This window comes from Nocardioides asiaticus (assembly GCF_040049175.1).
GTDB lineage: Bacteria > Actinomycetota > Actinomycetes > Propionibacteriales > Nocardioidaceae > Nocardioides > Nocardioides cheoyonin.
On the sequence record NZ_JBDZDM010000003.1, the window covers coordinates 676,321 to 731,751 of the forward strand.

A 55,431-nucleotide genomic window follows, 5' to 3' on the forward strand; every position below is an offset into this window, starting at 1 on the left:
ACGACCTGTTCCTGCTCGGCTGGTACCCCGACTTCCTGGACGCCGACAACTACCTCACGCCGTTCGTGCGCGACGGCGGCTTCTTCGACAACGGCTACCACAGCGACGCCGTCAACAAGCTCCTCGACCAGGAGCTCGGCGAGACCGACGAGGCGAAGCGGAACGACGAGATCGGCCAGCTCCAGGACATCGTGGCCAAGGACGTCCCGCTGATCCCCTCGTGGGACGGCAAGAACGTCGCGGTCGCCACCTCGGCGATGTCGGGGGTCAAGGACACGCTCGACCCGACCTACATCTTCCGGTTCTGGATGATCAGCAAGAACGGCTGACCAACCCCGTCGTGCCATCGGGAGGGCGCCCGCGACGACGCGTGCGCCCTCCCGTAACGTCCGGGCCACGTACCGCCGCAAGGCGTTCGAGCTGAGGAGTTCGATGAGTTCGAGCCGGGGATCACTGCCCCGCTACATCGCGATCCGCATCGTGCTGGTCATCCCGATGATGTGGGTGCTGCTGACGCTGGTCTTCTTCCTGCTCCGGGTCGCCCCGGGCGACCCGGTGTCGGCGTCGCTGGGCGGGAAGCTCTCCGCCCAGGCGCTGGACTCGCGCCGGGCCCAGCTGGGGCTCGACCGTCCGCTGATCGTCCAGTACCTCGACTACCTCGGCGATGCGGTCCGGTTCGACTTCGGGAGGACGATCAGCGACGGCCAGCCGGTCCTCGACGTCGTGAAGAACCAGGGCGGTGCGACGCTGACACTGACCATCGGCGCCTTCCTCTTCGCCCTGCTGATCGGCGTCCCGCTCGGCCGGATCGCGGGGCGCTACCGGGACTCGGCCGCCGACGCCGGGATCAGGATCTTCGGCATCGTCACGTACGCCGCCCCGATCTTCTGGGTCGGCATCCTGCTGGTGATGCTGGTCGCGAAGCTCTTCCCGAGCTGGCCCACCTCCGGCATCGCGAACCCGTTCACCGTGTTCGACGTGCCGACGCACACCCATATCCTGCTCGTCGACGCGATCATCTCCGGCAACGGCGTGGGCGACGTCCTGAAGCACCACCTCCTGCCCTGCTTCACGCTCGGTCTGATGCTCTCCGGGGTCATCGCGCGCCTGGTGCGGGTCAACCTGATCCAGGCGCTCAAGGGCGACTACGTCGAGGCCGCGATGGCCCGCGGCATCCCCACCCGCCGGGTCGTCAACAAGCACGCGTTCAAGAACGCGCTGGTCCCGGTGATCACCGTCATCGGGCTGCAGATCGCGCTCGCCATGGCCGGGGCCGTCCTCACCGAGAGGACGTTCAACTGGCCGGGGCTCGGCAACGCGCTCGAGAACTACCTGGTGAACCGCGACTACGCCGCCGTCCAGGGCCTGGTGACGTTCCTCGGCATCGTGGTCGTCATCGTCTCGGTGGTCGTCGACATCATCACCGCCCTCGTCGACCCGAGAGTGAGGTACTGATGCGCTCGCTCCTCTCCCGCCTGTGGGACACCAAGGGGCTCGCCCGCTGGATCCTCCTGGTCGGGCTCGTGATCACCGTCGCGTTCATCGTCCTCGCGGTGTTCGCGCCGTGGATCGCGCCGTACGGCTTCGACCAGACGAAGGTCGACGGGGTGAAGTTCCCGAAGGTCGGCCATGCCTCGGGTGACCACCTGCTCGGCACGAACGACCAGTTCTTCGACATCTGGTCGCGGGTCGTCTGGGGCGCCCGGACGGCCCTGGAGGTCGTCGTCCTGTCGGTCGTCTTCTCCGGGGTCATCGGCGTCCCGCTCGGCCTCGTCACCGGGTACGTCGGCGGCTGGTGGGACCGGGTGGTCGTGTTCGTGATGGACGCGATCTACTCGTTCCCCTCACTCCTGCTGGCGATCATCTTCTCGTTCCTGCTGCGCGGTCCGCTGGGCGGCGGCATCGTGGCGGCCGCGCTGTCGCTGACCTGCGTCTACATCCCGCAGTACTTCCGGGTGGTCCGCAACACCACCGTGACGGCCCGCGAGGCGACGTACGTCGAGGCGGCGCGGGCGCTCGGCGCGAAGCCGGCCACGATCATGCGCAAGTACCTCTTCGGCAACGTCGTCCAGTCCGTCCCGGTCATCACGACGCTCAACGCCGCCGACGCGCTCGGCACGCTCGCCGCGCTCGGCTTCCTCGGGCTGGGGATCCAGCCGACGGAGGCGTCGGAGTGGGGCTACGACCTCAGCCGGGCCCTCGACGACGCGCAGGCGGGGATCTGGTGGCCGGCGGTGTGGCCGGGGCTGGCGATCGTCGTGCTCATCACCGCGCTCACCCTGGTCGGCGAGGGCCTCAACGAGAGCCTCAACCCGGCGCTGAGGCGCCGCCGGCTGCGAAGCGTGGTCTTCCCGCGCCGCACGCCCGCCACCGCGAAGGAGGCCTCATGACCGCCGCCCCCACCGCCGCCCCGACGACCGTCGTCGAGGCCGAGGACCTGCGGGTCTGGTACGCCGGCGCCACCGACCCGGTCCGGGCGGTCGACGGCGTCAGCTTCGAGCTGCGCAAGGGCGAGATCCTCGGTCTGGTCGGGGAGTCGGGCTGCGGGAAGTCGACGCTCGGCCGTGGGCTGCTCGGCCTGCTGCCCGACGGCGCGGCACGCGACGGGAAGCTGGTCGTCGACGGCAGGGACGTGCTCGCCATGAGCCCGAAGCAAGCGCGCGCGCTGCGCGGCGGCGAGCTCGGCATGATCTTCCAGGAGCCGCTCACCCGGCTCGACCCGTTGATGCGGATCTCCGACCACTTCGTCGAGGCTCTCAAGACCCACGAGCCCGACCTGTCGAAGCAGGAGGTCGAGCGCCGCGCCCTCGACGTGCTGCGCGTCGTCGGCATCCCGCCGACGCGGTACCGCGCCTATCCGCACGAGTTCTCCGGGGGCATGAGGCAGCGGATCATGATCGCGCTGGCGCTCGTGCTCCGCCCGGCGTTCGTGGTCGCCGACGAGCCGACGACCGCGCTCGACGTCCTGGTCGAGGCGCAGATCATCCGCAGCCTGCACGACCTACGCGAGGAGTACGGCACCGCCATGCTCCTCATCACCCACAACCTGGGCATCGTGGCCGAGGCGTGCGACCGGGTCGCGGTGATGTACGCCGGCAAGATCGTCGAGATCGGTGACGCCCGGGAGGTGTTCTCGAACCCCCAGCACAGCTACACCCGGGAGCTGCTGCGGTCCACGATCTCGCTGCGTACGACCGGGCTGAACTACATCGCCGGCGCCCCGCCGGACCTGGTCGACCCGCCGAGCGGCTGCTACTTCCACCCGCGCTGCCCCGACGCGATGAACGTCTGCGCGGCCCGTACCCCCGAGGACAGGGTGCTCCCCGGCGGCAGCCGTGCGGCCTGCTGGGCCGCGGACCTGCGCGCCGGCGTCATCGACCTCCCCGAGCCCGAGCGTGCGCCCCTCGAGCGAGAGGAGATCGGCCTTGCCGACGAAGCCTGATCTGGCACGGACGGGGCCAGGCAGCCCCGCAGGGCCCACCGAGCCCGGCGACGTGGTGCTCGACGTCGACGACCTCTCCGTCCACTACCGGCTTGCCGGCGGTGCGGCGGCGCGGCTGTTCGGGCTCGGGACCAGCACCGTCAAGGCCGTCGACGGCGTGACGCTGCGGCTGCGCCGGGGCGAGGTCCTCGGCGTCGTGGGCGAGTCCGGCAGCGGCAAGACGACCCTCGGCCGCGCGCTGCTCGGGCTGGCACCCGCCACCGGCGGCTCGATCACCTACCGCCCGCGCTCCGGCGGCGACCGGCGCGTCTCCGACCTGCGGGGCCGCGCGCTGCGGGAGCTGCGCACCGACCTCCAGATGGTCTTCCAGGACCCGCACGCCGCGCTCAACCCCACGATGACGGTCGCCCAGGCGGTCGGCGACCCGCTGCGGATCCACGGCGTACCCTCCGCCGACCTCGGCCCCCGCGTGCGCGACGCCCTCGAGCGGGTCGGGCTCGCGCCCGTCGACCGCTATCTCGGCAAGTACCCGAGCGACCTCTCCGGCGGCCAGAAGCAGCGTGTCGTCATGGCGCGCGCGATCATCCTCGGCCCGGAGGTGCTCGTCGCCGACGAGCCGATCTCGATGCTGGACATGAGCGTGCGGGCCAAGATCCTCGAGCTCATGCTCGAGCTGAAGAGGGACCTCGGGCTCAGCTACGTCTACATCACCCACGACCTGGCGAGCGCGAAGTTCTTCTGCGACCGGATCGCCATCATGTATCTCGGCCGGGTCGTCGAGATCGGCAGCACCGAGGAGATCTTCGCCGACCCCAAGCACCCCTACACGCGGGCGCTGCTCGCGGCGATCCCGGAGCCGGACCCGGACCGGAGCGTGCCCCGCGAGCTCCCGCGCGGCGAGATCCCCGACGCCGCGTCACCGCCGCTGGGGTGCTCGTTCCACCCGCGGTGCCCGCAGGCGACCGCCGTGTGCGGCTGGGAGTCCCGCGACCTCCGCACCCTTCTCGAGGAGCACTGGACCAGGCGCGACCCCGCGACGTACGCCGCGGAGGGCGAGGTCATCGGCGACCTCGGCCACCTCGACGCACCTGCCGCGAGCGTCGAGCTCGGCAGGGCGGGCGCGGCGAAGGTCCACGACCTGATGGACCGGATCCGCGCGGAGAACCCCGACGAGCCGCTCTGGCAGGGCGTCGAGGCGATCGAGGACACCGGATCCGGCGTGCGGGTGAGGTTCCACGAGGGTGTCGACCCGGCGCTGCGGCGCGCGGGCGGTGTGGACGTCGCGTGCGTGCTCTACGCGGGCGGCGGCGAGGCCGAGGACGCCGCGAAGGCGAAGGCGTCGGGTCGTAGCAGCTAGTCGAGGTCGGTGTCGTCGCCCGCGTCGGCGGCGACGTGCTCCGGGAGCGGGGGAGGCGTGCCACCGTAGGCCGGGCAGAGCGCCTGGTGGGCGCACCAGGAGCAGAGCCTGCCCGGACTGGGCCGCCAGTCACCCGACTCCTCGGCAGTCCTGATGGCCCTCCAGATCGCCTCCACCTTGCGCTCGGTGGCCAGCAGGTCGGCCTCGTCGGGGACGTAGCGCAGGATGTGGCCGCTGCCGAGATAGATCAGCTGGAGCATCTCCGGCACCACACCGCGGGTGCGCCACAGCACGAGCGCGTAGAACCTCAGCTGGAACAGCGCCTTGCTCTCGAACGCCTCCGGCGGGATCCGGCCGCTTTTATAGTCCACGATCCGCACCCGGCCGTCGGGGGCGATGTCGAGGCGGTCGATGAAGCCGCGCAGCAGCAGCTTGGACCCGAGCAGCGCCTCGACGTAGAGCTCCCGCTCGGCCGGCTCGAGCCGGCGTGGGTCCTCGAGCGTGAAGTAGCGGTCGAGGACCGTACGGCACGACGCCAGCCAGCCGACGACCTCTTCGCCCGTCTCGTCGTCGGGAAAGAGGTCGGTGAGGCTCGGCTCCGCGTCGCGGATCGCCTCCCAGGCCGGCTCGAGGAGCTCCCGGGCGCGGCGAGGCGTGCGCTCGGCGGCCGGCAGGTCGAAGAGCTGCTCGAGGACCTTGTGGATGAGCGTGCCGCGGGCGGCGTCCGGCGAGGGCGGCTCGGGGAGCCGGTCGATCGTGCGGAAGCGGTAGAGCAGCGGGCAGCTGACGAAGTCACCGGCTCGGCTCGGGCTCAGCGCCCCGAGCACCTCGACGCCGTCGACGGGCGTCGAGAGCGGCTCCGTCGAGCCGGACGTGGCCGGCCGGCACGGGGCGGGGGACTCCTGCTGCACGCTCACGAGGTCGACCCTAGGCCAGGGCACCGACAGCGGGTGGCAGCAGCGCCTCGGCACGCGGGCGTCACCGTGGGTCGAGTAACCTCTCAGCGTGTCCGACCCCCGCCCGACGACGGACGGCCCGCCGTCTCGCCCGCGCCCGCCCGGCTCCATCAAGCTGGGCACGATCGCCGGCAGCGACGTGCTCGTCACGTCCTCGTGGTTCCTCGTCGCGATCCTGATCGCGGTGATGGTCTCCCCGCGGGTGGACGAGGTGCAGCCGGGCCTGGGCGCGTGGAAGTACGTCGCCGGCATCGTCTTCGCCGTGATCCTCTACGGGTCCGTCCTGCTTCACGAGGCGGCGCACGCCTACGTCGCGCGCCACTACGGCTACCCGGTCGGGCCGATCACGCTGCACTTCCTCGGCGGCGCGACAGCGATCGAGGGGGAGGCCCGCCGGCCGCGCGACGAGTTCTGGATCGCCGTCGTCGGTCCGATCACCTCGCTCGTCGTCGGCGGGATCGCGCTGGCGCTCACCTTCCTCGATCCGCAGGGTCTGCTGCAGATGGCGGTCGAGGGGCTCGCCGGGGCCAACCTGATCGTGGGGGTCCTCAACCTGGTGCCCGGGCTGCCGCTCGATGGCGGCCGGGTGCTGAAGTCGGCGGTCTGGGGCGTGACCAAGGACGTCCACCGCGGGACCGTCGTCGCCGGCTGGGTCGGCCGGGTGGTCGCCGTACTCGTCGTGCTGTTCCCGTTCACCCAGCCCGACCTGCCGCCGCACGCCGACCTCACCGGGATGAGCTACATCATGTCGGTCATCGTGGCGCTCTTCCTCTGGAGCGGCGCGACCGCGGCGATCCAGTCCGCCCGGATGCGGGCCAAGCTGCCCAAGATCGTCGCGCGCGACCTGGCACGCCGCACGCTTGCGGTCCCGGCCGACCTGCCGCTGGCCGAGGCGGTACGCCGGGCGCAGGACGCCCAGGCGGGCAGCATCGTGACGGTCACCGGCTCCGGCCATCCCATCGGCGTCGTCAACGAGGCGGCACTGCTGGCCACCCCCGACGACCGCCGGCCGTGGATGGCGACCTCGGCCGTCGCCCGGCAGCTCGACGACGGGCTCTCCCTGCCCGCGTCGATCACCGGTGAGGACCTCATCCTCGCGATCACCCGCAACCCCGCCGCCGAGTACCTCCTGGTCGAGGACGACGGCTCCATCTTCGGCGTGCTCTCGACCTCCGACGTCGACGCCGCGTTCAAGCGCGCCGCCGGCTGAGGGCGGCCGTCCCCGCTTTCCGGATCGCGGCGCCCCGCCAGTAGCCTCTCCGTCCGTGCACGACGAGATCCCCGACGTACCCCCCGAGGCCCGGTCCGGCGTCCACCGCGGGCCGCTCCGCGCCGGAGAGTGGGTCCGGCTGACCGATGCGAAGGGCCGGCGGCACAACTTCGAGCTCGTGCCCGGCAAGCGGTTCTTCTCCAACAAGGGCCACATCGACCACGACGAGCTGATCGGCCGCGACGAGGGCTTCACCGTGACCGCGTCGACCGGCGGGGAGTACCTCGTCCTCCGGCCGCTGCTCTCGGAGTTCGTCGTCTCGATGCCCCGCGGCGCCGCCGTCGTCTACCCGAAGGACGCCGCCCAGATCGTGGCGATGTGCGACATCTTCCCGGGTGCGGCGGTGGTCGAGGCCGGGGTCGGCTCGGGCGCGCTGACCTGCTCGCTGCTGCGCGCCGTCGGCCCCTACGGTCAGGTGACGTCGTTCGAGCGCCGCGAGGAGTTCGCCGAGGTCGCCCGCAGGAACGTCGCCCAGTTCTTCGGTACGCCGGCGGGGGAGTCGCACCCGAACTGGGAGCTGCGCCTCGGCGAACTGCAGAAGGAGCTCCCCGCGACCGGGCAGCGCTGCGACCGGATGATCCTCGACATGCTCGCCCCGTGGGAGTGCGTCGACGCCGCCGCGGACGCGCTCTACCCCGGTGGGATCGTGTGCGGCTACGTCGCGACCACGACGCAGCTGTCGCGGTTCGTGGAGACGCTGCGCGCCCACGGCGGGTTCACCGAGCCGCAGGCGTGGGAGTCGCTCGTGCGCGACTGGCACGTGGAGGGCCTCGCCGTACGTCCCGGCCACAAGATGATCGGCCACACCGCCTTCCTCGTCACCGCGCGCCGGCTCGCGCCCGGCCAGCGGGCGCCGCGGAAGACCCGGCGCCCGGCACCGGGCGCGTACGGGCCGGACTACACCGGCCCCCGCCCGGTGGACGTGCCGCCCGCCGACGTGCCGCCCGACGACACCACGCTCGGCGAGGGGCTCTGACGGTCGTACGGGGCCCGGCCCGGACCGGGTCGCGGCGAGGGTTGCACCACGGCGTCCGCGTCGCGACCAAATCGTGACAAACGCCGCCTAAACCTCTCTTCCTTTGGCCCTTGGCGCGGGTAGGGTCACAGGTCTAGGAGGTGTGGCTGATGTCGACATCTGAAGGTTTTCCCTCCAGCCCGCGAAGCCGGGAGGAGCTCGAGAGCCACGTGCGCTTTCTCGAGGCGGAGGTCTCGGACCTGCGCCGGCGCCTGAGCGAGATGCCGGGATCCTCCCGCGGCCTGGAAGCGAGGCTCGCCGACGCGCAGCGCTCCCTTGCCGCCGTCACGTCGCAGAACGAGCGGTTGTCCGTGACGCTGCGTGACGCGCGGGAGCAGATCGTGAAGCTCAAGGAGGAGGTCGACCGCCTGGCGCAGCCGCCGGCCGGGTTCGGCATCTTCATCGGACGCAACGAGGACGACTCGGTCGACGTCTTCACCGGGGGCCGCAAGCTCCGGGTGACGGTGTCGCCCAACGTCGACCTCGACGCGCTCCGCTACGGCCAGGAAGTGATGCTCAACGAGGCCCTCAACGTGGTCGAGGCCCTCGAGTACGAGAAGGTCGGCGAGGTCGTGATGTTCAAGGAGCTGCTCGCCGACGGCGAGCGGGCCCTGGTCATCGCGAACGCCGACGAGGAGCGCGTCGTACGCCTCGCGGAGCCGCTGCGCGGCGACGTGATCCGGGCGGGCGACTCGCTCCTGCTGGAGCCGCGCTCCGGCTACGTGTACGAGAAGGTCCCGAAGTCGGAGGTCGAGGAGCTCGTCCTCGAAGAGGTGCCCGACATCGCCTACGAGTCGATCGGCGGCCTCGGAGGCCAGATCGAGCAGATCCAGGACGCGGTCGAGCTGCCCTACCTCTACCCCGACCTGTTCAAGGAGCACCAGCTCAAGCCGCCCAAGGGCGTCCTGCTCTACGGCCCGCCGGGCTGCGGCAAGACCCTCATCGCGAAGGCCGTCGCCAACAGCCTCGCCAAGAAGGTCGCGGCGCGCACCGGCACGGAGGGGAAGTCGTACTTCCTCAACATCAAGGGCCCCGAGCTCCTCAACAAGTACGTCGGGGAGACCGAGCGCCACATCCGGCTGGTCTTCCAACGGGCGCGGGAGAAGGCGTCGTCCGGTACGCCGGTCATCGTCTTCTTCGACGAGATGGACTCGCTCTTCCGCACCCGCGGCTCGGGGGTCTCCTCCGACGTCGAGAACACCATCGTCCCGCAGCTGCTGAGCGAGATCGACGGTGTCGAGCTGCTGGAGAACGTCCTGGTCATCGGCGCCTCCAACCGCGAGGACATGATCGACCCGGCGATCCTGCGACCCGGCCGCCTCGACGTGAAGATCAAGATCGAGCGCCCCGACGCCGAGGCCGCCCGCGACATCTTCAGCAAGTACCTCGTGCCCGACCTGCCGCTCCACCCCGACGACCTCGCCGAGTTCGGCGGGGACCCGAAGGCCACGGTGGACGGCATGATCCGCGCGACCGTCGAGCGGATGTACACCGAGTCCGACGAGAACCGCTTCCTCGAGGTCACCTACGCCAACGGTGACAAGGAGATCCTCTACTTCAAGGACTTCAACTCCGGCGCGATGATCCAGAACATCGTCGACCGGGCGAAGAAGATGGCGATCAAGGACTTCCTCGACCACGACCAGAGGGGCCTGCGGGTCTCCCACCTGCTCCAGGCGTGCGTCGACGAGTTCAAGGAGAACGAGGACCTGCCCAACACGACCAACCCGGACGACTGGGCCCGGATCTCCGGCAAGAAGGGCGAGCGGATCGTCTTCATCCGCACGCTCATCACCGGCAAGCAGGGCACCGAGCCGGGCCGCTCGATCGAGCAGGTCGCCAACACCGGCCAGTACCTCTGACCTACGACGCATCCGCCCGGGCCGGCGAGCTCCGGCCCGGGCGGTGCGTATTCTCTAGCGAGGTGCGAGCGCTCGGCCGGCGGTGCACCACGTCCACGGTCTTGCGACGGCGGGCAGGTCGACGTACCCCTCGTGGTCGAGGCTGACCTCGAACCCGGCGGTGCGCAGGAGCGCGGGGACGTCCCGGGTCAGGTGGCAGCCGCCGGCAAGGCGCTGCTCGAGGCCGTCGAGGCGGCGCTGCCAGCGGGATATGCGGGGCTCGGGGGAGAGGCCGTGCTCGGCGAAGTGGAGCGCGCCGCCGGGACGCAGGACGCGGCCCGCCTCGGCGAGGGTGGCGCCGACGTCGGGGATCGTGCAGAGCGTGAAGGTGCACAGCACCGCGTCGGCGCTGTCGTCGTCGAGCGGCAGCCGCCGGCCGTCGAGGGCGGCGCGGGTGACGGGTACGCCGGAGGACGCGCGCCGTCGCTCCGACAGCCCCCAGGCCAGGTCCGAGGGCTCGACGGCGAGGACCTCGGTCACCGCGTCGGGACAGAAGCGGGTGTTGCGTCCATTGCCGTAGCCGACCTCGACGACCCGGCCGGCGAGCCCCGCGCAGGCCAGCTCGCGCAGCGGCCGGAGGGCCGGGTCGCCGCAGGTCCGCTCGACCATGCGCGGGACGACGCGCTCCGACCACCAGCCCATGTCCGCGAGGCTAGGGGCTGAGCGCTCGTCCGAGATAGAGGGTGTCCTCGAGCCCGAGCAGGGTGCTGAGGCCGAGGTGGCGGTAGAAGCCGATCGCGCGCTGGTTGGCGCGGCCGACGCCGAGGTGGACGCCGGGGGCGCCGGCCTCGGCGAGGGCGGCGGAGAGCCGCTCGAGGAGGGCCCGACCGACGCCGCCGCCCTGCAGTCGCGGGTAGAGGTCGATGTGGAGATGGGCGGGGTGGTCCCTGACGACCTCCTCGGGAGCGCGGAGCGGCCGGTGGACGAGCGCGCGGACCCGCTCGTCGGGTGTCGCCGGGTTCGGGCCGGGGTCGGGATACCGCTCCCGCAGCGGCGGCCACCAGCGCGCCTCGCACGCGGCCTCGAAGCGGCGGGTGTCCGCGGTCGCGAGCACGTAGCCCGCGATGCCCCCGTCGTCGACCGCGACGAGGCCGAGCCCCTCGGGGAGTGCGAGGTACGGCCCGACGTACACCTCGCCGAGCAGCCGCGGGTCGGCGTACACACCGCTCGCGTCCTCTCCGGAGGCACCCGTGCGCAGGCAGATGTCGTAGCAGGCGTCGCGGTCGGCCCGTGTGGCCTCGCGGATCGTCGCGACCGTCGGCACGAGCGGCTCAGGACGCGCCGGACGAGCCGGACGCATCCGTGACGTCGGCGACCGTCGCACCCACGGCGGAGACGAGGGCGTCGCCGTCCAGGGTGAGCGCCACGCCGTGGCCGCCGGCGCCGAGGGAGATCTCGCCGGAGACCCGCTCGTCGGCGATGACCGGCAGCTCGGTGAGCGAGCCGAGCGGCGTGATGGTGCCGCGGACGTAGCCGGTGGCGTCGTACGCCGCGTCGATGCTCGCCATCGTGAGGCGGTTGACGCCCAGCAGCGACCGGAGCTTGGGCCAGGAGATCTCGCGGTCGCCGGGTACGAGGACGAAGCGCAGGTCACCCTCGCTGACCCGCACGACCATCGTCTTCACCAGCTGTCGCGGCTCGATCCCGCGGGCGGCGGCCGCCTCCACGAGGGACCGGACCGGGCCGTGCCTGGTCACGGCGTACGAGAGGCCGAGCGCGTCGGCCGCGGCGATCGCGCGGGCGGAGTTGTCGGTCTGCTCGGTCACCCGGCAAGCGTAGGGCGTACCGAGGGCGCGTCTCACCAGGGCCGAACGTCGGTTGCCCGCGGCGGGTCCTCAGGTGGACGATCAGGCCCGTGGGAGGGCGTTTGCTCGAGCGTCAGGCCGAGCTGGCGGCTCTCGGGACGGCGGCGCGGGCGGCTCTCCACGGACAGGGATCCGTGGTTCTGGTGCACGGCGAGGCGGGGATCGGGAAGTCCAGCCTCATCCGTGCTCTCCATGCACGCCTCCCGGCGGACGCACGGCTGCTGGTGGGCTACTGCGACGCGCTGTCGACCCCGCGCGCGCTCGGCCCGCTGCGCGACCTCGTCGGCTCGGTGGGCACCGAGCTGTCCGCCGCACTGCGCGGTGGCGAGCGGGAGACGGTGATGGCGGCGCTCCAGCGCGAGCTCGCCCGCGGCCCGGCGACGGTGCTCGTGATCGAGGACGTGCACTGGGCGGACGAGGGCACGCTCGACACGCTGCGCTTCCTCGCCCGCCGGATCGCCGACCTGCCGGTGGCTCTGGTGCTCACCTACCGTGACGACGAGCTCGCCCGCGACCATCCAGCGGTGACGCTGCTGGGCGACCTCGCCCAGAGCGGCCAGCTGGTACGGCTGCCGCTGCACCGGCTCTCTCCCGAGGCGGTCGCCGAGGCGGTGGCCGGCCTCAGCGACGACGGGGGGATCGACGCGGCCGCGGTGTACGACATGACCGACGGGAACCCCTACTTCGTCACCGAGCTGATCGCCTCGGCACGCGGGGCCGAGGTGCCGCAGACCGTCGTGGACGCCGTGCTCGGCCGGCTGCGCAGGCTCGACCCGGCCGTCCAGGACCTGGTCGAGCAGCTCGCCGTCGTTCCCGGCGCGGTGGAGCGCGACCTCGTCGACGCGCTGGCCCCGGAAGGCTGGCCGCGGCTCCGCCCGGCCGAGGAGCGCGGCCTGCTCACCGTCAGCCCCGAGGGAGTGACCTTCCGCCACGAGCTGACCCGCCTCGCGGTCGCCGACTCACTCCCGGGCTCCCGACGCGTCGAGCTCGACCGGGCGGCCCTGGCCGCGCTCGAGAAGCTCCGCCAGCCGGACGTCAGCCGGCTGGTGCACCACGCCGTCGCGTGCGGCGACGTGGACGCCGTGGTGGCCTACGGGCCCGCGGCGGCACGGGACGCCTGGGCCTCCGGCGCCCACCGGGAGGCGGCCGCCCACTACGCGACGGCGCTCGCGCACGAGGACCGGTTCGAGCCCGCCGAGCGCGCCGCGCTGTGGCAGGCGTACGCCGTGGAGCTCTACACGGTCGGCAGGGACGGCGTCCCCGCCCAGCAGCGGGCTGTCGCTCTTCGCCAGCAGGTCGGGGAGCCGAGGGAGCTCGGCGTCGCCCTGCGCTGGCTCTCCCGGATCGCGTGGTACTCCGGGCGCCGGCAGCTCGCCGAGTCGGCGGCGCGGGAGGCGACCGATGTCGCCGAGCGTGCCGACGACGTGCGCCTGCTGGCATTGTGCACGAGCAACGAGGCGCAGCTGGCGATGCTCGCCAACGACAACCCGGTCGCGATCGAGCTGTCGACCCGGGCCATCGCGCTCGCCCGCGAGGCGGGTGATCAGCAGGTCCTCTCGCACGCGCTCAACAACCTCGGGACCAGCCTGATGCGCACCGACGCGGTGCGGGGCCGTGCCGAGCTCGAGGAGGCCATCACCGTCGCGCGCCAGGTCGACGACCACGAGGACGCCTGCCGGGCCTACGCGAACCTCGCGTGGAGCCTGCTGGACGTCTACGAGCTCGACGCCGCGGAGCCGCTCATCGAGGAGGGCAGCGCGCTCGCCGAGCGGACGGAGTTCCTCGCGTTCTGGCAGTACCTCCAGGGGCTCCGCGCGCGGCTCGCGCTCGCCCGCGGCCAGTGGGCTGAGGCGGAGCGGGTGACCGAGCGGATCACGAGCAGCGGCACACCGCCGTGGTCGGTGGCCCTGACGGTGAGGGCGATCACCCGGATCCGGACCGGCGCTCCGGACGCCGCGGCCGTGCTCGAGGAGGCCCGGGTGCTCGCCGAGCGCCTCGACGAGCTGCAGCGGATCGGGCCGGTCGCCGTCGCGCGGCTCGAGGAGGCCTGGCTGCGCGGCGAGCCCGCCGACGCCCTCGAGGCGGGTCTCGCGATCCACGAGGAAGCCGTGCGGCTCGGCGAGCCGCCGCTGCGCGCCGAGCTCGCCTACCGCCTCGGCAAGGCCGGGGCGCCGGTCGCCGAGGAGGAGCTGGCGGCGCTGGTAGCCGACCCGCCCACGCCGTACGCCCTCCAGGCCGTGGGCCGCTGGCGCGACGCCGCCAAGCTGTGGCGCGAGGCCGGCTGCGCCTACCACGAGGCGGAGGCGCTCGCCGACGCCGACGACGAAGCGGCGCTCCTGGAGGCGCTCGCCCTCGCCGACCGGCTGGGTGCCGTCCCGCTCGCCCGGCACGTACGACGGCGCCTGCGCGACCTCGGGGCGCGCAACGTCCCACGGGGTCCGTCGCAGCCGACCCGGGACGACCCCGCCGGCCTCACCGCCCGGCAGCGGGACGTGCTGGCCCTGGTCGCCGAGGGGCTGACCAACGCCGAGATCGCCGACCGGCTGGTGGTGTCGGTGCGCACGGTCGACAGCCATGTCGCCGCCATCCTGCTCAAGCTCGGCGTCGGGACCCGCCAGGAGGCCGCACGGCGCCACGCGGGGATGGCGCACGAGGCCCCTGCAGACGTGGGTAGCGCACCGCCCGGATCTCGGTAGTCGCTACCGACGTGGCCGTGTCCCTCCGCGCCGTAGAACTGCGGTGACGCACCTCATCACCCAGGACATCGGGGCCACACCGAGGAGAGACAGCGATGGACGAGGACAAGTTCCACCAGTTCCTGCACCAGTTCGTGACCGACCTGGGCGCCACCATGGCGGCCGGCGGCATCGTGGTCGGCGACGAGCTCGGGCTCTACAAGGCGCTCGCCGCGCAGCCGCGGACGGCCGACGAGCTCGCCGTCGCCACCGGCACAGCGGTCAGGTACGTCGAGGAGTGGCTGCGCGGCCAGGCCGCCGGCGGCTACGTGTCGTACGACCCCGAGAGCGACACGTACTCGATGACCGAGGAGCAGGCGTTCGCGCTCACCGATCCGGATGGGCCGGTCTACCTGCCCGGCGCGTTCCAGCTCGCGCTCGGGGCGCTCAGAGCCCTGCCGCGGGTCGTCGAGGCGTTCCGCACCGGCGACGGCATCGGCTGGCACGAGCACGACGAGGACGTCTTCGTCGGCTGCGAGCGGTTCTTCAGGCCCGGCTACTCCGCCAACCTGGTCGCCGAGTGGCTGCCGGCGCTCGAAGGCGTGCCGGAGAAGCTCGAGGCGGGCGCCCGGGTCGCCGACATCGGCTGCGGTCTCGGCGCCTCGACGATCCTCATGGCCCAGGCGTTCCCGGCGTCGTCGTTCGCGGGCTCGGACTACCACGACCACTCCGTGGAGCTGGCCCGCAAGCACGCCGCCGACCTCGGTCTCACCCACCGGGTCACCTTCGAGGTGGCCGGCGCGTCGACCTTCCACGGCGGCCCGTACGACCTGGTCACGAGCTTCGACAGCCTGCACGACATGGGCGACCCGGTCGCCGCGGCGACGCACGTCCGCGAGCATCTCGCCGACGACGGCACCTGGATGATCGTCGAGCCGTACGCCGGCGACACGGTCGCCGACAACCTCAACCCGCTCGGCCGGGTCTTCTACGGGCTCTCGTCGTTCCTCTGCGTCCCCAACGCCGTCTCCCAGGGCGGCACCCGCACGCTCGGCGCCCAAGCCGGGGAGCGGGCGATCCGGGCCGTCACCGAGGAGGCCGGCTTCAGCCGCTTCCGCAGGGCGACGGAGACGCCGTTCAACCTCGTGTACGAGGCCAGGCCCTGACCCCGCCGGGGTGGCCCGTGGGCGTCCGGAGAGCGCAGGATCGAGCCATGGAGACGACTGGGATGGACGCACGGATCGCACCGCTCGACCGGGCGCACCAGCACGCGACCTCCTGGCTGGAGTCGCTGAGCACCCGTGACGTGCCGGCCACGGCCTCGGCCGATGAGGTCGCAGCCGCCCTCGGGGACCTGCCCGCCCGGCCGGGGGACGCGACGGAGACCGTCGACCTGCTCGCGAAGGCGTGCGAGCCCGGTCTGGTCGCGATGCCGTCGGGCCGGTTCTTCGGGTTCGTCATCGGCGGCACCCACCCGGCCGCCCTCGCGGCCGACTGGCTCGTGAGCGCCTGGGACCAGAACGACGGGATACGCTTCGCCACGCCGGCCGCCGCGGCCGTCGAGGAGGTCGCCGGCCGCTGGCTGCTGGACCTGCTCGGGCTCCCGGCCGATGCGGCGGTCGGGTTCCCGACCAGCGCCACGACGGCCAACTTCACCTGCCTGGCCGCGGCTCGTGACACAGTCCTGCGGCGGGCCGGACACGACGTCGGGCGCGACGGGCTGACCGGAGCGCCCCGGGTGAGAGTCCTCATGGGGGAGGAGGGGCACGAGAGCGTGGTCTACGCGCTGCGCTACCTCGGCCTGGGGGAGCCGGAGCGGGTCGCCGTCGACGAGCAGGGGCGGATCGACCCCGCCGCGCTCGTCGCGGCGCTCGCCTCCGTGCGCGGCGCGCCGGCGATCGTCGTCCTCCAGGCGGGCAACGTGCACTCGGGCGCGTTCGACCCCTTCGGCCCGGCGATCGCGGCCGCCCACGAGGCGGGGGCCTGGGTGCACGTCGACGGCGCGTTCGGGCTCTTCGCGGCGGCCTCGCCGACGCTGCGCCACCTCACGGAAGGGTACGCCGCGGCCGACTCCTGGACGACCGACGCCCACAAGACTCTCAACGTGCCGTACGACTGCGGGATCGCGATCGTGCGGGACGCGGAGGCGCTGGGGGCGGTGACCGGCAAGCACGGCGACTACCTCGTCAACAAGCAGGTGGGCGACCCGTGCGACAAGGTCCCGGAGCTGTCCCGCCGGGCGCGGGGGATCCCGGTCTGGGCGGTCCTCCGCTCGCTCGGGCGCGAGGGCGTGGCCGACCTGGTCGACGGGTTCGCCCGGCATGCCCGCACGTTCGCCGACGGCGTCCGCGAGATCCCCGGCGCCGAGGTGCTCAACGACGTCGTCTACAGCCAGGTCTGCGTGTCCTTCGGCGGCGACGAGCGCACCGGAGAGATCACCCGCCGGGTGCTGGCCGACGGCACCACCTGGATGTCCGGCTCGCGCTGGCACGGCCGTGCTGTGCTCCGGATCTCGGTCAGCGACTGGGCGACCGACGTCGACGACGTACGGCGCAGTCTCGACGCACTGTGCCGATGCGCCGCGTAGCCTTGGCTGCATGAGCGTTCGCCGGGTCATGGGCACGGAGGTCGAGTACGGCATCTCCGTGACCGGACAGCCGCAGGCCAATCCGATGGTCGCCTCCTCGCAGGTGGTCAACGCCTACGCGTCCGCGACGCTGAAGGCCCGCCGCGCGCGGTGGGACTTCGAGGAGGAGTCGCCGCTCCGCGACGCGCGCGGGTTCGACATGTCCCGCCACGTCGCGGACCCGAGCCAGCTGACCGACGAGGACCTCGGCCTCGCCAACGTCATCCTGACCAACGGCGCGCGGCTCTACGTCGACCACGCGCACCCGGAGTTCTCCACCCCCGAGGTCACCACGCCGCTCGACGCGGTGCGCTGGGACAAGGCGGGCGAGCAGATCATGCTCGACGCCACGAAGGCGGCCCTGCAGCTCCCCGGCAACCCGCAGATCACGCTCTACAAGAACAACACCGACAACAAGGGCGCGTCCTACGGCGCCCATGAGAACTACCTGATGCGGCGCTCCACGCCCTTCGCCGACATCGTCAAGCACCTCACGCCGTTCTTCGTCAGCCGGCAGGTGATCTGCGGCGCCGGGCGCGTGGGCATCGGCCAGGACGGCAAGAAGCACGGCTTCCAGCTCTCCCAGCGCGCCGACTTCTTCGAGGTCGAGGTGGGCCTCGAGACCACCCTGAAGCGGCCGATCATCAACACCCGGGACGAGCCGCACGCCGACCCGGAGAAGTACCGCCGGCTCCACGTGATCATCGGCGACGCCAACCTGAGCGAGGTGTCGACCTACCTCAAGATCGGCACCACCTCCCTGGTGCTGGCGATGATCGAGGACGGCTTCATCAACCGCGACCTCAGCATCGACGGGCCGGTCTCCGCGCTGCGCGCGGTCTCGCACGACCCCGCGCTCAACCAGACGGTCACCCTCCACGACGGGCGGTCGCTGACCGGCGTACAGCTGCAGCTGGAGTACCTCGACCTCGCCAAGAAGTACGTCGAGGACCGCTACGGCTCCGACGCCGACCAGCAGACGAAGGACGTCCTGGAGCGCTGGGAGTCCGTGCTCGACCGCCTCGAGCGCGACCCGATGGAGTGCGCGACGGAGCTCGACTGGGTCGCCAAGCTGAAGCTGCTGCAGCAGTACCGCGACCGCGACGGCCTCGAGTGGGACGACGCGAAGCTCCACCTCATCGACCTGCAGTACGCCGACATCCGCCCCGAGAAGGGGCTCTACCACCGCCTCCTCCGGGCGGGGCGGATCGAACGCCTGCTGGACGACGAGTCGGTCGAGCGGTCGATGCACGAGCCGCCGACGGACACCCGCGCCTACTTCCGCGGCCGCTGCCTGGAGAAGTACTCCGCCAACGTCGCCGCCGCCTCCTGGGACTCGGTGATCTTCGACCTCCCCGGCCGCGAGTCGCTCCAGCGGGTGCCCACCATCGACCCGCTGCGCGGCACGCGCAAGCACGTCGGCGAGCTGATGGACCGCTCCGACACCGCCGAGGAGCTCTTCGCCGCGCTGACCGGCTCCTGAGCGCACGCGTGGGGCTGTTCTCTGTGCGAGAAATCGCCAGAATTCGGAACAGAGTTGCAACCGGTCCGTCGGTTCGTGTGGATAGGTTGGGAGCATGGCACAGGAGCAGAAGCAACCTCGGAAGTCCTCCGAGACCGAGGAAGCCGTCGAGACCGCCCCGGAGTCCGACGTCGCCGAGCGCAAGGAGGCGCTCGACAGCGATGTCGACGACATCCTGGACGAGATCGACGACGTGCTCGAGACCAACGCCGAGGACTTCGTGAAGTCGTTCATCCAGAAGGGCGGTCAGTAGTTGACCGACCCACGAATCCCGGCCGCCTTCATGACGCCGGGCACCTCGTCGTTCACTGATTTCCTCGCCACCAACTCGCCCGACCTGCTCCCTGGCCGCCGTGCCACGCCCGTCGGAGCGGGTGCGCAGAGCGCCGCCGACCTCGCGCCGCACGGCACCACGATCGTCGCCGCGACCTTCCCCGGCGGCGTGGTGATCGCCGGCGACCGGCGCGCCACGCAGGGCAACCTGATCGCCGAGCGCGAGATGCGCAAGGTGTTCCCCGCCGATGAGTACTCCGCGGTCGGCATCGCCGGCACCGCCGGCATCGCCGTCGAGCTGATCAAGCTCTTCCAGACCGAGCTGGAGCACTACGAGAAGATCGAGGGCACCACGCTCTCCATCGAGGGCAAGGCCAACCGGCTCTCCGCGATCGTCCGCGGCAACCTCGGCATGGCGATGCAGGGGCTCGTCGTCGTACCCCTCTTCGTCGGGGTGGACCTCGACGACCCGGCCGGCGTCAGCGGCAAGATCTACGGCTACGACCCGACCGGCGGCCGCTACGAGCAGGTCGGCTACGCCGGCGTCGGCTCGGGCTCGCTGTTCGCCAAGGGCGCGCTGAAGAAGCTCTATCGCCCCGACCTCGACGAGGCCTCGACCGTCGTCGCGCTGGTGCAGGCGCTGTACGACGCCGCCGACGACGACTCCGCGACGGGCGGCCCCGACCTGGGCCGGCGGATCTTCCCGGTCGTCCACGTGATCACCGGAGACGGCGGGCGGACCCTGCCCGACGACGACGTCGCTGCCGTGGTGGAGCGGGTCGTCGCCGGACGGATGGAGCGGCCCGACGGACCGATCGCTGCGATCGAGGGGGGTGCGTGAGATGAGCATGGGCTTCGGCTACGTCAGCCCCGAGCAGCTGATGAAGGACCGGGCGGACTTCGCCCGGAAGGGGATCTCCCGCGGCCGCGCGCTCGTCGGCGTCCAGTACGCCGACGGGATCCTGTTCGTCTCCGAGAACCCCTCTGCAGCGCTCCACAAGGTCTCCGAGATCTACGACCGGATCGCCTTCGCGGCGGTCGGCCGCTACAACGAGTTCGAGAACCTCCGCATCGCGGGCGTCCGGCTCGCCGACATGCGGGGCTACTCCTACGACCGCCGCGATGTGACCGGCCGGGGCCTGGCCAACGCCTACGCCCAGACGCTCGGCACGATCTTCAGCTCCGGCGGCGAGAAGCCCTACGAGGTGGAGCTGTTCGTGGCCGAGATCGGCGACTCGCCCGACGACGACCAGCTCTACAGGCTCACCTACGACGGCCAGGTGGTCGACGAGCACGGCTTCGCCGCCATCGGCGGTGCCGCCGACACGGTCGACGCCTACCTCAAGGAGCGCTACAGCCCCGGCGCCTCGCTCGAGGACGCCATCCGACTCGCCGTGGCCGCGCTCGGACACTCGCCCAACGGCTCGGGGGAGTCGGGCGACCGGGTCGTCCCCGTCGACGACCTCGAGGTCGCGGTGCTCGACCGGACCCGCACCCAGCCGCGGAAGTTCCGCCGGCTGCGGCCGGCGGTGCTCCAGCGGATCCTCGGCGACCGCAGCGCGACCGAACCGGCGGAGTCCGCCGAGTCCGCGGACACGTCGTCCGAGACGCCGTCCGATGCCCCGACGCCGCCCGCAAGCACGGCCCCGGACGTCGCGCCGGGCGAACAGCCGCCGGTCGCTCCGCCCTCCGACGAGGACGGGAACGGCGACGGCCAGCCGCCGGTCGCTCCGCCGCTCTGAGTGGTCCCTGCCCGAAGGCCCGGCACGGTCGACCGGACAGGACCGGTCAGGAGACCTGCAGGCGCGAGGCCATCAGCGCCATCAGCGCCTGCAGGCCCTTGACCGGGCGGACCATGACGGTGAAGTCGGTGATCCGGCCGTCGGGTCCCCACTCGAACATGTCGACGCCCTGCACGAACGTCCCGTCGAGATCGGCGGTGAACTCGAGGACCGCCGAGCCGTCGGCGTACCACTCGCGGTGGTACTCCAGCGTCGGGCCGAGGACGGCGAACGCCGCGGAGAGGTACGCCGTCGTGATCGCCTTGCCGCGCTGCGGCGTGTGGACGGCGGGGGAGTGGAAGACGGCGTCCTCGGCGAGCAGGTCGTCGAGGGCGGCCGGATCCTGCCCGGCGGCGGCCTCGTGCCAGCGGGTGACGGTCGACGGAACTTCCCGAGTCGTGGGCATGTCGGAAAGGCTAAGCCCGAAGCGACCACCGACCGACTAGTGTTTCCGCATGGACCGGCGGATCTTCGGGATCGAGAACGAGTACGGCGTCACGTGCACGTTCCGGGGCCAGCGGCGGCTGAGCCCCGACGAGGTCGCGCGCTACCTGTTCCGCAAGGTGGTCAGCTGGGGCCGCTCCAGCAACGTGTTCCTGCGCAACGGCGCCCGGCTCTACCTCGACGTCGGCAGCCACCCCGAGTACGCCACGCCGGAGTGCGACGACGTGGTCGCGGCCGTCACCCACGACAAGGCGGGTGAGCGGATCCTCGAGGGGCTGCTCCTGGACGCCGAGCAGCGGCTCCACGACGAGGGCATCGCCGGCGAGATCTACCTGTTCAAGAACAACACCGACTCGGCCGGCAACTCCTACGGCTGCCACGAGAACTACCTCGTCAGCCGGGCCGGCGAGTTCAGCCGGCTGGCGGACGTGCTCATCCCGTTCCTCGTCACCCGGCAGCTCATCGTCGGCGCCGGCAAGGTCACCCAGACCCCGCGCGGGGCCGGCTTCGCCGTCAGCCAGCGCGCCGAGCACATCTGGGAGGGCGTCAGCAGCGCCACCACCCGGAGCCGGCCGATCATCAACACCCGCGACGAGCCGCACGCCGACGCGGAGAAGTACCGCCGGCTCCACGTCATCGTCGGCGACTCCAACATGTCCGAGACGACCACGATGCTGAAGATCGCGTCGTGCGACCTGGTGCTGCGGATGATCGAGGAGGGCGTCGTGATGCGCGACCTCACGATGGAGAACCCCATCCGCGCGATCCGCGAGATCGCCCACGACCTGACCGGCCGTCGCAAGGTCCGGCTCGCCAACGGCCGCGAGGCCAGCGCGCTCGACATCCAGATGGAGTACCTCACCAAGGCCCGCGACTTCGTGGACCGGCGCCAGATCAGCACGCCGGTGATCGAGAAGGCGCTTGACCTGTGGGAGCGCGGCCTCAAGGCCGTCGAGTCCGACGACCTCGGCCTCGTCGACCGCGAGATCGACTGGGTCATCAAGTGGAAGCTGATCGAGCGCTACCGCGCCAAGCACGGCCTGCCGCTCGGCCACCCGCGGGTCGCCCAGCTCGACCTCGCCTACCACGACATCCACCGCGGCCGGGGGCTCTACTACCTGCTCGAGAAGCGCGGTGCCGTGGCCCGGGCGACGACCGACCTGCGCATCTTCGAGGCCAAGTCGGTCCCGCCGCAGACCACCCGTGCGCGGCTCCGCGGCGAGTTCATCAAGAAGGCCCAGGACCGGCGCCGCGACTTCACGGTGGACTGGGTCCACCTCAAGCTCAACGACCAGGCCCAGCGGACGGTGCTCTGCAAGGACCCGTTCCGGGCCTACGACGAGCGCGTCCAGCGACTCATCGACGGCATGTGAGGAACCCTCAGCCACGGCGGCTAAGGTGTGCGTCGCCCGCGTTGTCGTGCGGGTTGACCGCCCTGCTAGAAGGTAGAAACGTGCCTCGTCTCCGTCGTCTCGCCACCGCGCTCGTGCCCGCGCTGCTGATCCCCGCCCTCGTGGCGTGCGGGAGCACCAAGACGGGCTACGGCGACCCGACCGTGTCCGGCTTCGACGGCGTGACGGTCGGCGGCAAGGTCGGCCAGAAGCCGACGCTGACATGGAAGTCGAAGATCGCCTACCCGAGCAGCGTCGACGTGAAGACGCTCGTCTCCGGCGACGGTGGCGCGGTCGGCAAGGACGGGGCGTACGGCAATCTCTACATCGGCGACGCGACCACGGCGGCGAAGAGCTGGGTCTACACCTCCTCCGGCGCTCAGATGGCGATCACGTCGAGCATGGGCCCGGTCTTCCAGAAGCTGCTCGACGGCGCCCACGTCGGCGACCGCCGGGCCGCGCTCGCGAGGTCCTCGGACGTGTTCGGCTCCGACGGGCGACCCGATCTCGGCGTCGGCAACCACGACACGGTCGTGGTCGTCGTCGACCTGATCAAGGCGGTACCCGACACCACGCCGCACGACGTGTCGCCCTCGCAGCTGCCGAAGCTGGAGCTCAAGAACGGCAAGCCGTCCGGGTTCGACTTCTCCGGGGTCAAGAAGCCGTCCGCCAACGGCAAGCTGCTCCGCGCGGTCATCAAGAAGGGCACCGGCAAGACGGTGACCAGCGACATGACGGTCACCGCCAACTACCTCGGCATGACCTACGGTGCGAAGGCGCCCTTCGACGAGAGCTACTCGTCCAAGCCGGCGTCCTTCGGTCTGAGCGACGTCGTGCTCGGCTGGAAGGGCGGCCTGACCGGCGTGAAGGTCGGCAGCCGGGTGCTGCTCCAGATCCCGCCGTCGCTGGGCTACGGCTCCAAGGCCAACCCCGGCCAGGGCGGCAAGCCGGGGATCCCGGCCAACAGCACGCTGTACTTCGTGATCGACATCGTCTCGGCGAAGAAGGGCTGACGACCGGGCGATGGCGGCGGCGAAGACCGAGCGGCTGATGAACCTGCTCATCATGCTGCTCGTCCAGCGGGGGTTCGTGACGAAGGACCGGATCCGCGACGTCCTCTACCCGTCGTCGTCCGACGAGGCGTTCGAGAAGATGTTCGAGCGCGACAAGGAGGAGCTGCGCAGTCTCGGCGTGCCCGTGGAGGTCGGCAGCATCGACCCGTACTTCGACGACGAGCCGGGCTACCGGATCAGCGCGGAGCAGTTCGCGCTGCCGCCGATCAGCCTCACCGCCGACGAGGCGGCCGTCGTCGGGCTCGCGACCCGGGTCTGGGAGCACGCCTCGATGGCCGAGGCGACCACCGAGGCGGTCCGCAAGCTCACCGCCGCCGGCATCGACGTCGACGTCAGCGCGCTCGAGATCGCCTCCCCGCGGCTCTCGGCGGAGGAGTCGTCGTTCGACGCCTTCCTGCGGGCCACCCAGGAGCGGCAGCAGGTCGAGTTCGACTACCGCACCTCGCGCGCCGCCGAGCCGGCCACCCGCCACCTCCAGCCGTGGGGCGTCGCCCGGTACGCCGGCCGGTGGTACGTCGTCGGCTTCGACACCGACCGCCAGGACGAGCGGGTCTTCCGGCTCTCCCGGGTCGTCGGCGACGCCCGGCTGGTGGGTGAGCCGGGCGCCTTCGACGTGCCGGAGGGCACCGACGTCAGCGCGATCGCCCGTCGGCTCGCTCCTGCTCCTCCGACCGGACGGGTCGCGCTGCTGGTGCGCCGTGGCGCGGGGCACTCGCTGCGCCGTACCGCCGCGGAGGTGGAGTACGCCGTCACCGGCCCCGACGGGTCGACGGACTGGGACCGCGTCGTGCTGACCCGGCTACCGTACGACCTCGCCGGCGAGGTCATGGCGCACGGCCCGGACGCGTACGTCGAGGAGCCCGAGGACCTCCGCAAGCAGGTCGTGGCGCGGCTGCGCGAGGTGGTGGAGCGATGACGAGGCCGGCGCCCAGCGGCGCGAAGGAGCAGGTCGCCCGGCTGCTCACGCTGGTGCCCTACCTCCACGCCAAGGGCACCGGGGCGGTCCGCCTCGACGAGGCCTCCCGCGACCTCGGCGTGCCCGCAAACCAGCTGGTCAAGGACCTGCGCGTGCTCTTCATGTGCGGGCTGCCCGGGGGCTACCCCGACGACCTCATCGACGTGGACATCGACGCGCTCGTCGACCCGGAGGGGGACCGGGTCATCCGGGTGTCGAACGCCGACTACCTCGCCCGGCCGCTTCGCCTCACCCCGACCGAGGCGACGGCCGTGATCGTGGCGCTGCGCGCGCTGCGCAGCGGCGCCGTCAGCGAGGAGACGCGCGACGTCGTCGACCGTGCGCTCGCCAAGCTGGAGCAGGCGGCCGCCGAGGGCGCCGCGGCGAGCCGCGTCGACCCGGGGGAGGACGCCGTCGACCCCGGCCTCGCCCGGCTGCGGGCCGACCTCCAGCGCGCCGTCGCCGACCGGCGGCAGGTGCGGATCAGCTACTGGGTGCCCAGCCGCGACGAGGAGTCCGAGCGGGTCGTCGACCCGCGCGGCGTCGTCTCCCACCGCGGCGTCGACTACCTCGACGCGTGGTGCCACAGTGCCGAGGCGCCCCGCAGCTTCCGGCTCGACCGGATCGGCTCCGTCGAGGTGCTCGACAGCCCGGTGGCCACGCCGCCGGCCGCGCCGCGCGACCTGTCCGACGGGTTCTTCACGACAGGACACGACGTCATGGTCGTCACGCTGCGGGTCGCCCCCGAGGCACGCTGGGTGACCGAGTACTACTCGGCCGTCGACGTACGCCCGCTGCCCGACGGCGGGGTGGAGGTCGACCTCCACGTCGCCGACGAGCGCTGGTTGATCCGGCTGCTGATGCGCCTCGCGCCGTACGCCGAGGTGGTCGGCCACCCGGAGTTCACCGAAAGATTCGCCGAGACCGCCGCCCGGGCACTGAGCCTGTACGGCGCCGACGCGTAGACTGTGTGAGTCTCCCCGAAAGGTTGGAAGGTCTGCGATGTTTATCCCACTGATCGGCATGCCCCAGGGCGCCGAGTGGCTCGTGATCCTGGCGATCGTCGTGCTCGTCTTCGGCGCGGCGAAGCTGCCCGACCTGGCCCGTGGCACGGGCCAGGCGCTGCGGATCTTCAAGGCCGAGACCAAGGGCCTGAAGGACGACGACGAGAAGGCCGCCGAGACGCCGGAGCTCGAGGCCAAGAAGGCCGACCTGGAGGCCCGCCAGCGCGAGCTCGACGCCGAGCGCGAGCGCCTCAACGGCGGCAGCGTCTGAGCGGAGGCGACGGTTGTCCATCACGGGCGTCGTCGGTCTCTTCCGTGGCAAGCCCGTCCACCCCGTGGGGGCCGACGGGCGGATGGCCCTCTCCGACCATCTGCGGGAGCTACGGGCGCGGATCCTCAAAGCCGCGCTCGTCCTCCTGGTCGGGTTCGTCGTCGCGCTGTTCTTCTTCGACCAGCTCTTCGACCTGATCTACCACCCCTACCTCCGCGCGCAGCGTGCGCTGGACCCGGGGCGGACCGAGGCCACCACCAGCGGAGCGGCCGGCGGCTTCATCCTGTACCTGAAGATCTGCGGGCTCGCCGCGGTCATCGGGACCAGCCCGCTCTGGCTCTACCAGATCTGGGCGTTCATCCTTCCCGGGCTGCACCCGAAGGAGAAGCGCTGGTCGCGGATCTTCGTCGCGATCGCCGGCCCGCTGTTCCTGGCCGGCGTCGTGCTCGGCTACGTCACCCTCCCCAAGGGGCTCGAGGTCCTCATCGGGTTCACCCCGCACGGGCTGACCAACCTGGTCGAGTTCAACGAGTACCTCTCCTTCTTCAGCCGCACCCTGCTCGTCTTCGGGATCGCCTTCGAGATCCCGGTCTTCGTCGTCCTGCTCAACCGGGTCGGGGTGCTGCCGGGCCGGACGCTCGGCCGCTACCGGCCGTGGATCGTGATCGGCACGTTCGTCTTCGCCGCCGCGGCGACGCCCTCCACCGACCCGTTCACGATGACGCTGATGGCGGTCCCGATGATGCTGCTGTTCTTCGCCTCCGAGGTGCTCGCGCGTCTCAACGACCGGCGCCGCGCGAAGCGGCGGCCGTACGCCGGCCTCGACCCCGACACTCCGTCCGCCCTGTGACAGGGGCGGCTCCCGACTGGCTCGAGGTCGACCCGTTCGAGCTGCCCGACTGGCTGGGCACCACGGAGGTGACCTGGACCTCGACGTCACCGCTGCGCACCGGCCACCTCGTGGCCGGCGAGCTCTCGGGCGGGACGGGGGACGAGGGTCCGCTCGCCTGCGACCTGCTCGCCGTCGACGAGGCCTACCCGGTCCCGGTCGCCGACGAGTCGCTGCGCCAGGCCGCCCACCAGGCGTGGCGCCGCGGCGAGACCCTGCTCGTGAGCTGCGAGGGGCGGCTCGCTCTCGCCGTCCCGGGCGTACGCTTCGACGCCGACCTCGCGCTCGACGCCGTCGGGCGGCTGGCGCGGGCGGTCGGTGCCAGCCCGTCGTCGTACGCCGTCCGGCTGCGGATCGGCCGCGACGGCCGCTGACCGTTGCGGCCCGTCGGCGTCCCCGACCGCTAGTGTTCCGCGCGTGAGCCGCCAGATCGCCCTGCTGACCAACCCCGTCGCCGGCCGCGGCCACGCGCACCGGCTCCAGGACCTGGTCGTCGAGCGGCTTGTCGCGGCGGGTCACGAGGTGGACCTCCTGGTCGGCAGCGACGCCGAGGAGTCCGTCGGGCTCGCCCGTAAGGCGGTCGCCGACGGCGTCGACACGGTGGTGGCGCTCGGCGGCGACGGCATGGTGCACACCGCCGTCCAGGCGGTGGCCGGCACCGACGTCCACCTCGGCGTCGTCCCGCTCGGCACCGGCAACGACTACGCCCGCTCGCTCGGGCTGCCGCTCGGCGATCCCGTGGCGGCCGCCGACGTGGTCGCACGCGGTGCGGGTCGGCGGCTCGACGTGGCCCGGTGCGGGGACCGGTGGTTCGCGACGGTGATGGCGGCCGGCTTCGACGCCGCGGTCAACGAGCGCGCCAACCGGATGCGGTGGCCGCACGGCGACCTGCGCTACACGATCGCGACGTTCGCCGTCCTGCGGCGCTGGTCGGCGGTGCCGTACACCCTCTCCCTCGACGGCGAGGAGCGCCGCCTCGACGCGATGCTGCTCGCGGTCGCCAACACCGACTCCTACGGCGGAGGGCTGCAGATCCCCGCCGGCGCCGTCCCGGACGACGGCCTGCTGGACGTGATCATCATCAAGCCGACCTCGAAGCTGGAGTTCCTGAAGGTCTTCCCGCAGGTCAGGACGGGCGAGCACGTCAACCATCCGGCCTTCGAGCGGGTCCGGGTCCGGAGCGTCACCGTCGCCGCCCCGGGCGTCACGGCGTACGCAGACGGCGAGCGCTTCGGGCCGCTTCCGCTGACCGTCGAGTGCGTCCCCGGAGCGGTCTCGGTCCTCACGTAGGCTCGAGTCCATGGACGCCTCGCCTGCCCAAGGAAGTCCGGCACAGCAGAGTCCCGCCGAGAAGTACGCCGAGTTCCAGCGCACCAAGGCGTACCCGGTCTTCAAGGACTTCGCCGCCCTCTACGACTTCCCGCTCGACGACTTCCAGGTCGAGGCCTGCCAGGAGATCGAGGACGGCAAGGGCGTGCTCGTCGCGGCGCCGACCGGGTCCGGGAAGACGATCGTGGGCGAGTTCGCGATCCACCTGGCCCTGGCCACCGGGCGCAAGGCGTTCTACACCACGCCGATCAAGGCGCTCTCGAACCAGAAGTACAACGACCTCGTCAAGCGCTACGGCCCCGACCGGGTCGGCCTGCTGACCGGCGACAACGTGGTGAACGGCGAGGCGCCGGTGGTCGTGATGACGACCGAGGTGCTGCGCAACATGCTGTACGCCGGCTCCCAGACCCTGCTCGGCCTCGGGTTCGTGGTGATGGACGAGGTGCACTACCTCGCCGACCGCAGCCGCGGTGCCGTCTGGGAGGAGGTCATCATCCACCTCCCGGAGTCGGTGTCGGTCGTCTCCCTGAGCGCGACGGTCTCCAACGCCGAGGAGTTCGGCGAGTGGCTGACGACGGTCCGCGGCGAGACCACCACCATCATCGAGGAGCGCCGGCCCGTGCCGCTCTACCAGCACGTCATGGTGGGCCGCCGGATCATGGATCTGTTCGCCTCCTCGGACGTCGACGCGGCGGCCGGATTCGTGAAGGAGGGCGCGCCGGTCAACGGCGAGCTCATGCGCGTCGCGCGCGACGACTGGGCCTCCACCCGCATGCGCGACCGTCGGAGCCCGCGCGACCGCAACCGGAAGGGCACGAGCAAGCACGCCCGGCAGGTCGGCAACGGCCGCCGGGTCTGGATCCCGAGCCGGGTCGAGGTCATCAGTGCGCTCGAGAAGGACGCCCTGCTGCCGGCCATCGTCTTCGTCTTCAGCCGGGTGGGCTGCGACGCGGCGGTGAGCCAGTGCCTGCAGGCCAACGTGCGCCTGACGACGCCCGAGGAGCGCGACACGATCTACGAGTACGTCGAGGAGGCCTGCGCGGACCTGCCCGACGAGGACCGGCACGTGCTCGGTTACCACGACTTCCTCGACGGGCTGACCCGCGGCGTGGCCGCCCACCACGCCGGCATGCTGCCCGCCTTCAAGCAGGTCGTCGAGGAGCTCTTCGTCCGCGGCCTGATCAAGGCCGTCTTCGCCACCGAGACGCTCGCGCTCGGCATCAACATGCCCGCGCGCACGGTGGTGATCGAGAAGCTGACGAAGTGGAACGGCGAGACCCACGCCGACCTGTCGCCGGGGGAGTACACCCAGCTCGTCGGCCGGGCCGGCCGCCGCGGCCTCGACGTGGAGGGGCACGGCGTCGTGCTCTGGCAGCCCGGGATGAACCCGCGCGAGCTCGCCGGCCTCGCGTCGACGCGTACCTATCCGCTGCGCAGCAGCTTCCGTCCGTCGTACAACATGGCGGTCAACCTGGTCCACCAGTTCGGCCGCGCCCGCTCGCGGGAGCTGCTGGAGCAGTCGTTCGCGCAGTTCCAGGCCGACAAGGCGGTCGTCGGGCTCGCCCGGCAGGTGAGGAAGGCCGAGGACGCCCTCGACGGCTACCGTGAGGCGGCGCAGTGCGACCGCGGTGACTTCATGGAGTACGCCGCGCTGCGGCGCCGGATCAGCGACGTGGAGAAGAGCGCCTCCCGGGAGCGGCGCGCCGACCGCCGTGAGGAGATCATCGAGTCCCTAGGCCGGCTCCGTCCCGGCGACGTCATCGACGTGCCGACCGGGAAGTTCGCAGGGTACGCCGTCGTCATCGATCCCGGCCACGACCCCGACACCCCGCGGCCGTACGTCGTGACGCAGGACCGCCAGGCCCGGCGGCTCGCGCTCGTGGACTTCAACACCCCGGTCGCCGCGCAGACCCGGCTGCGCGTGCCGAAGTCGTTCAACGGCCGCAACCCGCAGATGCGCCGCGACCTGGCGTCCTCCCTGCGCGAGCGGACCCGCGACCTGCGGCCGGTGGCCTACGAGGGCCGCGGCGGCCGCGGCGGGCACCCGATGAGCGGTGTCGAGGCCGAGATCGCCGAGCTGCGCCGGCAGCTCAAGGTCCACCCGTGCCACGGCTGCCCGGACCGCGAGGACCACGCCCGCTGGGCCGAGCGCTACTTCCGCCTCGAGCGCGACACCGCGACCCTCAAGCGCCGGGTCGAGGCCCGGACCAACACCGTCGCCCGGCAGTTCGACCGCGTCTGCGAGGTACTCGCGGCCCTGGACTACCTCGACGGCGACGAGGTGACCGAGCGCGGTCGCCACCTGATGCGGCTCTACTCCGAGATGGACCTGGTCGCCGCGGAGTCGCTGCGGGCGGGGCTCTGGGACGACCTGACCCCCTCGGAGCTGGCGGCGGCGCTGTCGACGCTCGTCTTCGAGGCCCGCCGAGCCGACGACGCCAGCCCGCCGCGGATCCCCGGCGGCCGGGCGAAGGCGGCGATCGGCGAGATGGTGAAGGTCTGGGCCGAGCTCGACGAGCTCGAGCGCGAGCACCGGCTCGACTTCCTCCGCCAGCCCGACCTCGGCTTCGCCTGGGCCGCCTACCGCTGGGCGGAGGGCGACGACCTCGACGACGTCCTGGGCGTGGTCGAGCTGGCCGCCGGCGACTTCGTGCGCTGGATGAAGCAGCTCATCGACCTCGCCGGGCAGGTAGCCGACGCCGCCGGCGACGTACCCCTGCGCAAGACGGCGCGGAGGGTGGTCGACGTCCTCAAGCGGGGTGTCGTGGCCTACTCGTCGGTGGCGGAGTGAGCGACCGGGCGGCGACTCCGTGACCCCTCCTCCCTACGATGAGGGCATGGACGTCACGCTGTACGACGCGCTGCTGTTCACCTCCTTCGGGGGTCCGGAGAAGCCGGAGGACGTGGTGCCGTTCCTCGAGAACGTCACCCGGGGCCGCGGCATCCCGCGCGAGCGCCTCGAGGAGGTGGGAGAGCACTACTTCCGGTTCGGCGGGCGCTCGCCCATCAACGACCAGAACCGCGAGTTCCTCACCGCGCTCCGCGCCCTGCTCGCCGAGTCCGGCGTCGACCTGCCGGTCTACTGGGGCAACCGCAACTGGGACCCCTACCTCTCCGACGCGATCGGGCAGATGAAGGCCGACGGCGTGCGCCGCGCTGCGGTGTTCACCACGAGCGCCTACGCGTCGTACTCCTCGTGCCGGCAGTACCGCGAGAACCTGTATGACGCGGCGGCCGCGTCCGGCGACGTGGAGTCGGCGCCGGTCCTCGACAAGCTGCGGCACTACTTCAACCACCCCGGCTTCGTCGAGCCGGTCGTGGACGGCGTGCTCGCCTCGCTCGCCGAGCTGCCCGCGGACGAGCGCGACGAGGCCCGGATCGTCTTCGTCACCCACTCGATCCCGACGGTCATGAACGACGCGAGCGGCAGGCCGGGGGAGGGCGGGGCCTACGTCACCCAGCACCTCGACGTCTCCCGTGTCGTCGCCGACCGGGTGGCGGAGGAGACCGGCGTCCAGCGCGGGTGGGACCTCGTCTACTGCAGCCGCTCCGGGGCGCCGCACGTGCCGTGGCTGGAGCCCGACGTCAACGACCACCTCGAGCACCTCGCCTCCCGCGGCGTGAGCGCGGTGGTCCTGTGCCCGGTCGGGTTCGTCTCCGACCACATGGAGGTCGTCTACGACCTCGACACCGAGGCGCTCGCCACCTGCGAGCGGCTCGGCCTGCATGCCCGCCGCAGCGCGACGGCGGGGGTCGACCAGCGGTTCGTGGCCGCGGTCCGCGACCTGGTCGTCGAGCGGGCCGCGGCGGAGCGCGGCGAGCAGGTGACCCGCGCGGTCGTCGGCAGCCTCGGCCCGTGCTGGGACCGCTGCCCGGTCGGCTGCTGCGAGAACGCCCGCGGCCACAAGCCGACGCTCGCCGGCGAGGACTCGGTGCAGTACGCCGAGGCCACCCGGTGACGGCCGCCGACGGCAGTGAGCTGCTCCGGATCGCCCTCTCCACCGCCCGCGAGGCGGCCGCGCTCGTCAGGGAGCGGGCCACCGGCGCCGTCTCGGTGGCCGCCACCAAGTCGACGCCGACCGACGTCGTCACCGAGGCCGACCGCGACAGCGAGGCCCTCATCCGGCGGCTGATCTCCGAACGCCGTCCCGACGACGCCTTCTTCGGCGAGGAGGGCGGCGAGAGCGCCGGCGGCGGCAGCGGCGTCCGCTGGATCGTCGACCCCATCGACGGCACCGTCAACTTCCTCTACGGCATCGCCCGCTACGCCGTCTCGATTGCGGCCGAGGCCGACGGTCAGGTGGTGGCCGCGGTGGTCGTCGACGTCCCGCACGCGACCGAGTTCACCGCCTACCGAACCCCCGACGGGGCGGTCCTCACCCGTCGCGACGGCGAGCCGATCGGCGTACGTCCTGCGGTGGAGCTCTCCCAGCGGCTCGTCGCCACCGGCTTCTCCTACGACGCGGACCTGCGCCGCCTCCAGGCCGAGGCGCTCGTCCGGCTGCTGCCGCGGATCCGCGACGTACGCCGGATCGGCTCGGCCGCCCTCGACATCTGCAGCGTCGCCGAGGGCACCGTGGACGGGTACGTCGAGGAGGGCGTGCACCTGTGGGACCACGCGGCCGCGTGCCTCGTCGCCGAGGGCGCCGGTGCGCGCTGGGAGGCGACGACCGGCGTCGGCGGCCGGCGTCTGGTGCTCTGCGCGCCCGCGCACGGCTTCGAGGAGCTGCGTGTGGCGGCCGTCGAGTCGGGGTACCTCAGCGACTCGGCCACCCCGGGGCAGACCCCGGAATAGGGCCCGTCCGCGCCGGGTCGAAGGTCCTTTCGGATCCCGCATCGTCTGCGCTCGGATCGGGAATAGCAGCGGGTCACCGGATGTTCACGGGCTGCATTGCCGTTCAGGTGTGCGAAATGAGTGCCGATGGTGCACAATCTCGGCCCGTGCCGCAGCCCCTTGGGCTGGCGGGGGGAATGTTGAGCGAAAGGGGAGTGGCGCATGGCGACGGACTACGACGCACCGCGTAAGAACGAGGAAGACCAGTCCGAGGAGAGCATCGAAGAGCTCAAGGCTCGGCGTCATGACAAGAACTCCGGGAAGGTCGACGAGGACGAGGCGGAGGCCGCAGAGTCCTTCGAGCTCCCGGGTGCCGACCTCTCCCACGAAGAGCTTGCCGTCGAGGTCAAGCCGAAGCAGGAGGACGAGTTCACCTGCATGAGCTGCTTCCTGGTCCACCACCGCTCGCAGCTGGCGGATCCCAAGCGGATGATCTGCTTCGACTGCGCGTAGGAGCCACGTCAATGAGAGGCCGCACGGACGAGCAGTCCGTGCGGCCTCGCACGTCGTCGGGCCCGTTCAGCCGGGCCCGCTCACTGGTCGTCCTTCTCCAGCTGCTTGGGCAGGTGACCGGTGGACTTGACGTAGTAGTTCGCCGCGCGCCGCTGGGCGAACATCCGGGCCAGCGCGACGGCCGCGCCGGTGGCCGCCGCCCAGCCCACCGCCTCCCAGACGTCGACGTCGGGGTCGGCGGGGTTCTGCGGGGGCTTGCGCCCGGTGGCCGCCTTCCAGCCGGTGTCGAGCGCCTTGCGGGCCACGGTGGCCGCCCCGAGGGCGGAGACCAGCGAGAAGACGGCCCAGATCTTCGAGCCCTTCGAACCCTTCGCATCCTTGGACATGCCGCAACCCTATCCATGCGGTGGGGGCTTCGGGCGGTGCGCTCAGCCCTCGCGCTGGGCGAGGGTGGTGATGGCACCCGCGAGAGTGGTGGGGTGGCGGGTCGCGAGCAGCCAGTACGGCGCCGGGTCGGCCGGATCGGTGATCTCGACCTTGACCGCCCGCTTCAGGTACGGCCGCAGCAGCAGGTAGGCCCGCGCGTCCGCGCCCGGCCCCGCGACCCGGCGGGCCTCCTCGGCGTCGAGCGGCTCCGCCTTGCCGACGTACGCCGCCTCGATCCGCGCGCGCCCGGCCTGCAAGGAGTCGTCGTCGACGACGATGCGCGGCGAGCCGTAGACGAGCATCGAGACCACGAACAGCGCGACGAGCGCGACGGTGATGCCCCACGCGAGCCCCTCCGGAACCCACAGGATGACCGCGATCCAGACGGTCGCCAGGAACATGACCCCCTGCACCCACCAGCGCAGGGGGACGCTCAGGCGCTCGTCGTACGCGGGGGTGGTCACGGCGCAGAGTGTCCCATCCCGGTGGTCGGTCGCGGCGGATAGGGTCCGGTCCGTGGCCGACGACGCGACCGACCAGACCGACGCGGCGGGGCACTCCCCGTCCGCCCCCGACCTCGAGGTGGCCCTGCTGCGGCTCGACCCCGGGCTGCCGCCGCCGGCGTACGCCCATCCCGGCGACGCCGGCGCCGACCTGATGACCGCCGTCGACCTCACCCTCGCGCCGGGGGAGCGGAGCCTGGTGCCGACCGGGGTGGCGATCGCGCTGCCGGAGGGCTACGTCGCGCTGGTGCACCCGCGGTCCGGTCTCGCTGCCCGCCACGGGCTCTCGATCGTGAACACGCCGGGGACCGTGGACGCGGGCTACCGGGGCGAGGTGAAGGTCCTGCTGATCAACCTCGACCCGGTCGAGTCGATCTCGCTGCGGCGCGGCGACCGGATCGCGCAGCTGGTCGTCCAGCGGGTCGAGCGGGCCAGGTTCGTCGAGGTCGGGACGCTGCCGGAGTCGCTCCGCGGGGACGGGGGATACGGTTCTACCGGGGGATTCTCACGCGGGTGACCCGCGGGTGTTGAATGTCCCGACCGACCCGTCCACGAGAGAGCGCAGCGATGTTCCGACGCAAGTCGAGGAAGCCCGCCGACGAGCCCCTTGACGAGACCCTTGACGAGACCGCGGAGACCTCGGCGCAGTCCGACGAGCCGCCCGAGGCGGCCGGCCCGTACGACGCCGACGAGGTGCCCGACGGCCTCGTCGACGACAGCTGGGTCGACCTCGGCTCGCTGCTCGTCGCCCCGGCGCCGGGCAAGGAGCTGCGGCTCCAGGTCGACGAGGCGTCGGGGGCGATCGCCTCGGTGCTGCTCGCGGACGACGACGGGGCGCTCGAGCTTCGTGCGTTCGCCGCGCCGCGCGCGGGTGACCTGTGGGGCGAGGCGCTGCCGATGCTCCGCGCCGACGTCGCCCAGCGCGGCGGCGTGACCACCGACCGCGAGGGGCCGTGGGGCGCCGAGCTGCTCTGCCAGATGCAGGTGCAGATGGCCGACGGCCAGACCGGGGTCCAGCCCTCCCGGATCATCGGGGTCAACGGCCCCCGCTGGATGCTTCGCGCCACGCTGCTGGGCCGGCCGGCGGTCGAGGTCGACGACGCCGCCGAGTGGGAGGAGCTGCTCGCGAAGGTCGTCGTACGCCGCGGCAAGGAGGCCAAGCCGAAGGGCGAGGCCCTCGACGTCGTCCTGCCGCCGAGCGCCCGCCAGGTGGAGGGCTGAGGTGAGCAAGGGTCGGCTCCGCCGCAGTCTCAGCGCGTGGGCGAACAGCGCCGACCAGGAGGCCCGCGACGCGCGCGAGGCCTACGCCACCAAGGACGCCGACCGGATCGCCGACGCGCCCGACCGGGCGATGGTGCGACTGCGCGGGACGCTGCGGACGGTGACCCTGCGGCCGCGTGGCGGCGTGCCCGCACTCGAGGCCGAGCTCTTCGACGGCTCCGGCGTCATCACGCTGGTGTGGCTGGGCCGCCGCCGGATCGCCGGCATCAACCCCGGCCGGTCCTTGCAGGTGCAGGGCAGGATCGGAGTGCACGACGGCACCCGCATCCTCTACAACCCGCGCTACGAGCTCATTCCGGAACCCGACCTGTGACCAGTCCCTTGACCGAAGACCAGCACCACGACCACCGTCCGGCCGACGTCGAGACGGTCGAGGCGGTCGTACGCCGTCAGATGGCGCAGTCCCTCGGTGGCCGCCGCGGCATGCTCGAGGCGGGCGTCCCCGGCCTCGCCTTCACCGTCCTCTGGCTGGTCACCCACGACCTGCGCTCCGCGCTCGTCGCCGGCGCCGCGGTGGCCGGGATCGCGCTGGTGGCGCGGCTGGTGCAGCGCTCGACGATCCAGTACGTCGGCAACGCGATCTTCGGGATCCTCATCGGCTGGCTGGTCGTCAGGCTGGCCGACAGCATGGGCGGCACCGAGCAGGACCAGGCGCTCGCCTTCTTCGTCCCCGGGGTGGTGTTCACCGGCGTCTACACGGTCGTCATGGTGGCGACCTGCCTGGCCGGCTGGCCGCTGATCGGGTTCATGGTCGGCAGCGTGACGGGCGACCCGACGGGGTGGCACCGCGACCGGCAGGTCGTGCAGCTCTGCTCCCGGCTGACCTGGCTCTTCCTGGCGCCCGGCGCCGTCGGCGTACTCCTCCAGGGGCCGGTCCTCCTGCTCGCCTACGGCGGCGCGCTCGACAAGGACACCGCGGTGCTGCTCCTCGGCATCCTCCGCACCGGGCTCGGCTGGGCGCTGCGCATCGGCGCCTGGGGAGCGATGATCTGGCTGCTCGCGCGCAACCACACGCCGGTCGAGGCCGAGCCGTCCGAAGGCTGAGCCTGCCGGGCTCGACCTCTGTCAGCCCGCCCGCGGGTGGCCGGGAGCGAGGAGGGACTCGAGCTCGTCCTCCTTCTCGGACGGCACGACGAACAGCAGCTCGTCACCCTGCTCGACCGGCTGCTCGGGCTCGGGCACGTAGACCTGCCCGTCCCGCAGGATCGTGACGAGCGCGCAGTTCTCCGGGAGCGGGATGAGCCCGGCAGGCTTGCCGACGTACGGCGAGTCGACGGGCATGGTCAGCTCGACCAGGTTGGCGTTGCCCTGGCGGAAGGTGAAGAGCCTCACCAGGTCGCCGACGGTCACCGCCTCCTCGACGAGCGCCGACATGATCCGCGGGGTCGAGACGTTGACGTCCACGCCCCAGGCCTCGGAGAAGAGCCACTCGTTGTTGGGGTGGTTGACCCGCCCGACCGTGCGGGGGACGCCGAACTCGGTCTTCGCGAGCAGCGAGCAGACCAGGTTGACCTTGTCGTCGCCGGTGGCGGCGATGACCACGTCGCAGCGGTCCAGCCGCGCCTCCTCGAGCGAGGACAGCTCGCAGGCGTCGGCGAGCAGCCACTCGGCGTCGGGCACGCGCTCGGGCTTGATCGACTCGGGGTTCTTGTCGATGAGCAGGATCTCGTGGCCGTTGGTGATCAGCTCGCGGGCGATCGAGCGGCCCACGGCGCCGGCTCCGGCGATGGCGACGCGCATGACGTGTCTCAGTGCTCCTCGGGCCCGTTGCGGATGACCTGGTAGGCGTGGGCGGCGTTCTCCTCGCGCATGACGAGGTGGAGCACGTCGCCCTCCTGGATGACGCTCTCGCGGGTCGGCAGGACCCCCTCGCCGAGCCGGTCGATCCAGGCGATCCGGGAGCGGGACTGCTCCTGGAAGTGGATGGTGCGCTGACCGATCCAGGGCTCGGGCACCGGCACCTGGTCGATCCGGATGGAGCCGGACATGTCGCGGAAGTCGGGCTCGGCCCCGGCCGGCAGGAGCCGTCGCAGGATCTGGTCGGAGGTCCACTTCACGGTGGCGACGGTCGTGATCCCGAGGCGCTGGTAGACCTCCGCACGACCGGGGTCGTAGATCCGCGCCACCACCTGCTGGATCCCGAACGTCTCGCGCGCGACCCGCGCCGCGATGATGTTGGAGTTGTCGCCGCTCGAGACGGCTGCGAACGCGTCGGCACGCCGGATCCCGGCCTTCTCGAGGACCTCCTGGTCGAAGCCCATGCCCGCGACCTTCTCACCGTTGAAGGCGGGTCCGAGGCGGCGGAACGCGTCCGGGTCCTGGTCGATGACGGAGACCGTGTGGTTGCGGTCCTCGAGGCTGCGGGCGAGCGTCGAGCCGACACGGCCGCACCCCATGATCACTACGTGCACGCGGCTACCGTATCCACAGTTCGTCGGTTTCCGCCTACCGTGCCGTAGCCTTCCTGCTCGTGGGTGTCGGCGACGTATCCAAGCGCATTCTCCTCGGGCGCAAGCTCCGCAGCTCGCAGCTCGGGGAGACCCTGCTTCCGAAGCGGATCGCGCTGCCCGTCTTCGCCAGCGACGCCCTCTCGTCGGTCGCCTACGCCCCCGACGAGGTCTTCATCATGCTGTCGATCGCCGGGGCCTCGGCGTACGTCTGGTCGTGGAAGATCGCCATCGTCGTCGCCTGCGTCATGGCGGCGGTCATCGCGTCGTACCGCCAGACCGTCCACGCCTATCCCTCGGGTGGCGGCGACTACGAGGTCGCGACCGTCAACCTCGGCCCCAGGGCAGGTACGACGGTCGCCAGCGCGCTCCTCGTCGACTACATGCTCACCGTGGCGGTGTCGATCTCCTCCGGCGCCAACTACGCCTCGGCCGCCATCCCCGCCCTGCGCGGTCACGAGGCGGCGTTCGCGGTGGCGCTGGTCGTGATCCTCACGGCCATGAACCTGCGCGGCATCCGCGAGGCCGGCACGGCGTTCGCGGTCCCGACGTACGCCTTCATGTTCTCGATCCTCGGGATGGCGCTGTTCGGGTTCATCCGGATGGCGACCGGCGACCTGCCGCACGTGGAGAGCGCGAAGTACACCATCGAGCCGGAGCCCGGGATGCACCAGCCGCTCGGCACCGTCGCGCTGCTCTTCCTGCTGGCGCGGGCCTTCTCCTCCGGCTCGGCCGCGCTGACCGGCGTCGAGGCGATCAGCAACGGCGTCCCGGCCTTCCGGCGGCCCAAGTCCAAGAACGCCGCCACCACGCTCGCACTCCTGGGCATGATCGCGATCACGATGATGATGAGCGTCATCGTGCTGGCCAAGGAGATGGGGCTGCGGATGGTGGACCCCAACGCCCAGCACCGGCTGCTGCTCGACGGGAAGCCCCTCGGCGACAGCCACAGCCAGAACGCCGCGATCGCACAGGTCGCGAAGGCGGTCTTCGACGGCTTCCCGGCCGGGTTCTACATCGTCGTCACCGTCACCGGCGTCATCCTCGTGCTCGCCGCCAACACCGCCTTCAACGGCTTCCCGGTGCTCGGCTCGATCCTCGCCCGCGACGGCTACGCGCCGCGGGCGCTCGGCTCCCGCGGCGACCGGCTCGCCTACAGCAACGGCATCGTCTTCCTCGCGGTCATGGCGATCGTGCTGATCCTGGTCTTCGACGCCCAGACGACCCGGCTCATCCAGCTCTACATCGTCGGCGTCTTCGTCTCCTTCAACCTCAGCCAGCTCGGCATGATCAGGCACTGGACGCGCGAGCTCAAGACGCAGCGCGACCCCGCCGTACGCCGGCGGATGACGCAGTCCCGCGTCATCAACACCGTCGGCCTCTGCTTCACCGCCGCGGTGCTCGTCATCGTGCTGATCACGAAGTTCCTGGCCGGCGCCTGGATCACGATCCTCGCGATGGTCTTCTTCTACCTCGTCATGCGGGCGATCCGGCGCCACTACGACAACGTCGAGGAGGAGCTGGCCGCCGAGGAGGAGGACAAGGTCCTGCCGACCCGGGTGCACGCCGTCGTGCTCGTCAGCAAGCTCCACAAGCCGACGCTGCGGGCGATCGCGTTCGCGCAGGCCTCCCGCCCCAACACCCTCGAGGCCGTCACCGTCTCGATCGACGACGCGGCCACCGCCCGGCTGCTGGAGGAGTGGGACGAGCGGAACTTCCCGATGCCGCTCAAGGTCCTCTACTCGCCCTACCGCGAGCTGGTCCGCCCGGTGGTGGAGTACGCCAGCGCGATCCGGAAGGCCAACCCGCGCGGGGTCGTGGCCGTCTACATCCCCGAGTACGTCGTCGGTCGCTGGTGGGAGCAGCTGCTGCACAACCAGACCGCGCTGCGGCTCAAGGGGCGGCTGCTGTTCACCCCGGGCGTCATGGTCATCTCCGTGCCCTACCAGCTGCGCTCCTCCGAGCACCGCCGCCGCGAGCTGCGCGACGAGTACTGGATCCGGCCCGGCTCCATCCGCGGCGGCGACAGCTACCACGACAGCCAGGTCGGCCGCTAGGCCGTGGTGACCCGATGAGCGCGCCGCGCCGCCGCCGGCCCCATCGTGGCCGGGCGCCCCGGGCGCGGGCGACCCGCGGGAGGTCGTACGTCGGCGAGCGCTACGAGGCGACGGCCGGGCCGATCGCGCACGGCGGCCACGTCGTCGTACGCGTCCCGTCGCAGGTCGAGCCCGTCGGGACCCGCGTCGTCTTCGTCCGCCACGCCCTGCCGGGCGAGCGGGTCCTCGTCGAGATCACCGAGGGCAGCGAGGGCGACCGGTTCTGGCGGGGCGACGCCGTTGAGGTGCTGGAGCCGTCGCCGGACCGGGTTGCGCCGCCCTGCCCGTACGCCGGCCCCGGGCTCTGCGGCGGGTGCGACTTCCAGCACGTCGCGCTGCCCGCGCAGCGGGAGCTGAAGGCCGCGGTCCTGCGCGAGCAGCTCTCCCGGCTCGCCGGCCTCGACGTCGCGGTGACCGTCGAGGCGGTGCCGGGCGACGAGGACGGGCTGCGCTGGCGGACCCGGCAGCGCTACGTCTCGCTGCCGACGGGGCGCGGGATGCGCAAGCACCGGTCGCACGACGTCGTCCCGGTCGACGACTGCCGGATCGCCCGCCCCGACGCGCGTGAACCCGGCTCCGGCACCGTGGTCGAGCAGGTGGCCGCTGCCGGTGTCGAGCACACCTTCGAGGTCGCCGCCGACGGCTTCTGGCAGGTGCACCCGGGCGCTCCGACGACCCTCGTCGAGGCCGTCCTCGAGATGCTCGAGCCGCGGCCCGGCGAGTCGGTGCTCGACCTGTACGCCGGCGTGGGGCTCTTCAGCGCGTTCCTGGCCGACCGGGTCGGGGCCGGGCCGTCGACCGGCGGGCGGGTCGTCGCGATCGAGGGCGACCGCGGCGCCTCCGCGCTCTCGGCCGCCAACGTGCCGTCGGCCGAGGTCGCGGCGGGCGACGTGGCCGCGGTCCTCGCGGCGTCGTACGACGAGCCGTTCGACCTGGTCGTGCTCGACCCTCCGCGCGAGGGTGCGCGCCGTCCGGTGGTGGAGGCGGTGGTCGCGCGTACGCCGCGGGCGGTCGCCTACGTCGCCTGCGACCCGGCCGCGCTGGCCCGCGACGTGGCGATCTTCGCCGAGCACGGCTACCACGTCGCGGGCCTGCGGGCCTTCGACCTCTTCCCGATGACTCACCACGTCGAGGCGGTCGGCCTGCTCACGCCCGTCGGTCGGTGACGGCCGGCTGGGCCAGGAAGCGGGCGATCCCCACGAAGCCGCCGGTGAGCGCCAGCATGGCGAGGACGTTCGCGACCCGGCCGTCGCCGATGACCGCGCTGGTGACGAGCGCGACGGCGCTGATGGCGAGCCAGGGCCAGGCGACCCTGCCCGAGCGCCACAGCGCCACGAAGATCGTCAGCAGGCCGACGTGGACAAGCATCGCGAGTCCCAGGGTGACGTTGTAGATCGGGCCGAGGTGGTCGAGGAAGTAGAGCGCCGTCTCCCGGAGCTCCGGCCTCGCGAGGGTGGGCAGCGCACCGCCGAACCCGTTGAGGCTGGCGCCCGCGCCCACGACGGCGAGCACGGCGCCGACGCCGGCGATCCGCCCGCCGCGTGAGGACGCGAGCCGCAGGGCGATCGCGACCGCCGTGACGGCGACCAGGGTGTAGCACACCTGCTCGAGCAGGACCATCGTCACGAAGCTCCCGGTGTGGGCGTGGATGATGTCGAGCTGCCTGTCGTTGTCGCTGGTGTGGTCCACACCGAGCGCGACGGAGAGCAGCTCGGCGAGCGGCGCGCCGATCGCGGCGGCGGCGGCGAGCCGGCGCCAGCCCGGATGGCCGGCGGTGGACCCAGCGGCGTGCGAGGGGACGGTCGGGGTGGCTGCGGAGCTGACTGACATGGTGGTTCCTCCCGGAGGTTGCGGTGTGGCGCGTGATGGACGGGCCGCGTCGAGCGGCTGACCCAGGCTCTCCGCAGAGGCCGGCGGCGCGCGTCCCTCCGGTGGCGCGACCCGGGCGCCGGCCGTTGTAGGCCGGCACCGGCGGCGTACCTCCCCGGGATGGGTGGTCTACATCCGCGGATTGACGACGCGGGGCGCCCGCTCGCCGTACCTTCGGCTCATGGACAGCCGCCTGCGCGCCCTCGGCCCGGCGCGCGCGCGCCGTCGCGACGAGCTCACCGCGCTCGCGATGGTCGTGATCTCGCAGGCCGCGGTGTGGACGGTGCCGGCGGGAGGCGACACCCTGCTGCACGGCTCGCGCGCGTGGAACGCGGTCGTGCTCGCGGCCACCTCCTCGGCGCTCGGCTGGCGCCGCCGCGCACCGTTGGGAGCGGTGGTCGCCGCCGTGGCGGCGCAGTGCGGGACCCACCTCGTCGCGCCGCACGGCATCGAGTTCCTGGGCTTCGTGCCGATGCTGCTCCTCACCTCGTCGGCCGGGTGGTACCTCCGCGGCCACCGGGGCTGGGTCGCGCTCGCCGTCGCACTCGTCGGCCTCGCCGCGGTCGAGATCTCCGAGCCGACCATGCACCAGCCGGAGAACCTCCTCGACGCGCTCTGGCTCGTCGCCCCGTGGGGACTCCTCCGGGCCCTGCGCGCCCGCGAGGAGCGCGTACGACGTCTGGCCGGCGAGCTCGCGGCCCTCGAGGCCGCGCAGGAGGCGCACCGGCGCGAGGTCGTCGCCGCCGAGCGCGCGAGGATCGCCCGCGACCTGCACGACGTGGTCGCCCACGCGACCTCGGTGATGATGATCCAGATCGGAGCCGCCCGGATGCGCCACGAGGCGGGGGAGCGGGACATCGCCGGCCAGCTCGCCGCCGCCGAGTCGACGGGCAGGCAGGCGATCGCCGAGCTGCGCAGGCTGCTCGAGGTGCTCCGCTCGTGGCCGGAGGCCCCCGAACCGTCGCCCGAGACTCCCGGCCCGCGCCGGAGCGGGACGTCGAGCGGGACGCGGGACGGGATGCCGGACGCTCCGGCACCGCCCCAGCCCCGGCTCGACCAGCTCGACGGGCTGGTGGGCACCTACCGCGCCGCCGGCCTACGGGTCGAGGTGGTCGGCACGCCGCCCGCCGACCTGCCGCTCGGGGTGCAGGTCTCGGCGTACCGGATCGTGCAGGAGGCGCTCACCAACAGCCTCCGCCACGGCGGCGGACGGTGCGCGCTGGTGCGGGTCGACGCGGACGCCGGGGACCTGGTGGTCGAGGTGAGCGACCGCGGCGACCCGAGCACGGCGGTCCGGCCGGTCAGCCCCGCCCCGCACGGCTCCGGCGACTCCGGCGGCCACGGCCTGGTCGGGATCTCCGAGCGGGCCCGCCTGCTCGGCGGCTCGGCGAGCAGCGGCCCGAACACCGACGGCGGCTGGACGGTGCTGGCCCGGCTGCCGCGGACCGGGCAGACCCAGCTCCCGGGGGTCCCGGCGTGACCTCGGTGCTGATCGTCGACGACCAGGCGCTGGTCCGCGGCGGGTTCCGCCTCATCCTGGCGACCACCCACGACCTCGAGGTCGTCGGCGAGGCCGCCGACGGCGCCGAGGGTGTCCGGCTGGCACGCCGGCTGCGGCCCGACGTCGTGCTCATGGACGTCCGGATGCCCGGCATGGACGGCCTCGAGGCGACGAAGGCGCTGCTGGCCGACCCGGGGGCGGCGTACCGGATCCTCATCCTGACCACCTTCGACCTCGACGAGTACGTCTACCGCGCCCTGCGTGCCGGGGCGGCCGGCTTCCTGCTCAAGGACGCCTCGCCCGAGTCGCTCGTGGACGCGGTGCGGACCGTCGCCCGCGGCGACAGGCTGCTCGCGCCGGCCGTGCTGACCCGCCTCGTCGAGGAGTACGTCGACCGCCCGCGTCCCGACGGCGCGCGACAGCTGGCCGCGCTGACCGAACGTGAGCGGGAGATCCTCGTGCAGGTCGGCCAGGGCCTCAGCAATCTGCAGATCGCGGAGGCGCTGCACCTGTCGGAGGCGACGGTGAAGACGCACGTCACCCGGGTCTTCACGAAGCTCGGCCTGCGAGATCGCGCGCAGGCCGTGGTGGCGGCCTACGAGACCGGGCTCGTCCGGGTCGGACAGGGCCGGCCGCCCGGGGCGGTGCGTTGATCAACGCTCGACATCGTGTATCTTGATATCAAGAGATACCGGGCCGGAGGTCACCGAGGTTAGGTGAGCCTTCGTTTCCGCGCCGCGGAAGCGCGCGGCAGGATGGGCCCGAGACTTCCCACAGACGTCATCGTCACCGTAGACGCGACCAAGGAGATGAACGCGTTGGCCAGTCAGGACAGCTTCGGTGCCAAGAGCACCCTGGACGTGGACGGCAAGTCCTACGAGATCTTCCGCCTCGACGCGGTGACGGGGGAGGGGCTGGACGTCGCGTCGCTGCCCTACAGCCTCAAGGTCCTCCTCGAGAACCTCCTGCGCACCGAGGACGGTGCCGACATCACCGCCGACGACATCAAGGCGCTCGCCGGCTGGGACGAGACCGCCCAGCCCGACAAGGAGATCCAGTTCACCCCGGCGCGCGTGGTGATGCAGGACTTCACCGGCGTCCCGTGCGTCGTCGACCTGGCGACGATGCGCGAGGCCATGGCCGAGCTCGGTGGCGACCCGTCCAGGATCAACCCGCTCGCCCCGGCCGAGATGGTCATCGACCACTCCGTCATCGCCGACGTCTTCGGCACCCCCGAGGCCTTCCAGCGCAACGTCGAGATCGAGTACGAGCGCAACCGCGAGCGCTACCAGTTCCTGCGCTGGGGCCAGGGTGCCTTCGACGACTTCAAGGTCGTGCCGCCGGGCACCGGCATCGTCCACCAGGTCAACATCGAGCACCTCGCCCGCACGGTCTTCACGCGCGAGGTTGACGGCGAGCTGCAGGCCTACCCGGACACCCTGGTCGGCACCGACTCCCACACCACCATGGTCAACGGCCTCGGCGTGCTCGGCTGGGGCGTGGGCGGCATCGAGGCCGAGGCGGCGATGCTCGGCCAGCCGGTCTCGATGCTCATCCCGCGCGTCGTGGGCTTCAAGCTGTCCGGCTCGCTGCCGGAGGGCTCCACCGCGACCGACCTGGTCCTCACGATCACCGAGATGCTGCGCAAGCACGGCGTCGTCGGCAAGTTCGTGGAGTTCTACGGCGAGGGCGTCTCGGAGGTGCCGCTGGCCAACCGCGCCACGATCGGCAACATGAGCCCGGAGTTCGGCTCCACGGCCGCGATCTTCCCGATCGACGCGGAGACGATCAGCTACCTGAAGCTCACCGGTCGGACCGAGGAGCAGCTCAAGCTCGTCGAGGCGTACGCCAAGGAGCAGGGCCTCTGGCACGACCCGCAGGCCGAGCCGCGCTTCTCCGAGAAGCTCGAGCTCGACCTTGCCACCGTCGTCCCCTCCATCGCCGGGCCGAAGCGCCCGCAGGACCGGATCCAGGTCACCGACGCCAAGCAGTCCTTCCGCGGTGCCCTCGTCGACTACGCCGGCGAGAACGGCCCGGAGCAGGGGTACGACGAGGCCTCGGCCGAGTCCTTCCCGGCCAGCGACTCCCCGTCGTACTCCGGCGGCAACGGCGCGCCCGCGCCGAGCGACCACCTCTCCGCTGCGCCGAAGGACGGCGGCCGGGCCAGCTCGCCGGTCGAGGTGACCCTCGAGGACGGCACGACGTTCACCCTCGACCACGGCGCCGTCACCATCGCCGCGATCACCTCGTGCACGAACACCTCGAACCCGTCGGTCATGATCGGCGCCGCGCTGCTGGCCAAGAACGCCGTCGAGAAGGGCCTCGCCCGCAAGCCGTGGGTCAAGACGACCCTCGCGCCCGGCTCGAAGGTGGTCTCCGACTACTACGAGAAGGCCGGTCTGACGCCGTACCTCGACAAGCTCGGCTTCAACCTCGTCGGCTACGGCTGCACGACCTGCATCGGCAACTCCGGCCCGCTCATCCCCGAGGTCTCGGCGGCGGTCAACGAGAAGGACCTCGCGGTCGTCTCGGTGCTCTCCGGCAACCGCAACTTCGAGGGCCGGATCAACCCGGACGTGAAGATGAACTACCTCGCGTCCCCGCCGCTGGTCGTCGCCTACGCGCTGGCCGGCTCGATGGACGTCGACCTCTTCAACGACCCGCTGGGGAAGGACACCGAGGGCAACGACGTCTTCCTCCGCGACATCTGGCCGAGCCCGGCCGAGGTCGAACGGGTCATCGGCGAGGCGATCTCCTCGGACATGTTCTCCAAGGACTACGCCGACGTCTTCGCCGGCGACGAGAACTGGCGGTCGCTGCCGACGCCGGAGGGCGACACCTTCGCGTGGGACGAGAACTCGACCTACGTTCGCAAGGCGCCGTACTTCGACGGGATGCCGGAGGAGCCCGCCCCCGTCACCGACATCGAGGGCGCACGCGTCCTGCTCAAGCTGGGCGACTCGGTCACCACCGACCACATCAGCCCGGCCGGCGCCATCAAGAAGGACTCGCCCGCGGGCAAGTACCTCCTCGAGCACGGCGTCGAGCAGCGTGACTTCAACTCCTACGGCTCTCGCCGCGGCAACCACGAGGTGATGATCCGCGGCACGTTCGCCAACATCCGCCTGCGCAACCAGATCGCGCCGGGCACCGAGGGCGGCTTCACCCGCGACTTCACCCAGCCCGACGGCCCGGTGACCAGCGTGTACGACGCCTCGGTGAACTACCAGGAGCAGGGCATCCCGCTGGTCGTCCTGGCCGGCAAGGAGTACGGCTCAGGCTCCTCGCGCGACTGGGCCGCGAAGGGCACCTCGCTGCTGGGTGTCAAGGCGGTCATCGCCGAGAGCTACGAGCGCATCCACCGCTCCAACCTCATCGGCATGGGCGTCATCCCGCTGCAGTTCCCCGAGGGCCAGAGCGCCGAGTCGCTCGATCTCACCGGCGAGGAGACCTTCTCGATCACCGGCATCACGGCGCTCAACGACGGCACCACGCCGAAGACCGTCGAGGTCAGCACCGACACTGGCGTGGCGTTCGACGCGGTCGTCCGCATCGACACCCCCGGTGAGGCGGGCTACTACCGCAACGGCGGGATCATGCAGTACGTCCTGCGCAACCTGCTCAAAGGCTGAGCCACACCGCCGGGTCGGCGCTTTCTGCATCGGGCAGAGGCGCCGACCCGGTGCATTTCAGGCGTCGTACGCCGTCGCGTGGCGCGGCTGGTAGACCTGCACGTCGTCCGCGCCGGGGACCTGCACCATGGCGACCAGCCCGTAGCCGTGGTCCTCGATCGCAGTGGTGAAGGTCGCGCCGCGGGCCTCGAGGTCCGCCTTGGTGGCGGTGATGTCGTCTCAGCCACCCGTCGCCGCTGTCGACGTACGGGAACTGCAGGACGTCCCGGAAGAAGGCCCGGGTCGACGTCGGGTCGTCGGAGTAGATGAGCGTGCGGCAGGCAACGCTCATGCGTGGATCGTAGGCCCCCGGACGGGCTGGCTAGGGTGGGTCGCATGCTTGTTGCCTTCTCGATCGCCCCGGGCACGACCGACGACCCGACCGGGTCGGTGTCGAAGGCGGTCGCCGACGCGATCCGGGTCGTCCGCGAGTCCGGCCTGCCCAACGAGACCAACGCGATGTTCACCAACGTCGAGGGGGAGTGGGACGAGGTGATGGCCGTCGTCAAGCAGGCTGTCGACGCCGTCGCCGCGGTCTCCCCGCGGGTGAGCCTGGTGCTCAAGGCCGACATCCGGCCCGGCTACACCGGTCAGCTCACCGCGAAGGTCGAGCGGGTCGAGCAGGCCCTCCGGGACAGCTGATGGACAGCGAGACGCGCAGCTACCGCACCGGCGGGAAGGAGTCGGTCGTCGACCTGACGAGAGACGCCGAGGAGTTCGTCGGGGAGTACGCCGACGGGCTGCTGCACGTCTTCGTGCCGCACGCCACGGCCGGGATCGCGATCATAGAGACCGGCGCCGGCAGCGACGACGACCTCCTGGGCGCCCTGGCCGACCTGCTCCCGGCGGACGACCGCTGGAAGCACCGGCACGGCTCCCGCGGACACGGCCGGTCCCACGTGATGCCGGCGTTCGTGCCGCCGTACGCGACGGTCCCGGTGCTCGGCGGGCGGCTGGCGCTCGGCACCTGGCAGAGCCTGTGCCTGGTCGACCTCAACGTCGACAACAGCGTGCGCGAGGTGCGGTTCAGCTTCCTGCCGGGCTGACGTCGGACACGAGCCTGAAGACGCGCTGGTAGAACGCCAGCTCCCGCTCGAGGGCGTCGATGTTGGTCGCCGGGTCGCGGAAGCCGTGGCCCTCGCCGGCGTACATCACGAGCTCGTGGGGGAGCCCCTTGTCGCGCAGGACCCGGGCCATGAGCTCGGCCTGCGCCGGTGGCACGACCCTGTCGTCGTCACCCTGGAGGAGGATGAGCGGCACCGCGAGCCGGTCGACATGGGTGAGGGGCGAGCGCTCGACGTACACCTCGCGCCCCTCGGGCCACGGCGCGATCAGCCGCTGCGGGTAGCGGGACTCGAACTTGTGCGTGTCCTCGACTAGGGTGACCAGGTCGGAGATGCCGAAGTAGCTGGCCCCGGCCCGGAAGACGTCGCTCGAGGTGAGCGCCGCGAGGACGCTGAAGCCGCCGGCGCTGCCGCCGCGGATGACGGTGCGCTCGGGGTCGATGAGACCGGCGTCGGCGAGGTGGCGTACGCCGGCGACCGCGTCGCGCACGTCGACGACTCCCCACTGTCCCTCGAGCCGGCACCGGTAGGCGGTGCCGAAGCCGGTCGAGCCGCCGTAGTTCACGTCGAGGACGGCGAAGCCGCGGGAGGTCCAGTACGCCCGCTGGGCGGTGTAGACGGGGGTGGCGCGGCCGCTCGGCCCGCCGTGGAGCGAGACGATCAGCGGCGGCCGGGCGCCCTCGGGCGGCACCATGTCCGGGTTGGCCGGCGGATAGAGGAATCCCTGCGTGGGCTCGCCGGCGGGGGAGTCCCACCAGACCGACGTGGGGAGGCTCACCCAGGCCGGGTCCGGGTCGTCCTCGGCCGGCGCGAGCGGCGTCGTCGTACCGTCGGCGAGGTCGATCAGCGACACCGTCGCCGGCGCATCCGGGCGGCCGGTGTGGGCGACGACGTGACCGGCGTCGACGACGTGCAGGCCCGCGATCGCCGTGGCGGAGGTCGGGACCTGGGTCGCCTCGCCGGTGGCAGGGTCGAGCAGCGCGAGCTCGTCGGCGCCGTCGACGACGCGGACCGTGGCGATCCGCCCGTCGGGCAGTCCGGCGTACGCCGACATGCCCGCCTGCCAGCGCGGCGCGCCGTAGTCCACCTCCTCGGCGTGGGCACGGACGACCAGGTCGGCGGTCAGGTCCGCGACCACATGGTTGCCCCAGCCCGACTCGTGGGAGACGAAGGTGATGCGGTGGTCGTCGAGCCACACCGCGGGCTCCACGGCCGCGTCCTCGGCCCCCGCGACGAGGCGGTGGGAGACGAGGTCGCCGGCGGCGTCGAGCTCGCCGACCCGCAGCCAGCTGCCGTCCCACGGCATGTTCGGGTGGTTCCACGTGACCCAGGCGAGTCGCGCGCCGTCGGGGGAGAGGGCCGGGTCGAGCACGAAGTCCGGTGGGCTCTCCACGTCGGCCTGCTCGTCCGAGGTCAGAGCGCGCGGCCGCTCCCGGCCGGCCACCAGGACCGTCCCGAGGTCGTGGTTGGGGCCGTCGAGCGAGATCCGCACCAGCGAGGTGACGGGCTCGAGCGCGGTGTCGCGCTGGTCCTCGCGGACGCAGTAGGCGACCCCCCGACGGTGGTCGATCGCGAACGCCGCGAGCCGGACCAGCCCGTCGCTCGGCGGCGTGATCGGGCGCGGCTCCTCGCCCGGCGCGACGCGCCACACCTGCTGGGTCGCGAACTCGACGTACAGCACGAGGCCGTCGGCCGCGGCGTGGCTGCCGCCGCCGTACTCGTGCAGGCGCGAGCGGACGTTGTGGCCGGGGAGAGAGACGTCCTCGGTGGCGCCGGCCCGTCGTCGTACGAGCGTGAGGCGGCCGGCGTCGGCGGGCCGTGCCTCGGTCCAGTAGACGTCGGCGCCGTCGGTGATCGGCGAGGCGCTCGCCGTGCTCGTCGCGAAGACGTCGCGCGCCGAGATCGGCGAGGGCCAGGCGCCGTACGGCGACGGGGGAGTGCTCATGGCCGCACTGTGCCAGAGCGAGGATGTCAGCGGCGGCCGACGAGCCAGTACGCCGCGACGCCGGCGAGGTTGGTGCCGGCCCACACCTGCCAGAGCAGCTTCGGGCCGCGGACCTGGTCCGAGGTACGCCGGTGCAGGTCACGCAGGGTGAGCGGGCCGAGGACGAGCTGGGCGGCGATCGCGGCGGCGCCGATGCGGGCGACGTTCTTGTTCGGGGTCATGGTCCGATCCTGCCTCAGAGCAGGGAGGGCAGCTCCGCGGTGGACCCGAGCAGGTGGGTGTGGGGCGAGGACGCGAGCTGCTCGAGCGTGAACGAGCCGGTGCCGACTCCGACGACGAGCCCGGCGCCGGCGCAGGTGCCGGCCTCGAGGTCGTTCGGCGTGTCGCCGGCGACCAGGACCCGGCGTACGTCGGCGGCACCGGTGGCCTCCATGCAGTGGAAGACGAGGTACGGCGCGGGGCGGCTGGCGGCGACCCGGTCGGAGGTTACCACGGCGTCGACGGTCGTGTCCGGCCCCGGTCCGACGGTCCAGCCGAGCCCGGCCAGGATCGAGTCGGCGATCTCGGCCGAGTAGCCCGTCTGCAGGGCGACCCTCACGCCGGCGGAGCGCAGCGTCGCGAACATCTCCACGACGCCGGGGAACGGCTGCGGCGGCGTCTCGCGGTAGGCGGTCACGAGCCGCTCGCCGAAGAGCGCGAACGTCTTGTCGACGGCGGCCTCGGACGCGTCGGCGTCGAGTGCGGCGAGCAGGCCGGCGATCGCCTCCCGCTTCGAGGTGCCCTTCCACTGCTGCAGCAGGTCGTGCGGGACAGCGCCGCCCGTGGCGTCGGCCACCGTCGCCTCGAGGACGGCGTAGACCAACCCGCCCTCGTCGACGGTCGTCCCGGCCATGTCGAGCGCAGCGAGGTCGAACGCGGTGCTCATGAGATCTCCTTGAGGATGCGGACGTCGGTGCTGATCCCGGACGAGGCCGGCCGGGCGTTGTCGATGGTGAACGTGACCCGGTCAGGGCGGTAGCGGTCGTCGGCGTACTCCAGCGGCGTGCCGTCCGCCGCCGTCGCCCGGCGCCGCTCGCGCAGGAGCGGGCTGCCGACCTCGAGGCCGAGGAGCTCGGCGTCGGTCTCGTCGGCGGCGACGGCGTCCATCGTGTGGCGGGCCGAGTGCAGGTCGACGCCGACGGAGGTCAGGTAGGCGTAGATCGAGCCGGAGTCGGGGTCGAAGTCGAAGAGCAGCCGGCCCACCTGCTCGACGAAGCTGCTCCGCTCGAGCATCGCCGGACGCCCGTCGAGGAGCCGCAGCCGGAGGACGTCGACGACCGGGTCGCCGACCTCCACGCCGAGCGCCTGCGCGGCGGCGGCCGACGCGCCACGCCGGGCGACCTCGATCGTCCGCTGGCCCGGCGTACGCCCGATCTCGCGCGCCCAGTTGCTGAACGAGATCAGCGTCTCGAAGGGCTGCCCGACCGCCGTCTCGCGGACGGTCGGCCGCTGCCCCTGGCCGCCGCCGATGAGTCCCTCACGGCGCAGCGCCGCGAGCGCACTGCGGATCGTCCCGCGCGACGCGCGGAACTCGACGCAGAGGTCGGCCTCAGACGGCAGCGCGGTGCCGGGCGGGAGCTCGCCGCCGAGGATCCGGCCGCGCAGGTCCTCGGCGACGCGGGCGTGGAGAGGCACTGACATGTCCCGAACGCTACAACTTGATCAGACAAGTCGGTCCCGGTTCCGTCGTGAACTCTCGGTCAACAACACCCGACGACTCCGCCGCGCAGGCGAACGGCCGGTTAACTTGTTTGTACAAGACGTCGCACCCCCTTGACCCCGGCCGGACGGGGCTTGGAGCGTTCACTGCGTGCCGACGACCAGCAGCCCCGCTCCCGCTCCCGACGACGCCACCCCGTACGACCTCGCCGTCGTCGGTGCAGGCATCGTCGGCCTCGCCCACGCGGTCGAGGCGGTGGGCAGGGGGCTGCGCGTCGTCGTGCTGGAGCGCGACCAGCGGGCCGTGGGCGCGTCGGTCCGCAACTTCGGGCACGTCGGCACCACGATCCAGGCCGGCGAGGCGCTGGACTACGCGCTCGTCGCGCGCGAGCGCTGGCTCACCCTGGGCGAGAAGGCCGGGTTCGAGGTCCGGCAGGCGGGCACCCTGGCCGTCGCGCGGACGGCCACCGAGCTCGCCGTGCTCGAGCAGTTCGCCGCGGCCCGCGGACCCGAGCAGGTCCGGCTCCTCACCCGGAGCGAGGTGCGCGACCTGGTCCCGGTCGCCGGCGAGGACGTCGTCGGCGGGGCGCACTTGCCGCTCGACCTCCGCATCGACCCCCGCGCGGCCGTGCCGGCGCTGGCAGGCTGGCTCGCCTCGGAGGGCGTCGAGATCAGGTGGGGCACCCACGTCGGCGCGATCGCGCCCGGCCTCGTCAGCACCAGCCGCGGCGACCTGGCGGCCTCACGGGTGGTCCATGCGAGCGGCCACGACGTCGACCGGCTCTTCCCCGAGGTCGCCTCGGCCGCCGGCGTACGACGCTGCCGGCTGCACATGCTCGAGGTCGCACCGCCCGGCGGCGTCACCATCGAGCCCGCGGTCCTCACCGGCACGTCCCTGCTGAGGTACGGAGGGCCGGCCTCCATGCCCGCGGCCGCCGAGCTGCGCCGCGAGCTCGAGGAGACCAGCCCCGAGCTCCTCGCGGTCGACATGAACCTCATGCTCACCCAGCGCCCTGACGGCTCGGTCGTCCTCGGCGACACCCACCACTACGACGTCACGCAGACGCCGTTCGACGACGAGGACGTCAGCGAGCTGCTGCTGCGTGAGGGAGCGCGCCTGCTCGGGGGCGCGCTCACCGTGAGGCGCCGCTGGCGTGGCGTCTACGCCGACTCCCCGCAGACCGACTACCTGGTCGCCGAGCCGCACCCGGGCACGCGGGTCGTCTCCGTCACCTCGGGGATCGGCATGACCACCGCGCTCGGCCTCGCCCCGGCCGTCCTCGACCAGCTCCTCTGAACCTCCTCTGAAGCTCCTCTGACCTGCCTGTCCATCCCCCGCACCAGGAGAGAACCCACCATGAAGCTCCACCAACTCGCCGCGCTCGCCGGCGCGGCCGTCCTCGCCGCCAGCCTCACGGCCTGCGGCGGCTCCGACAGCAAGGCCTCTGCCGACTCCGACTCGGTCTGCCCCGACGGCTCGCTCACCTTCGGCGTCGAGCCCTACGAGGACGCCAAGAACCTCACGCCCGTCTACGAGACCATCGGCAAGGCGCTCGGGGACGAGCTCGGCTGCGACGTCGAGGTCCAGATTACCGAGAGCTACGTCGCCGAGATCCTCGCGATGAAGAACGGCAAGCTCGACATCGGCCAGTTCGGCCCGCTGGGCTTCGTCTTCGCCTCCCGCGAGGCCAAGGCCGTGCCGGTCGCCTCCTTCGCCGACAAGACCGGCAAGCTGTCGACGTACACCGCCGGCATCTGGGTCAAGAAGGGCTCCCCGATCACCTCCGTCAAGGACCTCGCCGGGCACACCCTCGCCCTCGCGGAGAGCGGCTCGACCTCCGGCGACGCTCTCCCGCGTCAGGCGCTCGTCGACGCGGGCGTCGACAAGGACGTCCAGACGATGTACGCCGGCGGCCACCCCGAGTCCCAGCTCGCGCTGATCCACGGGAAGGTCGACGCGGCCGAGATCAACTCCCAGCAGCTGGCCTCCTCGCAAGCGTCGGGCATCTTCGACGAAGCCGACTACACCCAGATCTGGAAGTCCGACCCGATCGCCAACGACCCGATCACGGTCTCCCCGGAGCTGAGCGACGCAGCGCAGAAGAAGATCACCGACGCCCTGCTGAACCTGCCGAAGTCAGCGGTCGCCCCGATCGGCAAGTACCTCGACTTCACCTCGCCGGACAAGCCGCTGATCGCGGTCGACCAGTCGACGTACCAGCCGCTGTTCGACCTCGCCGACAGTCTCGGGCTCACCGACAAGGACCTGTGATGGCCGCACTGACCGCCTCCCCGGTGAGCACCGACGACACCTCGACGGCCGTCCTCTCCGTCCGCGGGCTCGTCAAGAGGTACGGCGACCGGACGGTCCTCCACGGCATCGACCTCGACGTGCGGGCCGGGGAGGTGGTCAGTGTCCTCGGGGCCAACGGATCGGGGAAGTCGACCGCGCTGCGCTGCGTGGTCGGGCTGGTCCGCCCGGACGGCGGGACCATCACCGTCGGCGGGCGGCCGGTGACGCCGGGCGCCCCGACCGCGTCTGCGGCGATGGTGTTCCAGCGGATCCACCTCGTCGGGCGCCACAGCGTGCTCGACAACGTCTGCGCGGGCGCCCTCGGGCGGCTCCCGATCACCCGGTCGTGGTCGACCCTCGCCTTCCCGCGGGACCTGCGGGAGGAGGCGATGGCGTGCCTCGACCGGGTCGGCCTCGCCGACCGGGCCCACGACCGGGCTGGCCGGCTCTCGGGCGGCCAGCAGCAGCGGGTGGCGATCGCCCGCGCGCTCTGTCAGCGCGCCCAGGTCCTGCTCGCCGACGAGCCGGTCTCGGCCCTCGACCCGGCCGCCGCCACCCAGGTGATGCGGCTGCTGCGCTCGCTCGCCGAGGACGACCGGATGGCCGTGGCGGCCGTGCTCCACCAGCCCGAGCTCGCCCGGCGCCACACCGACCGCGTCGTCGGGCTGCTCCACGGCCGGATGTCGCTCCAGACCCCCGCCGACCGACTGACGGACGCCGAGGTCGACGCGCTGTACGCCCCCGACTACCAGGCGGAGGGAGCCCTGACATGACCGAGCTGACCTCCGTCGCACGCCTCGCCGTACCTCCGCGCCGGTGGCGTACGTCCTCCGTCGTCGCCACCGTCGTCGTCCTCGCCGCCGTGGTCGCCCTGCACGTCTACGCCTGGCGCAAGACCGACTTCTCCCTCGGGGAGCTCGTGACCGGCTGGCACGGCATGGTCGACTTCCTGGGCGACGCGTTCCCGCCGGACCTGAGCTGGGACGAGATCGTCCACCCGGCGATCGGCTACTGCCTCGTCACGCTGTCGATGGGCATCCTCGGCACCACCCTGTCGGTGCCGTTCGCGCTCGTCCTCGCGCTTCTGGGCGCGCGTACGACGCAGCGCAACGCGATCGTCTACCAGGTCGCCCGCGGCATCCTCTCGCTGTTCCGCGCGGTGCCGAACTTCGTCTGGGCACTCGTCTTCGTCACGGCGGTCGGCCTGGGATCGTTCCCCGGCGTGCTCGCGATCCTCGTGCACAACATCGGGGTCATGGGGAAGCTGTGGTCGGAGGCGATGGAGGAGGTCGACCAGGGCCCCGTCGAGGCGCTGCGGTCGGCCGGCGCCAACAGTCTCCAGACCGCCACCCACGTGGTGCTGCCGTCGGT

At 72.1% G+C, this 55,431-nt stretch carries 56 protein-coding genes (2 of these 56 cut by a window edge); 42 read left to right on the forward strand and 14 right to left on the reverse strand.

All coding sequences use genetic code 11. The annotated features are described in order from the left end of the window. The 5 genes from ABLE53_RS13805 to ABLE53_RS13825 all read left to right on the forward strand — a co-directional run. Nucleotides 1-329, forward strand: partial view of an ABC transporter substrate-binding protein gene (locus tag ABLE53_RS13805; protein ID WP_348859531.1) — the 3' end only. It extends 1,288 nt beyond the left edge of the window; 329 of the gene's 1,617 nt are visible here — the last part of the coding sequence; its start codon lies beyond the left edge, outside the window; it ends in the stop codon at nucleotides 327-329. Between the two features lie 103 nt (nucleotides 330-432). Next, complete coding sequence (locus ABLE53_RS13810) at nucleotides 433-1,455, forward strand: ABC transporter permease (protein WP_348859532.1); 1,023 nt, start codon at nucleotides 433-435, stop codon at nucleotides 1,453-1,455. Beyond that, nucleotides 1,455-2,390 (forward strand): ABC transporter permease, encoded by a 936-nt coding sequence (locus ABLE53_RS13815; RefSeq protein WP_348859533.1) that lies wholly within the window; start codon nucleotides 1,455-1,457, stop codon nucleotides 2,388-2,390. The genes ABLE53_RS13810 and ABLE53_RS13815 overlap by 1 nt, the downstream gene beginning before the upstream one ends. Continuing rightward, the gene (locus ABLE53_RS13820; protein ID WP_348859534.1) at nucleotides 2,387-3,442 is read left to right on the forward strand and encodes an ABC transporter ATP-binding protein; all 1,056 of its coding nucleotides are present in this window, start codon (nucleotides 2,387-2,389) and stop codon (nucleotides 3,440-3,442) included. Before ABLE53_RS13815 ends, ABLE53_RS13820 begins: the two co-directional genes overlap by 4 nt. Beyond that, nucleotides 3,426-4,799 carry an oligopeptide/dipeptide ABC transporter ATP-binding protein gene (locus ABLE53_RS13825; protein ID WP_348859535.1) on the forward strand — a complete coding sequence of 458 codons (1,374 nt, stop codon included), beginning with the start codon at nucleotides 3,426-3,428 and terminating at the stop codon, nucleotides 4,797-4,799. The genes ABLE53_RS13820 and ABLE53_RS13825 overlap by 17 nt, the downstream gene beginning before the upstream one ends. On the opposite strand, the gene ABLE53_RS13830 is transcribed toward ABLE53_RS13825, so the two are convergent. After that, nucleotides 4,796-5,716 (reverse strand): RecB family exonuclease, encoded by a 921-nt coding sequence (locus ABLE53_RS13830; RefSeq protein ID WP_425474875.1) that lies wholly within the window; start codon nucleotides 5,714-5,716, stop codon nucleotides 4,796-4,798. The two genes, ABLE53_RS13825 and ABLE53_RS13830, sit on opposite strands and share 4 nt — an antisense overlap. An 88-nt stretch (nucleotides 5,717-5,804) precedes the next feature. On the opposite strand from ABLE53_RS13830, the gene ABLE53_RS13835 reads away from it, so the two are divergent. From ABLE53_RS13835 to arc, 3 genes are all read left to right on the forward strand, one after another. Further along, nucleotides 5,805-6,965: a site-2 protease family protein gene (locus tag ABLE53_RS13835; RefSeq protein ID WP_348859536.1), complete on the forward strand. Its 1,161-nt coding sequence runs from the start codon at nucleotides 5,805-5,807 to the stop codon at nucleotides 6,963-6,965. Nucleotides 6,966-7,020: 55 nt separating this feature from the next. Next, nucleotides 7,021-8,001: a tRNA (adenine-N1)-methyltransferase gene (locus tag ABLE53_RS13840; RefSeq protein ID WP_348859537.1), complete on the forward strand. Its 981-nt coding sequence runs from the start codon at nucleotides 7,021-7,023 to the stop codon at nucleotides 7,999-8,001. A 149-nt stretch (nucleotides 8,002-8,150) separates the two neighbouring features. Next, nucleotides 8,151-9,902 carry a proteasome ATPase gene (gene arc / locus ABLE53_RS13845; RefSeq protein WP_348859538.1) on the forward strand — a complete coding sequence of 584 codons (1,752 nt, stop codon included), beginning with the start codon at nucleotides 8,151-8,153 and terminating at the stop codon, nucleotides 9,900-9,902. Nucleotides 9,903-9,956: 54 nt separating this feature from the next. On the opposite strand, the gene ABLE53_RS13850 is transcribed toward arc, so the two are convergent. Genes ABLE53_RS13850 through ABLE53_RS13860 form a run of 3 tightly spaced genes read right to left on the reverse strand, consistent with a single transcriptional unit; the run spans nucleotide 9,957 to nucleotide 11,707 of the window. Continuing rightward, a complete protein-coding gene (locus ABLE53_RS13850) occupies nucleotides 9,957-10,583 on the reverse strand; it encodes a class I SAM-dependent methyltransferase (protein WP_348859539.1) in 627 nt (208 codons plus the stop codon). Between the two features lie 10 nt (nucleotides 10,584-10,593). Continuing rightward, entirely contained in the window at nucleotides 10,594-11,205 is a 612-nt protein-coding gene (locus ABLE53_RS13855) for a GNAT family N-acetyltransferase (protein ID WP_348859540.1), read from the reverse strand. Nucleotides 11,206-11,212: 7 nt separating this feature from the next. Next, nucleotides 11,213-11,707: an aminoacyl-tRNA deacylase gene (locus ABLE53_RS13860; RefSeq protein WP_348859541.1), complete on the reverse strand. Its 495-nt coding sequence runs from the start codon at nucleotides 11,705-11,707 to the stop codon at nucleotides 11,213-11,215. Between the two features lie 89 nt (nucleotides 11,708-11,796). On the opposite strand from ABLE53_RS13860, the gene ABLE53_RS13865 reads away from it, so the two are divergent. From ABLE53_RS13865 to prcA, 7 genes are all read left to right on the forward strand, one after another. Then, nucleotides 11,797-14,442, forward strand: coding sequence for an ATP-binding protein (locus tag ABLE53_RS13865; RefSeq protein WP_348859542.1), 2,646 nt, complete (start codon nucleotides 11,797-11,799; stop codon nucleotides 14,440-14,442). A 95-nt stretch (nucleotides 14,443-14,537) separates the two neighbouring features. Beyond that, nucleotides 14,538-15,587: a class I SAM-dependent methyltransferase gene (locus tag ABLE53_RS13870; protein ID WP_348859543.1), complete on the forward strand. Its 1,050-nt coding sequence runs from the start codon at nucleotides 14,538-14,540 to the stop codon at nucleotides 15,585-15,587. A 47-nt stretch (nucleotides 15,588-15,634) separates the two neighbouring features. Beyond that, nucleotides 15,635-17,008 carry a pyridoxal phosphate-dependent decarboxylase family protein gene (locus ABLE53_RS13875; RefSeq protein WP_348859544.1) on the forward strand — a complete coding sequence of 458 codons (1,374 nt, stop codon included), beginning with the start codon at nucleotides 15,635-15,637 and terminating at the stop codon, nucleotides 17,006-17,008. Nucleotides 17,009-17,018: 10 nt separating this feature from the next. Next, nucleotides 17,019-18,530: a depupylase/deamidase Dop gene (dop, locus tag ABLE53_RS13880; protein ID WP_348859545.1), complete on the forward strand. Its 1,512-nt coding sequence runs from the start codon at nucleotides 17,019-17,021 to the stop codon at nucleotides 18,528-18,530. A 94-nt stretch (nucleotides 18,531-18,624) separates the two neighbouring features. Continuing rightward, the gene (locus ABLE53_RS13885; RefSeq protein ID WP_348859546.1) at nucleotides 18,625-18,822 is read left to right on the forward strand and encodes a ubiquitin-like protein Pup; all 198 of its coding nucleotides are present in this window, start codon (nucleotides 18,625-18,627) and stop codon (nucleotides 18,820-18,822) included. After that, nucleotides 18,823-19,683: a proteasome subunit beta gene (gene prcB / locus ABLE53_RS13890; protein WP_348859547.1), complete on the forward strand. Its 861-nt coding sequence runs from the start codon at nucleotides 18,823-18,825 to the stop codon at nucleotides 19,681-19,683. A gap of 1 nt (nucleotide 19,684) precedes the next feature. Next, a complete protein-coding gene (prcA, locus tag ABLE53_RS13895) occupies nucleotides 19,685-20,584 on the forward strand; it encodes a proteasome subunit alpha (RefSeq protein ID WP_348859548.1) in 900 nt (299 codons plus the stop codon). A gap of 46 nt (nucleotides 20,585-20,630) precedes the next feature. Here the strand turns inward: prcA and ABLE53_RS13900 are convergent, their stop codons facing one another. Further along, the gene (locus ABLE53_RS13900) at nucleotides 20,631-21,029 is read right to left on the reverse strand and encodes a nuclear transport factor 2 family protein (RefSeq protein ID WP_348859550.1); all 399 of its coding nucleotides are present in this window, start codon (nucleotides 21,027-21,029) and stop codon (nucleotides 20,631-20,633) included. 49 nt (nucleotides 21,030-21,078) lie between these two features. On the opposite strand from ABLE53_RS13900, the gene pafA reads away from it, so the two are divergent. The 12 genes from pafA to ABLE53_RS13960 all read left to right on the forward strand — a co-directional run bounded on the left by pafA (nucleotide 21,079) and on the right by ABLE53_RS13960 (nucleotide 33,266). Further along, nucleotides 21,079-22,440: a Pup--protein ligase gene (gene pafA / locus ABLE53_RS13905; RefSeq protein WP_348859551.1), complete on the forward strand. Its 1,362-nt coding sequence runs from the start codon at nucleotides 21,079-21,081 to the stop codon at nucleotides 22,438-22,440. Nucleotides 22,441-22,520: 80 nt separating this feature from the next. After that, entirely contained in the window at nucleotides 22,521-23,471 is a 951-nt protein-coding gene (locus tag ABLE53_RS13910; protein ID WP_348859552.1) for an FKBP-type peptidyl-prolyl cis-trans isomerase, read from the forward strand. Between the two features lie 10 nt (nucleotides 23,472-23,481). After that, complete coding sequence (locus ABLE53_RS13915) at nucleotides 23,482-24,447, forward strand: helix-turn-helix transcriptional regulator (RefSeq protein ID WP_348859553.1); 966 nt, start codon at nucleotides 23,482-23,484, stop codon at nucleotides 24,445-24,447. Next, nucleotides 24,444-25,451, forward strand: coding sequence for a helix-turn-helix transcriptional regulator (locus ABLE53_RS13920; RefSeq protein WP_348859554.1), 1,008 nt, complete (start codon nucleotides 24,444-24,446; stop codon nucleotides 25,449-25,451). Before ABLE53_RS13915 ends, ABLE53_RS13920 begins: the two co-directional genes overlap by 4 nt. 37 nt (nucleotides 25,452-25,488) lie before the next feature. Continuing rightward, nucleotides 25,489-25,761 carry a twin-arginine translocase TatA/TatE family subunit gene (gene tatA, locus ABLE53_RS13925; protein WP_348859555.1) on the forward strand — a complete coding sequence of 91 codons (273 nt, stop codon included), beginning with the start codon at nucleotides 25,489-25,491 and terminating at the stop codon, nucleotides 25,759-25,761. A gap of 13 nt (nucleotides 25,762-25,774) precedes the next feature. Continuing rightward, complete coding sequence (gene tatC, locus ABLE53_RS13930; protein ID WP_348859556.1) at nucleotides 25,775-26,611, forward strand: twin-arginine translocase subunit TatC; 837 nt, start codon at nucleotides 25,775-25,777, stop codon at nucleotides 26,609-26,611. Beyond that, nucleotides 26,608-27,024 carry a hypothetical protein gene (locus ABLE53_RS13935; protein WP_348859557.1) on the forward strand — a complete coding sequence of 139 codons (417 nt, stop codon included), beginning with the start codon at nucleotides 26,608-26,610 and terminating at the stop codon, nucleotides 27,022-27,024. Before tatC ends, ABLE53_RS13935 begins: the two co-directional genes overlap by 4 nt. A 43-nt stretch (nucleotides 27,025-27,067) precedes the next feature. Next, nucleotides 27,068-27,940 (forward strand): diacylglycerol kinase, encoded by an 873-nt coding sequence (locus tag ABLE53_RS13940; RefSeq protein WP_348859558.1) that lies wholly within the window; start codon nucleotides 27,068-27,070, stop codon nucleotides 27,938-27,940. 10 nt (nucleotides 27,941-27,950) lie between these two features. Beyond that, nucleotides 27,951-30,770, forward strand: a complete 2,820-nt coding sequence (locus tag ABLE53_RS13945) for a DEAD/DEAH box helicase (RefSeq protein WP_348859560.1) — start codon at nucleotides 27,951-27,953, stop codon at nucleotides 30,768-30,770. Between the two features lie 46 nt (nucleotides 30,771-30,816). Continuing rightward, nucleotides 30,817-31,938, forward strand: coding sequence for a ferrochelatase (locus tag ABLE53_RS13950; protein WP_348859562.1), 1,122 nt, complete (start codon nucleotides 30,817-30,819; stop codon nucleotides 31,936-31,938). Further along, a complete protein-coding gene (locus ABLE53_RS13955) occupies nucleotides 31,935-32,774 on the forward strand; it encodes an inositol monophosphatase family protein (RefSeq protein WP_348859563.1) in 840 nt (279 codons plus the stop codon). Before ABLE53_RS13950 ends, ABLE53_RS13955 begins: the two co-directional genes overlap by 4 nt. Nucleotides 32,775-32,975: 201 nt before the next feature. Continuing rightward, on the forward strand, nucleotides 32,976-33,266 hold the full coding sequence (locus ABLE53_RS13960; protein WP_348859564.1) for a DUF4193 domain-containing protein: 291 nt from the start codon (nucleotides 32,976-32,978) through the stop codon (nucleotides 33,264-33,266). Nucleotides 33,267-33,346: 80 nt separating this feature from the next. Here the strand turns inward: ABLE53_RS13960 and ABLE53_RS13965 are convergent, their stop codons facing one another. After that, nucleotides 33,347-33,652 (reverse strand): DUF4235 domain-containing protein, encoded by a 306-nt coding sequence (locus ABLE53_RS13965; RefSeq protein ID WP_348859565.1) that lies wholly within the window; start codon nucleotides 33,650-33,652, stop codon nucleotides 33,347-33,349. A gap of 42 nt (nucleotides 33,653-33,694) precedes the next feature. Then, entirely contained in the window at nucleotides 33,695-34,156 is a 462-nt protein-coding gene (locus ABLE53_RS13970) for a DUF3093 domain-containing protein (RefSeq protein WP_348859566.1), read from the reverse strand. Nucleotides 34,157-34,274: 118 nt separating this feature from the next. On the opposite strand from ABLE53_RS13970, the gene dut reads away from it, so the two are divergent. Genes dut through ABLE53_RS13990 form a run of 4 tightly spaced genes read left to right on the forward strand, consistent with a single transcriptional unit; the run spans nucleotide 34,275 to nucleotide 36,520 of the window. After that, a complete protein-coding gene (gene dut, locus ABLE53_RS13975; RefSeq protein WP_348859800.1) occupies nucleotides 34,275-34,712 on the forward strand; it encodes a dUTP diphosphatase in 438 nt (145 codons plus the stop codon). Between the two features lie 50 nt (nucleotides 34,713-34,762). Continuing rightward, nucleotides 34,763-35,416: a DUF3710 domain-containing protein gene (locus ABLE53_RS13980; protein ID WP_348859567.1), complete on the forward strand. Its 654-nt coding sequence runs from the start codon at nucleotides 34,763-34,765 to the stop codon at nucleotides 35,414-35,416. 1 nt (nucleotide 35,417) lies between these two features. Continuing rightward, on the forward strand, nucleotides 35,418-35,789 hold the full coding sequence (locus tag ABLE53_RS13985) for an OB-fold nucleic acid binding domain-containing protein (RefSeq protein ID WP_348859568.1): 372 nt from the start codon (nucleotides 35,418-35,420) through the stop codon (nucleotides 35,787-35,789). A gap of 8 nt (nucleotides 35,790-35,797) precedes the next feature. Further along, nucleotides 35,798-36,520 (forward strand): DUF3159 domain-containing protein, encoded by a 723-nt coding sequence (locus ABLE53_RS13990; protein ID WP_348859570.1) that lies wholly within the window; start codon nucleotides 35,798-35,800, stop codon nucleotides 36,518-36,520. A 21-nt stretch (nucleotides 36,521-36,541) separates the two neighbouring features. Here ABLE53_RS13990 and ABLE53_RS13995 read toward each other — a convergent pair whose 3' ends face one another. After that, nucleotides 36,542-37,216 carry a potassium channel family protein gene (locus tag ABLE53_RS13995; protein WP_348859571.1) on the reverse strand — a complete coding sequence of 225 codons (675 nt, stop codon included), beginning with the start codon at nucleotides 37,214-37,216 and terminating at the stop codon, nucleotides 36,542-36,544. Nucleotides 37,217-37,224: 8 nt separating this feature from the next. After that, a complete protein-coding gene (locus ABLE53_RS14000) occupies nucleotides 37,225-37,887 on the reverse strand; it encodes a potassium channel family protein (RefSeq protein WP_348859573.1) in 663 nt (220 codons plus the stop codon). Nucleotides 37,888-37,946: 59 nt separating this feature from the next. Between ABLE53_RS14000 and ABLE53_RS14005 the strand changes: the two genes are divergently transcribed. Beyond that, on the forward strand, nucleotides 37,947-39,980 hold the full coding sequence (locus tag ABLE53_RS14005; RefSeq protein ID WP_348859574.1) for an APC family permease: 2,034 nt from the start codon (nucleotides 37,947-37,949) through the stop codon (nucleotides 39,978-39,980). 14 nt (nucleotides 39,981-39,994) lie between these two features. Continuing rightward, entirely contained in the window at nucleotides 39,995-41,185 is a 1,191-nt protein-coding gene (locus ABLE53_RS14010; RefSeq protein WP_348859575.1) for a class I SAM-dependent RNA methyltransferase, read from the forward strand. On the opposite strand, the gene ABLE53_RS14015 is transcribed toward ABLE53_RS14010, so the two are convergent. Next, nucleotides 41,166-41,849, reverse strand: coding sequence for a hypothetical protein (locus tag ABLE53_RS14015; protein WP_348859576.1), 684 nt, complete (start codon nucleotides 41,847-41,849; stop codon nucleotides 41,166-41,168). The two genes, ABLE53_RS14010 and ABLE53_RS14015, sit on opposite strands and share 20 nt — an antisense overlap. Nucleotides 41,850-42,069: 220 nt before the next feature. Here ABLE53_RS14015 and ABLE53_RS14020 point away from each other — a divergent pair, with 220 nt between their 5' ends. The 5 genes from ABLE53_RS14020 (at nucleotide 42,070) to ABLE53_RS14040 (ending at nucleotide 48,106) form a co-directional block, all read left to right on the forward strand. Then, complete coding sequence (locus tag ABLE53_RS14020; protein WP_348859577.1) at nucleotides 42,070-43,368, forward strand: sensor histidine kinase; 1,299 nt, start codon at nucleotides 42,070-42,072, stop codon at nucleotides 43,366-43,368. Continuing rightward, on the forward strand, nucleotides 43,365-44,042 hold the full coding sequence (locus tag ABLE53_RS14025; protein ID WP_348859578.1) for a response regulator: 678 nt from the start codon (nucleotides 43,365-43,367) through the stop codon (nucleotides 44,040-44,042). Before ABLE53_RS14020 ends, ABLE53_RS14025 begins: the two co-directional genes overlap by 4 nt. 156 nt (nucleotides 44,043-44,198) lie before the next feature. After that, nucleotides 44,199-47,021, forward strand: a complete 2,823-nt coding sequence (locus ABLE53_RS14030) for an aconitate hydratase (protein ID WP_348859579.1) — start codon at nucleotides 44,199-44,201, stop codon at nucleotides 47,019-47,021. A 375-nt stretch (nucleotides 47,022-47,396) separates the two neighbouring features. Beyond that, on the forward strand, nucleotides 47,397-47,702 hold the full coding sequence (locus ABLE53_RS14035; RefSeq protein ID WP_348859580.1) for an MTH1187 family thiamine-binding protein: 306 nt from the start codon (nucleotides 47,397-47,399) through the stop codon (nucleotides 47,700-47,702). Next, on the forward strand, nucleotides 47,702-48,106 hold the full coding sequence (locus ABLE53_RS14040; protein ID WP_348859581.1) for a YjbQ family protein: 405 nt from the start codon (nucleotides 47,702-47,704) through the stop codon (nucleotides 48,104-48,106). The genes ABLE53_RS14035 and ABLE53_RS14040 overlap by 1 nt, the downstream gene beginning before the upstream one ends. On the opposite strand, the gene ABLE53_RS14045 is transcribed toward ABLE53_RS14040, so the two are convergent. From ABLE53_RS14045 to ABLE53_RS14060, 4 genes are read right to left on the reverse strand one after another with little or no spacing between them, the layout of a single operon-like run. After that, the gene (locus ABLE53_RS14045) at nucleotides 48,087-50,069 is read right to left on the reverse strand and encodes an alpha/beta hydrolase family protein (RefSeq protein WP_348859582.1); all 1,983 of its coding nucleotides are present in this window, start codon (nucleotides 50,067-50,069) and stop codon (nucleotides 48,087-48,089) included. The two genes, ABLE53_RS14040 and ABLE53_RS14045, sit on opposite strands and share 20 nt — an antisense overlap. A gap of 26 nt (nucleotides 50,070-50,095) precedes the next feature. Further along, nucleotides 50,096-50,290, reverse strand: coding sequence for a hypothetical protein (locus ABLE53_RS14050; RefSeq protein WP_348859583.1), 195 nt, complete (start codon nucleotides 50,288-50,290; stop codon nucleotides 50,096-50,098). A gap of 14 nt (nucleotides 50,291-50,304) precedes the next feature. Further along, the gene (locus tag ABLE53_RS14055; RefSeq protein ID WP_348859584.1) at nucleotides 50,305-50,994 is read right to left on the reverse strand and encodes a phosphonatase-like hydrolase; all 690 of its coding nucleotides are present in this window, start codon (nucleotides 50,992-50,994) and stop codon (nucleotides 50,305-50,307) included. Then, the gene (locus ABLE53_RS14060) at nucleotides 50,991-51,749 is read right to left on the reverse strand and encodes a GntR family transcriptional regulator (protein ID WP_348859585.1); all 759 of its coding nucleotides are present in this window, start codon (nucleotides 51,747-51,749) and stop codon (nucleotides 50,991-50,993) included. Before ABLE53_RS14060 ends, ABLE53_RS14055 begins: the two co-directional genes overlap by 4 nt. Before the next feature lie 169 nt (nucleotides 51,750-51,918). Here ABLE53_RS14060 and ABLE53_RS14065 point away from each other — a divergent pair, with 169 nt between their 5' ends. The 4 genes in view from ABLE53_RS14065 to phnE are tightly spaced (at most 60 nt apart) and all read left to right on the forward strand, a layout consistent with a single transcriptional unit that may run on beyond the window. Beyond that, nucleotides 51,919-53,064: a TIGR03364 family FAD-dependent oxidoreductase gene (locus ABLE53_RS14065; RefSeq protein ID WP_348859586.1), complete on the forward strand. Its 1,146-nt coding sequence runs from the start codon at nucleotides 51,919-51,921 to the stop codon at nucleotides 53,062-53,064. A gap of 60 nt (nucleotides 53,065-53,124) precedes the next feature. Next, on the forward strand, nucleotides 53,125-54,039 hold the full coding sequence (locus tag ABLE53_RS14070) for a phosphate/phosphite/phosphonate ABC transporter substrate-binding protein (protein WP_348859587.1): 915 nt from the start codon (nucleotides 53,125-53,127) through the stop codon (nucleotides 54,037-54,039). Then, nucleotides 54,039-54,833 (forward strand): phosphonate ABC transporter ATP-binding protein, encoded by a 795-nt coding sequence (locus ABLE53_RS14075; RefSeq protein WP_348859588.1) that lies wholly within the window; start codon nucleotides 54,039-54,041, stop codon nucleotides 54,831-54,833. Before ABLE53_RS14070 ends, ABLE53_RS14075 begins: the two co-directional genes overlap by 1 nt. Beyond that, a protein-coding gene (gene phnE / locus ABLE53_RS14080; protein WP_348859589.1) for a phosphonate ABC transporter, permease protein PhnE crosses the window boundary here: on the forward strand, nucleotides 54,830-55,431 show its 5' portion. It continues 226 nt past the right edge of the window; only the first 602 of its 828 coding nucleotides appear in the window; it begins with the start codon at nucleotides 54,830-54,832; its stop codon lies off the right edge, out of view. The genes ABLE53_RS14075 and phnE overlap by 4 nt, the downstream gene beginning before the upstream one ends.

Bases quoted from the DNA above. Each gene is read 5' to 3' on its own strand.
- ABLE53_RS13995 (WP_348859571.1), bottom strand. From the start codon at position 37,216: ATGCGCGTCGCCATCGCCGGAGCCGGCGCCGTGGGCCGCTCGATCGCC.
- ABLE53_RS13945 (WP_348859560.1), top strand. From the start codon at position 27,951: ATGGACGCCTCGCCTGCCCAAGGAAGTCCGGCACAGCAGAGTCCCGCC.
- ABLE53_RS13810 (WP_348859532.1), top strand. From the start codon at position 433: ATGAGTTCGAGCCGGGGATCACTGCCCCGCTACATCGCGATCCGCATC.
- tatA (WP_348859555.1), top strand. From the start codon at position 25,489: ATGTTTATCCCACTGATCGGCATGCCCCAGGGCGCCGAGTGGCTCGTG.
- pafA (WP_348859551.1), top strand. From the start codon at position 21,079: ATGGACCGGCGGATCTTCGGGATCGAGAACGAGTACGGCGTCACGTGC.
- ABLE53_RS13885 (WP_348859546.1), top strand. From the start codon at position 18,625: ATGGCACAGGAGCAGAAGCAACCTCGGAAGTCCTCCGAGACCGAGGAA.
- ABLE53_RS14055 (WP_348859584.1), bottom strand. From the start codon at position 50,994: ATGAGCACCGCGTTCGACCTCGCTGCGCTCGACATGGCCGGGACGACC.
- ABLE53_RS14075 (WP_348859588.1), top strand. From the start codon at position 54,039: ATGGCCGCACTGACCGCCTCCCCGGTGAGCACCGACGACACCTCGACG.
- ABLE53_RS13870 (WP_348859543.1), top strand. From the start codon at position 14,538: ATGGACGAGGACAAGTTCCACCAGTTCCTGCACCAGTTCGTGACCGAC.
- ABLE53_RS13920 (WP_348859554.1), top strand. From the start codon at position 24,444: ATGACGAGGCCGGCGCCCAGCGGCGCGAAGGAGCAGGTCGCCCGGCTG.
- ABLE53_RS13875 (WP_348859544.1), top strand. From the start codon at position 15,635: ATGGAGACGACTGGGATGGACGCACGGATCGCACCGCTCGACCGGGCG.
- ABLE53_RS14030 (WP_348859579.1), top strand. From the start codon at position 44,199: ATGAACGCGTTGGCCAGTCAGGACAGCTTCGGTGCCAAGAGCACCCTG.
- ABLE53_RS14035 (WP_348859580.1), top strand. From the start codon at position 47,397: ATGCTTGTTGCCTTCTCGATCGCCCCGGGCACGACCGACGACCCGACC.
- ABLE53_RS13850 (WP_348859539.1), bottom strand. From the start codon at position 10,583: ATGGGCTGGTGGTCGGAGCGCGTCGTCCCGCGCATGGTCGAGCGGACC.
- ABLE53_RS14010 (WP_348859575.1), top strand. From the start codon at position 39,995: ATGAGCGCGCCGCGCCGCCGCCGGCCCCATCGTGGCCGGGCGCCCCGG.
- ABLE53_RS14050 (WP_348859583.1), bottom strand. From the start codon at position 50,290: ATGACCCCGAACAAGAACGTCGCCCGCATCGGCGCCGCCGCGATCGCC.
- arc (WP_348859538.1), top strand. From the start codon at position 8,151: ATGTCGACATCTGAAGGTTTTCCCTCCAGCCCGCGAAGCCGGGAGGAG.
- ABLE53_RS14040 (WP_348859581.1), top strand. From the start codon at position 47,702: ATGGACAGCGAGACGCGCAGCTACCGCACCGGCGGGAAGGAGTCGGTC.
- ABLE53_RS14070 (WP_348859587.1), top strand. From the start codon at position 53,125: ATGAAGCTCCACCAACTCGCCGCGCTCGCCGGCGCGGCCGTCCTCGCC.
- ABLE53_RS13980 (WP_348859567.1), top strand. From the start codon at position 34,763: ATGTTCCGACGCAAGTCGAGGAAGCCCGCCGACGAGCCCCTTGACGAG.
- dop (WP_348859545.1), top strand. From the start codon at position 17,019: ATGAGCGTTCGCCGGGTCATGGGCACGGAGGTCGAGTACGGCATCTCC.
- ABLE53_RS14060 (WP_348859585.1), bottom strand. From the start codon at position 51,749: ATGTCAGTGCCTCTCCACGCCCGCGTCGCCGAGGACCTGCGCGGCCGG.
- ABLE53_RS13915 (WP_348859553.1), top strand. From the start codon at position 23,482: ATGGCGGCGGCGAAGACCGAGCGGCTGATGAACCTGCTCATCATGCTG.
- ABLE53_RS13950 (WP_348859562.1), top strand. From the start codon at position 30,817: ATGGACGTCACGCTGTACGACGCGCTGCTGTTCACCTCCTTCGGGGGT.
- ABLE53_RS13965 (WP_348859565.1), bottom strand. From the start codon at position 33,652: ATGTCCAAGGATGCGAAGGGTTCGAAGGGCTCGAAGATCTGGGCCGTC.
- ABLE53_RS14045 (WP_348859582.1), bottom strand. From the start codon at position 50,069: ATGAGCACTCCCCCGTCGCCGTACGGCGCCTGGCCCTCGCCGATCTCG.
- ABLE53_RS13815 (WP_348859533.1), top strand. From the start codon at position 1,455: ATGCGCTCGCTCCTCTCCCGCCTGTGGGACACCAAGGGGCTCGCCCGC.
- ABLE53_RS13900 (WP_348859550.1), bottom strand. From the start codon at position 21,029: ATGCCCACGACTCGGGAAGTTCCGTCGACCGTCACCCGCTGGCACGAG.
- ABLE53_RS14020 (WP_348859577.1), top strand. From the start codon at position 42,070: ATGGACAGCCGCCTGCGCGCCCTCGGCCCGGCGCGCGCGCGCCGTCGC.
- ABLE53_RS13960 (WP_348859564.1), top strand. From the start codon at position 32,976: ATGGCGACGGACTACGACGCACCGCGTAAGAACGAGGAAGACCAGTCC.
- ABLE53_RS14015 (WP_348859576.1), bottom strand. From the start codon at position 41,849: ATGTCAGTCAGCTCCGCAGCCACCCCGACCGTCCCCTCGCACGCCGCT.
- ABLE53_RS13820 (WP_348859534.1), top strand. From the start codon at position 2,387: ATGACCGCCGCCCCCACCGCCGCCCCGACGACCGTCGTCGAGGCCGAG.
- prcA (WP_348859548.1), top strand. From the start codon at position 19,685: ATGAGCATGGGCTTCGGCTACGTCAGCCCCGAGCAGCTGATGAAGGAC.